The organism is Microbacterium sp. APC 3901 (assembly GCF_030407765.1).
Classification (GTDB): Bacteria; Actinomycetota; Actinomycetes; order Actinomycetales; family Microbacteriaceae; genus Microbacterium.
Genome location: NZ_JASDCU010000017.1, coordinates 1 through 54,956, shown reverse-complemented (window position 1 = coordinate 54,956; position 54,956 = coordinate 1). Strand labels below are relative to the sequence as shown.

Below are 54,956 nucleotides of genomic sequence, written 5' to 3'. Positions count from 1 at the left end.
CCAGATGGTGTGCCTCGTCGTGGACTCGGTGCGCGACACCGAGCGGGTCGCGCGCTATCTCAACGGCGGGTTCGTCGACGGCGCGGTCATCGTCTCGGCGCGAGCGCAGGACCCCATCACCAAGGCCGTCATGCGACTCGACCTGCCCGTGACCTACGTCGGTCACCCACCGGACGTGGATGCCGCCTGGGTCGGCGTCGACAATCGCGGCGCCGCACAGGCTGTGACGTCACGGCTTCTGGCGACGGGGCGGAAGCGCGTCGGAATGATCGCCGCCGCTCTCGACCGCGATTCGGGCACGGATCGCCTCGCCGGATTCACCGACGCGCTCGGCGACGCGTTCGACCCGGATCTCGTCGAGGAGGTGCCGCTGTACTCCTACGCCGACGGCGCCGCGGCGATGACGCGACTGCTCGAGCGCGCGCCCGACATAGACGGCGTCTTCGCCGCATCGGATGCCGTCGCCGCGGGTGCGATGTGGGCCCTGCGAGAAGCCGGGCGACGTGTGCCGGACGACGTCGGCGTCGTGGGCTTCGACAACAGCAGCTGGGCGACGCGCACCACTCCGCTGCTCTCGACCGTCGACCAGCCGGCCGAAGGGCTGGGCGCCGCGGCCGCGGCATCCGTCCTCGCGCAGCTGCGCGACGATCAGCGCCCTCGGGAGGGCATCATGCTGCCGACGCCGGTCGTGTGGAGAGACTCGGCCTGATCGCGGGCCTCAGGTGCGGCCGAGAGACGCTTCCTGAGCGCCCCTCCCCCAGCGGAAAGGCGAGACCGTCGGGTCGCCGGCGATCCAGAAGCGCCAGGGGAACGCCGCTGTTCCGGCGACGCCGGCCACCCCGACCCTCGGACCGGTCGCCACGTGGATCACGGGTTCGTCGCGCAGCCACAGCTCGGCACGGGCGCCCTCGAACTCCTCGCCGGTGACCGCATCGATGCCGTCGTGGATCGGATGCCGCAGCCCCACCGCCTGGCCGAACCGGCCCGGCCCCTTGGCGAGGTCACGCAGTGACGTCGCCGTCAGCGGGGTCGTCGCGCGGCGGCGCACAGCAGCGGCATCCGCCCCGTGCACGACTTCGCCCGCGCGCAGCAGGATTCCGCCGGCCTGCCCCTCAGGCCCCGAGACGACGTTCACGCACGAGTGGATGCCGTGGCTCAGGTAGACGTAGAGGTGTCCCGGTTCGCCCCACATCGTCGCATTGCGTGCGGTGCGGCCCATGCGCGCGTGCGACCCGGGATCGGCGTCGGGGCCGGTGCCCTGCCCGTGGTACGCCTCGACCTCTGTGAGGCGCAGTCGCACCTCGGAGCCCGCGACCACGGTGCGCAGCTCTCCGCCGAGCAGCAGCGGGGCGACCTCGACCGGCAACGCGCTCAGCTCGGCGCGGGTCGCTCGGTGCAGGACGTCCGTCGGCATGCGCTCAGAACTGCGGCGCCGTCTGGCACCACGAGGCGTCGAAACCGGTGAGCGCCACGATCTCGTCACCCGTGCGCAGGTCGAGCAGGTGCGTCTCGAGGTTCTCGGGCAGCGGCAGCAGCATCTGGTCGTACGGGTTGTCTGCCAGCTCAGGGGCGATCACGACCGCGGCGTACTGGCCGCTGGGCGAGGCGCAGGCCTGCAGGATCGAGTCGGTCGAGTCGACCTCGACGAGAGGCGTCGCGGCTCCCTCGTCGTCGACCCGGACGATCGCCTGTCCGATGGGCAGACCGTTCTCGTCGCGCGAGACGACGTGACGCAGCGTTCCGCCGGGGAAGGGCGTGATCGTGATCGCCGAGCCGTAGTCGGGAGTCGATGCCTCGAGCGGCACCTCCGAGCCGTCGGTGAGGTTCAGCTCGACCACAGAGCCGTCGAGCCGTTCGACGATCGCCGTGTACGTGCCGCGCGAGATGCCCTGAATGGTCGTCGCGAGTCCGAGGGACTGCACCCCGGCGTCAGTCGTGCGATCGACCAGCGAGAGCGCACCGTCGAAGTCGATGAAGAGCATCGCCGCGCTGTCTGGCACGAACTGCCAGACGAAGACATTCGCCTCCTTGTCACCGACCTCGGTGACCACAGGCTCATCATCGCCGCTCAGCGACTGCGTCACGAGCACGCTCGCGCGCCCCTCGGTGTCGCTGAGCTCCTTGTCGGAGTAGCTGTAGCCGACCAGGCCGCCGCGGTCGGAGACCTGGATCGCGCCCACGTATCCGACGCCGGGCAGCTCGAGCTCACGCTGATCGCTGCCGTCGCGCCCCATCACGAGCAGCTTCGAGCCTTCGTCCTCCTCGACCGAGACGACGAGCTGAGATGACGTGGCGCGGAAGTCGTTGATCTTGTCGGCGGCGAAGACGGGTTGCGCCTTCTGGCCCGACAGGTCGGTGCGGAAGATCTTGTCGTCGCCGTCGACGTCTCGACGCAGCAGGAAGATGGTGGACGACGGAGTCGAGAAGCTCGTCGAGAGCGTGGCACTGGGGCCTCCGCCGGCGCCCACCGCATCGGCGACATTCACGGTGTACTCGGTGTCGTCGTCGAGCGGAACGGTGAAGCGGATGCCGATGCCACGACCGGCCGCATCGAGAGTGAACGGCACGGCGGGCTCGACCGTCACCTGAGACTCGTCGATCGCCGCCAGCGACTGGTTCGCGGTGAGGATGACACGGCTGCCCGACGTCTCGATCGCTTCAGTCGGGTCGACCTGCACCTCGGTGATGCGGGGACCCTGCGTCAGGCTGACGACGCCGAGCCCTGCACCCACCAGCACGAGGATGCCGAGCACGGCGCCCAGCGCCAGCAGGAACCGGTTGTCGCGCGAGGTGGTGGGCTTCTCGGGCTTCGGCGCCTTCGCAGGCTTCGGCGTCTTGGGGGGTTTGGGCGTCTTGGCGGCCTTCGGCTTCTCGGGCGCGGGGTGCGCGTCCTCGGCCGTGGAAGGAGCGGGGGGCACGTAGTCGGCCGAGGTGTGAGCCGCGAAGGTGGTCGTCGAGTCGGCATCCGGCGGGACGAAGGTCGAACGCGTCGGTCGCACTCCGCCCGTCGGGCGAGGGGCGGGAGGCGTTTCGTCTCGGGCGGCTCCCGTGTCCTCGTTCGACGGACGCGACGCGGCCGCCTCGGCCTCGCGCGCGGCGCGCAACTCGGCGCGGGTGCGCGGGATCGCGGATGCGTCCGGGCGCTCGTCGTCAGTACTCATACGGGTCCTGAGGCTCGTCGATGGCGGTGACGGTCGTCGGTTCGACGTGCAGCGACCCGTCGGCATCCGCCTTGACGGTGCCCTCGACCTCGACCCACTGGCCGGTGTCGAACTCTCCGGCGTCGATCGTCACGGGCAGGGTCGCGGGCTGCGCATCGATCACGCAGTGCGTGATGACCAGGCGCGTGAGGTTGACCCCGTCGGCATCCGTCGGGGTGACGAAGCCGGTCAGCGTGACGGTCTTGCCGTCGTAGGCGGCGGTGTTGGTCGCCGTGGCGAAGACGCTCGCCCAGTCGCCGACGCCGAAGGTCGCGGTGTCTGCCACGCCCAGGGTGACGTCGTCGGCTCCGGCGAACAGAGCGGTCTGCTCGCCGACCCTCGACATCGCGAGTTCGACGGACAGCGATGCCGGAGGGAGCACGAGCGCGGCGATGACGACGCCGCTGGCCACGACGCCACCGGTCACCGTGCCGGCCAGGGCGAGGGAGCGACGGGGCGACGGCTCAGCATCCGCCTCAGTCGCGGCTCCGTGATCGTGCCCGTGGTCGCCCTCTTCGCCGAGCGGCAGCGTGCACGACCAGATCGCGCCCGCGATCGTCACGACGGCTGCTGCGCACGCGAACCACACCGATTCGGGGCTGATGTAGAGATTCAGCCGACCGGTCAGACCGAGTCCGAGCGTGACGACCGAGATGACGGTGGCGAGTCCGATGCCCAGCCAGCGGGTGCCGAGCGCCCTGGCGCGCGACGGCGCGTCAGAGGCATGCGTGTGATCAGACAAAGACGTTCACCCCGATCCCGATGGCGAAGGCGGCGAACACGACCACGCCGACGATGCCGGCGAGCGTGCGCGTGGTGAAGGTGGTGCGCATGAGCGCGAGCATCTTCACGTCGACGAGTGGGCCTACGAGGAGGAAGGCGACGAGAGCGCCCGACGAGAACGTCGAGGCGAAGGAGAGAGCGAAGAACGCGTCGACGTTCGAACAGATCGCGACGGTCATCGCGAGCGCCATCATCGCGAGGATCGACAGCACCGGGTTCGAGCCGATGGCCAGCAGCACCTCTCGCGGGATCAGCACCTGCACGGCTCCGGCGAGAGCCGAACCGATCACGAGGGCCGGCATGACGGCCCGCAGCTCGATGAGGAACTGCGTCAGGCTGCGTCGAACCGGCGTGCCGTGCTCGTGTGTGACGCGGTCGCACGTATCGACGAATCGCTGCGTGAGCAGCGAGTCGGGCGAAGGGTGGCGACTGTAGATCCAGCCGATCAGGTTGGCGATGAGGTAGCCGCCGATGAGGCGGGCGACCAGGATGCCGTCATCGAAGCCGAAGGCCGCGTGCGTGGTGAGGATCACGATCGGATTCACGATCGGGGCGGCGATCAGGAAGGTCAGCGCCTCAGCCGGCGCCAGACCGCGCATCATCAGTCCGCGGGCGAACGGCACGTTGCCGCACTCGCACACCGGGATCAGCATGCCGAGAAGCGACAGCACCGCCCGGCGGGCCCACGCGCGCTTCGGCAGCCAGCGGTGGATCACGTCGGCCGGCAGCCACACCTGCACGACGATCGAGAGCAGCACACCGAGGATCACGAACGGCAGCGCCTCGATGAGCACGCTGAGCGCCAGCGTCAGCCCGTCTTGGGCTCGGCTCGGCAGGCTCTCGGCGAAGAGCGTCGGCAGGAATCGGTCGACCAGGAAGAGCGCGGCCACGATCGCGGCGCCGAGGCCCACCCCGATCCACGGCGAGCGCGGCGATCGAGAGGGCCGGTGCGAGTGCACCGACCGTGGAGCGGCCTGGATGGTCACGCGTTCGCTGCCTCTTCGGCATCGCGCTTGTTGGTGCAGGAGGCGCACAGCCCGAAGATGTCGACGACGTGCGCCGCATCCGTGAATCCGTGCAGCGCGGCGGTGCGGTGCGCCCACTGCTCGACGTCGGTCGCCTCGATCTCGACCGTGAGTCCGCAGTTGCGGCAGATCAGGTGGTGGTGGTGGCCCTGGGTCGTGCAGGCGCGGTAGAGCGCCTCGCCCTCGGGGCTCTGCAGCGAGTCGGCGTCGCCGGCTGCGGCGAGCCCTGCGAGCGCCCGATACACCGTGGCGAGGCCGATGCCGGTGTTGTCGTCGCGCAGCGAGGCGTGCAGATTCTGGGCGCTGACGAACCCTCGCGCGTCGGCGAGGGCTTCGCGCACGCGATCGCGCTGCCAGGTGTTCCGCTGAGCCATACCCACGATTCTAGGCGCGCCGCCCTTGCCGAGCCCTGGGAACGTCAGGCACGCACGCGGCGCACACCGCCGCGGGCGCGCTGGATGATCCAGCACACGACGTAGATCGTGAACGACAGGGTCGTGATGTACGGGCTCACCGGCAGAGTGCCCGCGAGGGCGAGCAGGATGCCGCCGACCGCCGACACGAAGCCGAAGAGCGCCGCGAGCAGTGGCACCGCCACCGGCCCGGCCGAGACGCGCATGGCCGCGGCCGCGGGAGTCACGAGCAGCGCCATCACGAGCAGCGCGCCGATGATGTGCACGCTGACGGCGACGATCAGGCCGAGCAGCACCATGAAGAGCAGGCTCACGGCCCGGGTGGGCACTCCGCGGGCAGCGGCCGACTCGGGGTCGAGCGAGTCGAAGCGCAGCGGGTTCCACATCAGCAGCAGTCCGACCAGCACGACGATGCTGATGCCGAGCAGCCAGCCGAGGTCGGGGCTCGAGACCGAGACGATCTGCCCGGTCAGCAGGCTGAAGCGATTGGCGCTGCGTCCGTCGTAGAGCGACAGGAACAGGATGCCGAGGCCCAGCCCGAACGGCATCAGCACGCCGACGATCGAATTGCGGTCGCGCGCCTTGGCGCCGAGTATGCCGATCAGGACGGCCGCGACGAGCGCGCCGCCGAGCGAGCCGACGACCACGCTGCCGCCGAAGAGCAGGGCAGCGGCGGCACCCGCGAACGACAGCTCGCTGACACCGTGCACCGCGAACGCGAGGTCGCGCTGCATCACGAAGACGCCGATGAGTCCGCCGACGATGCCCAGCACGGCACCGGCGATGATCGAGTTCGCGAGCAGGGCGACGAGCTCGCCGTAGTCCTGGAACGAGAAGACGTCACTCCAGTCGACCGCGGAGACGATGCCGGTCATGGCGTTCATGCGGCACCTCCGTGGTCGTGGTCGTGCGCATGCTCATGGTGGGGCTCGGCATCCGGCACTCCGACGACGACCAGCCGGTCACCCGCGCGCAGCACGAAGACCGGAGTGCCATAGAGCTCGGTGAGCACCCGCGTCTGCAGCACCTCTTCGGGCGTGCCGAGCACGAAGCGGCCGCCCGCGATGTAGAGGATCCGGTCGACTCGGCCGAGGATCGGGTTGATGTCGTGCGTCACGAACAGCACGGCGGCTCGGCGATCGCGACGCTGGCGGTCGATGATGTCGGTGATGGCGACCTGGTTCGCGAGGTCGAGGTTCGACAGCGGCTCGTCGCACAGCAGCAGCGTCGGCTCGTCGGCGAGGGCCTGTCCCACCCGCAGCCGCTGCTGCTCTCCGCCCGAGAGCAGTCCGACCCGGCGGTCCGCGTAGTGCGCGGCCCCGACCGATTCGAGCAGCTGGTCGACCTTCGCGCGGTCGCCCCGGTGCGGAACGGGGAAGCCGAAGCGGCTGCCCTGCACGCCGAGTGCGACGAGGTCGCGCGCCCTCATGCTCGTGTCGGGGGCGAGCGAACGCTGCTGGGGGATGTAGCCGATGCGCGGATTGCCCTTGCGCACCGGCTCGCCCGCGACGACGATCTCACCCGCCGACAGCGGCTGAAGGCCCAGGATGCTGCGCAGCAGCGTGGTCTTGCCCGACCCGGACGGCCCGAGCACGGCGATGAACTCACCGGGTTCGACCGTCAGGTCCAGGCCCGACCACAGCTCACGGTCGCCGCGCTGCAGTGCGGCTCCCCGCACCTCGAGAACGGGGTTCGACTTCTCGGCTCCTGCCCGCGCGTCGGCGGCGGCGCTCACGACTGCAATGCGTCGGCGAGGCTCTGGATCGCGTCACTCATCCACTCAGAGTACGACGATCCGTCGGGGAGCAGCTCCGTGAAGGCGACGACCGGGATGCCGGCATCCGTTGCGGCATCCTCGACGCGCTGCGTCTCGGCTCCGCCGGTCTGCGCATTCGTGAGCACGGCGGCCACATCTCCGCTCTCGACGACGTTGAGGGTCTCGAGCAGCGTGGCGGGGGCGACATCGCTGCCCTCTTCGACCGACTCGGCGAAGCCCTCGGGGGTGACGTCGGTGAGCCCCGCGGCGGTGGCGAGGTAGCCGGGCAGCGGCTCGGTGATGATCACGTTCGCACCGGCGGCATCCGTCTTGAGCGTCTCGAGGTCGGCCTCGAAGCCCTCGAGGTCGGCGACGATCGCTTCCGCGTTCGCGGTGAAGTCGGCCTCGCCGTCGGGGTCGATCTCGGCCAGTTCGTCGGCGATCGCCTCGACGACGTGGATCATGGTGTGCGGATCGAACCACACGTGCTCGTTGAAGCCCTCGATGTGATCATGACCCTCGTGGCCCTCTTCGCCCTCGGCGTGGTCGTGGTCATGCTCCTCGTCCGCGCCCTCCTCGGCCGAACCCTCCTCATCGGAATGGCCCTCGTTGCCCGGGAAGTCGTGCGAGAACTCGACGGCCGTGACCAGGTGAGGATCGTTCGCGTCCTGCAGCAGAGTGTCGATGAAGGCGTCGTAGCCGCCGCCGTTCTCGATCACGAGGTCGGCCTTCTGCACCGTCAGGCGGTCGCGGGCCGAGGCCTCGTACGAGTGCGGATCCTGGGTGGCCGAGGTGATGATCGAGGTCACGTCGACGCGGTCGCCGCCGATCTGCTCGGCGAGCGAACCGTAGACGTTGGTGCTCGCCACCACGGTCACCGCGCTGTCGTCGCCCTCACCCGCAGCGGGGGTGGTCGAGCATCCGGCCAGCGAGAGTGCGGCGACGGATGCGAGGGCGAGGGCGACGAACGGCTTCTTCATGTTCCCACTCTAAACGCTAATGAGAACCATTATCAAATCGGTGGTTCGGCGCCCTGCCCTCTGCGTCAGCCGATCAGGCCCGGCGCGATCCACACGGTCGAGTCCGCCGGCACGGCACCGCCCGAGACCGAGCCGAGCACGACATCCGCAGCGTCCGTTCCGAGGTCGAACGGCTCGGTGCCAAAGTTCGTCACGATCTGCCAGCCGTTCGGGCGGGCGAAGCGCAGCACATCGGGGCGTCCGGTCTCGATCCACTCGAGGGTCTCGTCGGTCTGCAGCTCGCGACGCAGACGCAGCGCCTCGCGGTAGAGCGAGAGCGTCGACGACGGGTCGGCCGCCTCGACATCGACCGCTGACTCGGCGAACCAGTCGGGCTGCGGCAGGTGCGCCTCACCCGATCCGAAGCCGAAGGAGGGGCCGGATGCCGTCCACGGCAGCGGCACACGGCATCCGTCGCGTCCGAGGCCGTCGAAGACCGCACCGCGGAAGAACGCCGGGTCCTGACGCTGCTCTGCCGAGATCTCGGCGACCTCCTGCAGCCCCAGCTCCTCGCCCTGATAGAGATACGTGCTGCCGGGCAGGCCGAGCAGCAGCAGCGTCGCGGCGTGCGCCCGGCGCAGTCCGCGCTCACGATCGAGCTGATCCTCGGGTCCGCCGGCGGCGACCCATTCGACACCCTGCTTCGCCCCGGTGCGACCGCCGAGCTGCGGCAGTCCGTAGCGGGTCGCGTGCCGCGTCACGTCGTGGTTCGACAGCACCCACGTGGTCGACGAGCCCGTCGCCTGCGACTGCGCCAGGTTGTCGGTGATGATCGTCCGGAACTGCGTCGCGTCGAAGTCGGCGACGAGCAGATCGAAGTTGAACGCCTGACCCAGCCCCTCGGCCGAGGCGTACTTCGCCCGACGCTCGGGCGTGCTCACCCAGGCCTCGGCGACGGCCGTGCGCGGCGGGTCGTACTCGTCGAACACCCGGCGCCACTCGGCATAGACCTCGTGGACGTCGTCGCGGTCGTGCAGCGGGTGGTTGCCGTCGTGCGGCAGCAGCTCGAGCTCGGCGGTGCTGGGCAGCGGCTCGGTGAGGTCCTTGGTCAGCATGTGGGCGACGTCGATGCGGAAGCCGTCGACTCCCCGGTCCGACCAGAAGCGCAGGGTCTTCAAGAAGTCCTCGCGCACCTCGGGGTGGTCCCAGTTGAGGTCGGGCTGCTCGGGCGCGAAGCTGTGCAGGAACCACTGGCCGTCGTCCACCCGCTCCCACGCAGACCCGCCGAACGCGGCGGTCCAGTCGGTCGGGGGCTCCGAGCCGTCGGGCCCGCTTCCCTCGCGGAAGATGTACCGTTCGCGGGCCGCCGAGCCGCGACCTGCGGCGAGCGCCTCCTGGAACCACTCATGCAGGTCGGACGAGTGGTTCGGCACGATGTCGACGACCACGCGGATGCCGCGGTCGTGCAGCGCGGCGACCATCTCGTCGAAGTCCTCGAGCGTGCCCAGGCGCGGGTCGACGTTGCGGTAGTCGGCCACGTCGTACCCGCCGTCGGCGAGGGCCGAAGGGTAGAACGGGCTCAGCCACACCGCGTCGATGCCGAGGTCGCGCAGGTAGTCGGCGCGCGAGACGATGCCCGGGATGTCACCGAGTCCGTCGCCGTTCGCGTCGGCGAAGCTGCGGGGGTAGATCTGGTAGACGGCGGCCTGTCGCCACCATGCCGCCGTGGTCTCGTCGCGGGTCTCGGTGAGAAGCGCATCGGTCATGAGAGGTTGTTGCTCCTTCGTGTTGCGGTCTGGGGTCTGGGGTGCGGCTTCGTCAGCCCTTGACGGCACCCTGCGTCACGCCCTCCATGACGAAGCGCTGCGTGAACAGGTACGCCAGGATCGCCGGGGCCATCGCCATCAGGTAGGACGCGAACGACACGTTGTAGTTGTTGCTGAACTGGGTCTGGAAGAGGTTCTGCCGCACCGGGAGGGTCTGCATGGCCGGGTCCGAGATGATCAGCGACGGCATCATGAAGTCGTTCCACGCGTAGAGGAAGGCGAAGATGCCGACCGTCGCGCTCATCGGTGCGAGCAGCGGGAAGATCAGCTGCCAGAACGTCTGCCACGTGGTGGCGCCGTCGATGCGGGCGCTCTCCTCGAGTTCGATCGGGATCGACCGCAGGAATGCGGTGAACAGCAGGACGCTGAAGCTCAGCTGGAACATCGTCGCGAGGATGATCACGCCGAACGGGTTGTCGAGTCCCACCCAGCCGGTCAGCTGGATCTGGGGCAGCGCCACGACCGGGAACGGGATGAACATCGCGGCCAGCAGGTAGAAGAACGAGTAGCGGAACAGGCGGTGGTCCCAGTTGCGCACGATCGCATACGACGCGAACGCGGCGAGCACGATGGTCGCGATGACCGTTCCTGCCGTCACCAGCAGCGAGATGCCGGCTCCGACCGGGAACTTCGTGAGGTTCCACGCCTCGACGAATCCGTCGATGCTGAACGGCGCCGGGAGCGAGAACGCGTTGCCGTCGACCGCCTGGCCCGTCGTCTTGAACGCCATCGAGATCGTGACGTACAGCGGCAGCAGGACCGTGACCGCGCACAGGATCAGGATGATCGTGCCCGACCAGTTGACGCGCTCCATGCGGACCCGCGGCTTCTTGCCCGAGGTGGGGATGGTGGTGAGTGTCTGCGTCGACATCAGAGTGCGTTCCTTCCGCGGGTCAGCGAGAGCTGCAGCAGGGAGATGAGCACGGCGACGATGAAGAAGATCGTCGCATTGGCCATCTGGTAGGCGTAGTCGCCGCCGTTGAAGCCCGCGATGATCGTCATCGCGACGCTGCGGGTGGCGGTGCCCGGTCCGCCGTTGGTGAGACCGACGATGATGTCGTAGGCGTTGAGGAAGCCCTTGAAACCGAGGATCACGTTGATCACGACATATCCGGCCACGAGCGGCAGCGTGATGCGCAACAGCTGCTGCCTCTTGTTCGCGCCGTCGATGCTCGCCGCCTCGTAGACCTCGCCCGGCACCGAGAGCAGACCTGCGATGTAGATCAGCAGCGTGCCCGGAACCGCCTGCCATGCGGTCACGATCACGATCGCGACCCACGCGAGATCGGGGTTCGCGAGAAGGCTGGTCGAGAGCCACGGGATGCCGGTGGCGGCGCCCGCTGCCGGGATGGAGTTCGAGAAGAGGAAGTTGAAGACGTACGCGATGATGATGCCCGAGATCACCATCGGGATCACGAAGATCGTGCGCAGCCCCGTCTTGAAGCGGATGCGGGAGGTCAGCCCCACCGCGAGCATGAAGGCGACCACGTTGACGACGACCACCGTGGCGATCGAGAAGCCGAACGTGAAGAGGTAGCTCTGCAGGATGGCCGGGTCGCTGAACATCGCGATGTAGTTGGTCAGCCCGTTGAAGCTCCACTCCCCGATGCCGATGGAGTCGGTGAAGCTGAAGAAGATGCCCATGATGCCGGGCACCGTGATCGCGAGCGTGAAGATCACGAGGGTCGGCAGCAGGAACAGGTAGTAGATCGGCTCGACGCGTCCCTTGCGGCGGGCGAGCTTGCGGGTGCCACCGGTGACGATCGCGGTGGTGTCGGTCGTCGGACTGTTGGGCTTCGTGATGTTCGACGCCGCGGGGTTGGGAGCTGCCGGGCCCGGCAGAGCGGTGTTCGTCATGGCGTGGACTCCTCTGTCTCGCCGGATGCTGAGTCCTCACCGGATGCGTTGTCCTGGGTCGACGGGATCGGAGCGCGGAACGCGATCCTGGCCCAGTCGGCATCCATGGTGCGCAACGTGGAGGTCGTGGACGCGCCGAGCACCATCGCCTGCGCGTAGTTGAAGACCGGAAGGGTCCTGGGCACGAGCACCGAGGGTCCCTGATAGATCTGGCCGTTGTCGTAGTACTCGACCATTCCCTCGACCCGGGGGTCATCGGGCGCCGGAGCATCGTCGGTCGGGGTGAAGCCGAGCTGCGAGGCGTTGTACTCCTCGATGTTCTCGGGCAGGAACAGGTACTCGAGGAAGTCGCGTGCAGCCTCCTGGTGCTGCGACCCCTCGGGGATCATCGCCGCGAGGTCCATGTTGACGCGCACGCCGAGGTCGGCCGGATCGTCGGTCATGGGCAGCGGGAAGGTGCCGAGAGCGAGATCGGGAGCGGTCTTCTCGATCTCGCTGAACGCCCACGGTCCCTGCAGGTACATCGCCGCCTCGCCCTTGCCGAACGCGAGGTTGCCGTCGCCGTATGCACGGCTCGCGGCATCCGCATTCGTGTACTCGTTGACGAGCGTCATCATGCGGTCCATGGGCTCTGCGAAGTCCTTCTCGAACGAGGCCGCCGAGTCCGGCCCCACCTCGGTGCCCTCCTGCGCGAGCGTGTCGAAGAAGTCGATCACGTCGACCGAGCCGCCGGCGGTGTAGTCGTACCAGCCCTGCGCGACGGTCCAATCGTCCTTGAACGTGGCGTAGAACGGGTCGATCCCCGCCTCCTTCAGCTGGTCGCACACGGCGAGCAGCTCATCCCAGGTCTGCGGAACCTCGAGACCCTGCTGCTCGAAGATCTCCTTGTTGTAGATCACCGAGGCTCCCATCACGGAGTACGGCAACGCGCTCGTGCGCCCCTCGCACGAGCCGTACTGCTCCATGAGCGGCTGCAGGTCGTCGCGGATGGTCGAGGCCGCTTCGGTGCCGGAGAGATCGGTGAGCGCGCAGCGCTGCACGAACCGGGCGATCTCGTAGTTGTAGTTGGCGAGCATGATGTCGGGCGGGTTGCCCCGCACGAAGCTGGCCGACACCACATCGACACCGGACGTGTCGATCTCGACGCGCACCTTGTCTTGCGAGGCGTTGTACTCGGCGACGCGTTCGGTCATGAACTCGATCGCCTCGCGCTTGCTGAAGGTGAAGCGGATGGTCTCGGTTCCGCCGGCGGTCGAGCAGCCGGTCAGGGCGGCACCGACCAGGGCGAGCGCGGCGGCTCCGGCGACGAGCCGGGCCGGGCGTGGTGGTTGGAGAGACACCGTTGTCCTTTCGTCCTGTAGATCCGCAGACTAAATCTAGTGAGCGAATTTACTTCGATGAACGGTACTGTCTCATGTGAACGAGAGTGAGGTCAAGACCCGTGACAGAAGTCTCTGCAGGTCTGGGCACCGGACGAGCCAGTGTCGGCGCGATCCTCGACTTCGCGTGGACCGCCGGTGAGTTCACCGCGACCGAGGCGATGGCGACCACTTCACTGACCCGCTCCACGGCGATCGACGCGATCGACACGCTCGTCGACGCCGGCGTGCTGCGCGAGCTTCCCAACGCCCGCGTGGCGGGAAGCTACCGCGCAGGGCGCCCGGCTCGGCGGTTCGTCCTGGCATCCGATCTCGGCGTCGTCATCGGGGTGGATGCCGGAGACACCCATCTCGCCGTCACGATCGCCGACCCGCTCGAGCGCACACTCGTGCACCATCGCACCGACCTCGATCCGACGCAGTCCGGGGCCGCCCGACGCGCGACGATCCTCGGGCAGATGCAGCTCGCGATCGACGAAGCAGGCGTCACGCGTGAATCGATCCTCGCGATCTGCGTCGGAGTGGCCGCGCCCGTCAATCGCGCGGGCATCTCGCCTCCGCACCCTGAAGGGTTCTGGGAGCGCACGAACCCCGGCCTCGCCGAGGCGCTCGACGACTGGGCGCCCGTCGTCGAGATCAAGAACGACGCGCAGCTCGCTGCGATCGCCGAGGGCTCAGCCGGAGCGGCGATCGGATGCCGTGACTACGTCGCCCTGCTCGCGAGCGAGCGCTTCGGTGGCGGGGTCGTCGTCGACGGCCACGTGCTGCACGGGGCACACGGCGGCGTCGGCGAGGGCGTCGTGTTCGACCACATCATCGGAGTGGGGTCGGCCTTCGGCCTGCGCTACGCGCTGCAGGACGAGGTCCGCGATGCCGTGCGGAGCGGCGAGATCGAGTCGGACTCGGCGATTGGCCGGCTCGCCGACGCCGACCGCATCGACCCCCGCACCGTGCTGACCGCCGCCTCCGCCGGCGATCCCGACGCGCTGCTCGCGACGTCACGTGTCGGCGCGACCCTCGCCCGCGTGGTGGGTGTGCTGGGCAGCATGTACGACCCCGCTCGGGTGATCGTGTGCGGTGCGGTCGCCGAGAGCATCGCCCCCGTGCTCACGGCAGCGCGCGAGGTGCTCCCGACGCAGCTGCACCTGCCCGCCCCCGAGATCCTCGCCTCGACGCTCGGCGCCGAGGTGGTGTCGATCGGCGCCGTCACCACCGCTCGCCGGGCTGCGCGTGAGGTGGCCGTCCCGCTGCTCGCCGAGCGGCGCCTCAGCGCCGTGAGCTGAGGGTCTGTGAGAGAACCGGAACAGCGGCAGTCGCCTTCTTCGATCGAGCTGCTGCTCGACCCCGCCGCCGAAACAGCCGTCCGGGCCGAATGGGAGGCCCTCGCCGAACGCGGCCTGTCGAGCCTGGCGAGGCACACGTCGGCAAGCAACCGCCCTCACATCACCCTGGTCGCGCGGGTCGATCTGCCGAAGCTGGATCCCCGCGTCCTGGCAGATCTCCCTTCTTTCCCGATCACGCTGGGCGCTCCCCTGCTCTTCGGCACCGGCGAGCGGCGCGTGCTGGCCCGCAGCGTCGTCCCCGCCGTGGAGCTGATCGGCCTCCGCGAGACGATCCTCACCGCGATCGGGCCGGGCGACGATGCCCCGCACACCGCACCGGGCGAATGGATGCCGCACGTCGCCCTCGCGCGCCGGCTGCGCGTCGCCGACCTCGCGCAGGCGCTGGATCTCGTCGGTGACGACCTCGACGCTCACGCGCACAGCGTGCGGCACTGGGACCCCGCCACCGCGGTGATCACGACTCTCGCGGAGATGCGGCAGGCGTAGCCGGGCGACCCTCACGGAGCGGAGTCGCCTCAATGAGGTGAGGGGAACGCGTCGCGTTGCACGCGAACGGCGACATCCTGCAGGGCTCGGAGCACACGCCTGACCGCCGTGTAGGCCAGCACATCCGGCCGAGCCAGCACGTCGACGTGGCGGATCAGATCCACATCCGACAGCGGCCTGAGAACGAGGCCGTCCACCGCCAGAGGCGTCGCGGTGGTGCGGGGCATGACGGCGATCGCCGCCCCCGCCCTCACGACCTCCGCCGTCACCGAGAACTCGTTGATGCGATGCGCGATCCGCAGCGGCGCCCCCGATAGTGCCGCGAGGTGGTCGAGCACACCCGCGAGAGGGAATCCCGCGTGCACCGACACCCATTCCTCGTCGCGGAGGTCGGCGAGAGTGATGCCCGCTCGGCCGGCGAGACGGTGACCTGCGGGGAGGGCGATGTCGAGCGACTCCTCGACGAGCGGGATCGCGACGACTCGATCAGCGGGCCAGGGGGCGTCGTGCGCGAGCCGATGGGCGATGACGAGATCGTGGTCGGCGGTGAGCCCGGGAAAGTCCCGGTGCGGTACGTCGGCATCGGCAAGGCGGACGGCAGGAGTCCCGTCTAGCTCTCTCAGGAGCGGCCGGAACAGGGCGAGTCCGGCGCTGTTGAACGACGACACCCGCACCGGCCGGTCGCCTGCTTCGAGGAGCGCCCCGATCGAGTCGCGTGCCGCGGTCAGCGCCTCATCGACACGCGTGCTCGCGGCGGCCAACGCCTCGCCCGCCGCGGTCAGGATCAGGACTCGACCCCGGCGCACCGTGAGCGGCAGGGCCACCGCCGACTGCAGAGTCGCGAGCTGCTGCGAGACCGCCGACGCCGAGATTCCGAGAGCGGCAGCGACGGCGGTCACACTGCCTCGGTCGCGAAGCTCCCGGAGCAGTCGAAGGTGGGTCGGATCCATAAGGCCAACCTTAAAGGAGAATCAAGCAGCTGCATCTGGGTCTTCATCGAGAAAGACGAGAGTGTGGAGTCATGCCTCGACGTCCCTCTCGCGATCTGCTCGTCGACGTCCTGCTCGTCGGCGTGGCGGTGGTGTGGGGCGCGAGCTTCATGGCAGCCAAGAGCCTGACTCTCGAGACGGGCGTCCCCTCCGCGGTCGCACTCCGGTTCCTCGTCGCAGCAGTCGCTCTCGGTGTGATCTGCGCGGTGCGCAGAGAGCGGATGCCGCGTGGCCGCGGGCTGGCCGTCGCCGTCCTCCTCGGCTTCTCCCAAGCCGCCATCATCGGCCTCGAGACCTGGGGCGTCCATCTCACCTCGGCGACCAATGCCGGGCTGCTCATCAGCCTCGCGCTCGTGCTCACCCCCGTGCTCGAGAGCCTCGCCGCGCGGTCGTGGCTTCCGCGCTCGTACTTCGTCGCCGCCGTCGCGGCCGTGGTGGGGGTCGCCCTTCTCGTGTCGGACGGCGGACTGCGGATGCCGACCGCAGGCGACGCCCTCGTGATCGCGGCGGCGGTCGTGCGCGCGTTTCACGTGACGGCGAGCGCCAGGCTCACCCGCGACCGCGGGGACAGCACGCTCGCCGTCGTCCTGGTTCAGCTCATCGTCTGTGCAGGGACAGCATGGCTGGTCGCAGGGGCGGAGCTGCCCGCGGCCGTCGCACGGCTCGACGGATCGGGGTGGGCGAACGTCCTGTTCCTCGGGCTGATGTGCTCGGTGTTCGCGTTCGTCGTTCAGCTCTGGGCGGTGCGGCACACCTCTGCGACGCGCGCGAGCATCCTCATGGGCACAGAGCCCGTCTGGGCGCTGCTCGTCGGAGTCCTGCTCGCCGGGGAGAGCGTCGGGGCCTTCGGCCTGCTCGGCGCCGCGCTCATCGTCGCCGCTTCGTACGCAGGGCAGGCGATCGAACGCCGCCACCGGCAGCGCGCGCTCAGGCCGCCGGTCGTGGCGCTGAACAGCAGCAGCTCTCAGGCGTAGTCGCTGTCGTCCACCGGGGACGGCGCCGGCCCCAGGCTCTCGACAGCGTCCCACAGCTCCTCCGGGATCTCCGTCTGCTCCAGCTCATCGAGCTGCGCACGACGGTGCGGTGTCGACACCCCGACGACGGTGGAGTCGACCAGCGGAGACCGCAGCGAGTAGTGCAGCGCCGCGGCAGCCATCGACGTTCCCTGGTCGGCGCAGACGCGCTGCAGACGCTCGGTCCACCCCAGCAGCTCCTCGCCGGCCGGCCGATAGGCATACTGCGCACCGGAATGCGGGCCCTTGACGAGCAGTCCCGAACCGAACGGCGCGGCGTTGAACACGGCCATGCCGCGCGACTTGGCGTCGGCGAAGACAGGTTCGGCCGAGTGATCCACCAGCGTGAATCGGTTGTGGATCAGCACGGCGTCGAACACACCCGTCTCGACGTACTTCGCCATCAGCGGCACCGGAGCCGCCGCCACGCCGATGGCGTCCACCACGCCGGCGCTGCGGAGTTCGATGAGCCCCTGCACGGCACCCCCGATCGAGATCGACTCCTCGAACGACACCGAGTACGGGTCGTGCAGGTGCAGCAGAGGGAGCCGGTCGACCCCGAGCCGGGCGGTCGTCTCCTCGAACGAGCGGAGGACGCGGTCTCGGTCGAACACGCCGGTCTCGGGGTCCTGATCCACCTTCGAGATGACCCGCGAACCGTCCATCCCCAGCTCCCGCAGTGCGATCCCGAGCACAGCCTCGGAGCGACCGGCGGAGTAGTTGTTCGACGTGTCCACGAACCCGTGGCGGCTGGTGAGCAGGTCGATGGCGACCTCGACGGCGGCTCTCTCCTCGGCGGACCCCGGCTCCGAATGCCGGCCGAGGCCGGAGGTTCCGAGGGTGATGGGCGTCGGTTCGATCTTCATCCGCTGGATTCCGTTCTCGTGGGGGCCGGTCGTCGCGGTTCTGCTGCCACTGTATCGCCGGGCGATCTCACATCACTCGACGAGCAGTGCGGGCTCCTCGAGCACGGATGCCACGTCGGCGATGAAGCGGCTCATGCCGTCGCCGTCGATCACGCGGTGGTCGAACGAACCGGCGACCGTGGTGACCCAGCGGGGGCGCACCTCGCCGTCGACGACCCACGGCTTCTGGCTGATCGTGCCCATCGCCACGATGCCGGCCTCGCCGGGGTTGATGATCGGCGTTCCGGCATCCATCCCGAAGACACCGATGTTGGTGATCGTGATCGTGCCGCCCTGCTGGTCGGCGGGGCTCGTCTTGCCCTCGCGCGCCGTGAGGGTGAGCCGGTTCAGAGCGCGAGCGAGGTCCTTCATGCTGAGGTCCTGCGCGTCCTTGATGTTCGGCACGAGCAGGCCGCGGGGCGTGGCCGCCGCGATGCCGAGGTTCACGTAGTGGCGCACGGCGATCTCGGCGCCGCCGTCGGTCTCGATCCAGGCCGCATTGACCATCGGGGTGCGTCGGGCGGCCCAGATGACGGCGCGGGCCATGATCAGCAGCGGGGAGACGCGGATGTCTGCGTAGTCGGGCGATGCCTTCAGCCTCTTGACGAGCTCCATAGTGCGGCTCGCATCGATCTCCTTCCACACGGTGACGTGCGGGGCGGAGTACGCGCTCTGCACCATCGCCGACGACGTGGCCTTGCGCACGCCCTTGACCGGGATCGACTCGGTGCGATCGTCGCTCTGTCCGGACGCGGATGCCGGGGCCGGCGACAGCCCGCGAGCGAGGCCCGCGGGAGCATTCTGCGGCGCAGGCACAGTCTCTTCCCGCACGGTGCCCCACTCGGGGGTCTCGATGTTGCGGAAGACGCTCGCCTGCGAGGCGTGGGTCATCACGTCGTCGCGCGTGACCTCCCCGTCGGAGCCGGTGGGCGTGACCGTCGTGAGGTCGACCCCCAGGTCGCGGGCGAGCTTGCGGATCGGCGGCTTCGCGATCACGCCGACCGACGAGCGAACGGGGCGCTCGGCCGGACGCTTGCGCCGCGAGGTGGCGCCGCCGCCGGTGCCGTACCCGACGAGCACCGATCCACCGCCCTCCTCGGGCGCGGGCGCTTCGGCGGTCGCGATCTTGCCGGGCCCGGCATCGTCACGAGCATCCGTCACGAAGGTGATGATCGGCGAACCGACCTCGACCGTCGCGCCCTCGGCGGCGAGCAGCTCGCCGACGACCCCCGCGTGCGGTGACGGCAGTTCGACGAGCGACTTGGCGGTCTCGATCTCGCAGATCACGTCGTTGATGGCGACGGTGTCACCGGGCGCGACCTTCCACGCCACGATCTCGGCCTCGGTCAGGCCCTCGCCCACATCGGGGAGGTTGAAGTTCTGCGTGCTCATGTGCGGTCCTTTCGGAACGGCGAGATCGGGGTGAGATCAGTAGGCGAGGGAGCGATCGACGGCCTCGAGGATGCGGTCGGCATCCGGCAGGTAGGTGCCTTCGAGCTTCGCGGGCGGGAACGGGGTGTCGTACCCCGAGACCCGCAGCACCGGGGCCTCGAGTGCATAGAAGGCGCGCTCCATGACGGTCGCCGCGATCTCGCTGCCGACGCTGACGAAGCCCTGCGCCTCCTGCGCGTAGACCATGCGTCCGGTCTTGCGCACCGAGCTCAGGATCGGCTCGTAGTCGACCGGCGACAGCGAACGCACGTCGACGACCTCGCAGCTGGTGCCCTCGGCCTCGGCGAGCGCCGCCGCCTGGAGCAGCGTCGTGACCATGGCGCCGTGACCGACGAGCGTCACGTCGGAGCCGGTGCGCACGACGCGCGACGAGTGCAGCGGAGCGGCCGACGCGTCGAGCTCGACCTCGCCCTTCTGCCAGTAGCGGCTCTTGGGCTCCATGAAGATCACCGGGTCGTTCGACGCGATCGCCTCCTGGATCATCCAGTACGCGTCGTTCGGCGTCGAGGGCGAGACCACCCGCAGCCCCGGCGTGTGCGCGAAGTACGCCTCGGGGCTCTCCTGGTGGTGCTCGACGGCGCCGATGTGGCCTCCGTACGGGATGCGGATCACGATCGGCAGGCTCAGCTTGCCCTCGTGCCGATTCGTGAGCTTGGCGAGCTGCGTCGTGATCTGGTCGAACGCGGGGAACACGAATCCGTCGAACTGGATCTCGATCACGGGGCGGAACCCGGTCATCGCGAGCCCGATCGCCGTGCCGACGATCCCCGACTCGGCGAGCGGTGTGTCGAGCACGCGCTTGTCGCCGAAGTCGCGCTGCAGGTGCTCGGTGACGCGGAAGACGCCGCCGAGCTTGCCGATGTCCTCGCCCATGAGCAGGACCTTGGAGTCATCCTCCATCGCCCGACGCAGGCCCGAGTTGAGCGCCTTGCTGAGGGGCATCGTCTCCAGGGTCACTTGCTGTCTCCTTCGAAAGATGCCTCGTACCGTGCGTGCCAGGCCTTCTGCTCCGCGATGAGCGGATGCGGCTCGCTGTACACGTGGTCGAAGATCTTGTCAGCGGTGGGTGATCCGAGTTCGACGCTGCGCGAACGCAGGTCCTCGGCCGCATCCGCGGCCTCGGCATCCGCATCGATGAAGAACTGCCCCGCCGCTCCCCTGTTCTCGAGGAACGCGCGCATGCGGTCGATCGGGTCACGCTGCGCCCACGACTGCTCCTCGTCGGAGCCGCGGTACTTCGTGGGGTCGTCACTGGTGGTGTGCGCGCCGAGACGGTAGGTGACCGCTTCGATCGCACGGGGGCCCTGACCGCTGCGGGCCTCGTCGAGCGTGACCCGTGAGACGGCATAGCTGGCGAGCACGTCGTTGCCGTCGACGCGCACGCTGGGGATGCCGTAGCCGGCGCTGCGCTCGACGAGCGGCACCCGCGACTGCGTCGCGACCGGCACGGAGATCGCCCAGTGGTTGTTCTGCAGGAAGAACACGGTGGGCGCTTGATAGCTCGCGGCGAAGACCATCGCCTCATGCACGTCGCCCTGGCTCGATGCCCCGTCACCGTAATAGACGATGACGGCTTCGTCGCGCTCGAGGTCGCCGGTGCCGGATCGGCCGTCGAAGTTCAGCCCCATGGCGTATCCGGCCGCGTGCAGGACCTGCGAGCCGAGCACGAGGGTGTAGAGACGGGTGTTGCCGTTCTTCGGGTCGGTCGGGTCCCAGCCGCCGTGCGAGACGCCGCGCATGAGCTTGATGATGTCGACGGGGTCGACGCCGCGGATGCGCGTCACTGCGTGCTCGCGATACGACGGGAAGATCGTGTCCTGCGCGCGTGCGGCGCGGGCGGATCCGACCTGGGCGGCCTCCTGTCCGCGGCTCGGCGGCCACAGCGCGAGCTGCCCCTGACGCTGCAGATTGGTCGCCTGGGTGTCGATCGCGCGGATGACCACCATGTCGCGGTAGAACTGCTCGAGCTCGGCGTCGCTGATCCCCTCGATCAACGACAGATAATGCTCAGCAGCCGGACTCGGCGTGAAGCGGCCATCCTGATCCAGGACGCGGACGAGTTCAGTCTCTGACGAGGTCACGATGCCACGCTACCGCCGCGCGCATGCTCGGGCACGCATACCTAGGACGTCCTCGGAACTGCCGGGAAACCGGAGAACAGGGCGCCTCGCGCCCGTCAGAGCTGGGTCGCGGCGACGTCGAGAACGCGATCGACGGATGCTTCCTCGCCGACCGAGATGCGGATGCCGTCCCCCGGGAAAGGACGCACGATGAGGTCGGCCGACGCGAAGGCCGCCGCGACCTCGACCGTGCGCTCGCCCGCGGGCAGCCAGACGAAGTTGGCCTGACTGTCCGGCACGTCCCATCCCTGCCTGCGCAGACCCTCGACCAGGCGCGTACGGCGTTCGACGATCACGGCGACGCGCTCGAGCAGCTCGGACTCGGCGTCGAGGCTGGCGATGGCGGCGTTCTCGGCCGCCGATGTCACGGAGAGCGGAATGCCGGTGGTGCGCGCGGCATCGAGGACCTTCTCGTTGCCGATCGCGTACCCGATGCGCAGGCCCGCGAGCCCGTAGGCCTTCGAGAACGTGCGCAGAACCACGACGTTCGGATGCCGTTCGAACACGCGCTCCGCGAGGCCGTCGACTGCGCCGGGTGCGGTGACGAACTCGGCGTAGGCCTCATCGAGGATGATCAGCACGTCGGCGGGGACCCGCTCGACGAACGTCGCGAAGTCGTCGCTCGTGATGATCGGCCCGGTCGGGTTGTTGGGGGTGCAGAGGATGACCGCGCGAGTGCGCTCGGTGACGGCATCGGCCATCGCGTCGAGGTCGTGGCGGGAGTCGGCCGTGAGAGGCACCTGCACTCCGGTCGCACCGGCGACGAGCGGCAGGCTCGGATAGGCCTCGAACGACCGCCACGCGTAGATCACCTCGTCGCCGACCGAAGCGGTGGCGAGGATCAGCTGGTGGAGGATCGAGACGCTGCCCGCGGCGACGTGCACCTGCTCGGGAGCGACGGCGTAGCGGACGCCCAGCCGCTCGCGCAGTCGGCCCGCGGAGGCATCCGGGTAGCGGTTGATCGGCGTCGTGTGCTGCAACGCCGCCGCGACGGAGGGAAGCGGCTCGAACGGGTTCTCGTTGCTCGAGAGCTTGAAGGCGTCGGGGCCCGCCTGCTTGCCCTGTCGGTACGGCGCCAGGGCGGCGATGGCTGGGCGGATGCGCGGCAGGATCGGGTCGGTCACAAGGATGAGTCTAGATTCCACCGCCCTCCGGCGGAGTGCATGGAAGACTGAGAGGACTATGCGCTTCATCATCCGAGTCGTCGTCAACGCGTTCGCCCTGTGGGTCGTGACGCTGATCCCCGCCCTGCAGGTGCAGATCACGGCGTTCGCGCCGGGTGAGACCCTGCAGCTCGTGCTGACCCTCCTCGCGGTCGCCGCGATCTTCGCACTCGTGAACACCTTCATCGGCACGGTGGTGAAGATCGTCGCGTTCCCGCTGTACATCCTCACCCTCGGCCTGATCGGGTTCGTGATCAACGGGTTCCTGCTGTGGCTCACGGCCTGGATCACGAGCGGGTTCGACTGGGGCCTCACGGTCGGCAGCTTCTGGTGGGGTGTGCTCGCGGCGCTCATCATCTCGCTGATCAACGGCGTCTTCGGCTTCATCCTGCGCCCGCAGAGCAAGAAGCAGCGCCGCGACTGACGCGCAGGGCGTGCGCATCCCGCGCATCGGTCAGTCGACGCGCTCGGCGTGATATTCGGTGCGCTCGATCACCTCGGCTGTGTCGAGTTCTCTCCAGAACTCGTCCACCGCGTCCATCCGAGGATCACCCAGGTCATCGGCGATCCGGGCGGTCTCCCTGTAGGTCTCCAGATGGTGCGCGTCGACCACAAGGTCCTCGATCGTGTCGCCCGGATCGCCCTGGGTCGAGATGGTGACGCTGTCGGCTGATCCGGTGCCTTCGGGAGAACCGCCTCCCGCCAATGCCGGGACGGGATCGTCGGTATGCCGGAACTGGATGATGGTCTGATCGTCGTCGAGCGTCGGCTCGACCGGACTCCCCGCCGTGATCTGCATCTGCACATCGAACTCGCTCTCCATCGCGAGGTGCGCGGCGATCATCCCCGACTGCGAGTGCGCGACGACATCGACCTCGTCCCCGGGCCCGGCGCCCGCAGCCCTGAGAGCATCGAGAGTCGCCTGGTATGACGCTGACGCCTTCCCGGAGTACAGCTCGAGATTCGACTTCGAGTCCCATGGCTGCTTTCCTCCCCAGCCGACGCTCTGCGTTCCCTCGAGATACGCGACGAACTTCGTGGTGCCGTCGGCGAACGAGTACTTCTCGACGGCGACCTGCGCCCCCGCGGTGGTCGCCATGCGCCCGAAGGCACCGGCGATGCTCGACGGCGCAGCGGCCGGGGACGACGTCTTCACCGGCGAGACCGAGACGGGATCGCTCTTTCCCCTCAGCGTCTGGCCGGGGAGCACCTTGCCGAGCCCAGAGGCCACTCCCACCAGCGCCGCGGTCCCGAAGACCTGGTCGTACAGCCCTGGCGTCACGACGTTGCCCGTGAGTCCTTCGAAGCGCTCGGCGCGCCACCGGGCGACGAGCTCGTCTGCCATCCCATGGATGCGGTCGTCCGATGCAGCGAGCCGATCGGCCTGGCGCGACAGCCGCTGCGCGGTGCTCGGATCCGAATGCTCGAGCATCGCGGCCTCGGCACGCAGCTCGACGTACTCGTACGCATCGGCCATGAGCAGGGTCGAGCGTGCGGTCTCCTGGCACTCGGAGTGCAGGCGGGCCACGCGCTGCCCCGACGACCACAGCCCGACGGTGTCGACGTGCGCGCTGAAGCCCGGAGTGTCGACGATGATCTGATGCGCCCGCGTGATCGCCGAGCACGCATCGTCGTAGCGGGAAGCGACGGCATCCAGCCGTCGAGCGACATCTCGCAGGGCGTCAGGGTCGACGGAGATCGCTCCGCCGTGGTCGATCGTCAGCCCGGTCACAGGACGTCGATCCGTTCGGTCTCGGATTCGCGGCCGCGCATCTCGGAGGCCTCGAGGCGCGCCCCCAGTCGGAGATCCTCGAGCGCGCTCTGCATCGCGCGCACCCCGTCGGAGTGCCAGTCGGTGTCGGAAGTCAGGACGGCGAGCGACGAGCGAACGTCGTCGAGCGCCTCGACGGCGGTGCGGAGCGCTGCCAGGGCCTGCGCTCTCGCCCAGGCGGTCTCGGCCGCGCCGGGCTGCGCGAGTGCGATGGAATACATGCGCCCAGCATCCGCGATCAGCCACCGAGGCCGAGGCGCAGGACGCCGGGATCGACGGGGACCGTGAGGGGATCGCTCGCCCCCTGCGGCCGTGCAGAACGGGTGCACCATGCCCTGCCGGAGACGACCGGCATCGCGCGATCGGCCTCCGACCGGCAGAATAGGACGGTGACATCCCCGGATCCCTTCCGCGTGATCTTCGTGTGCACGGGGAACATCTGCCGCTCTCCGATGGCAGAAGTGGTGTTCAGCGATCTCGCGGAACGACAGGGCCTCGGCTCGCGGATCGTCTCGCGCAGCGCCGGCACGGGCGACTGGCACCTCGGCGAACGGGCCGACCACCGCACGATCGAGTCGCTCACCCGCCGCGGCTACGACGGCTCGCAGCATCGCGCGAAGCAGTTCACCTTCGCCTCCTTCTCGGAGAACGATCTGGTCGTCGCTCTCGACCGCACCCACGAGCGCATCCTGCGCGAGTGGGCGCACGATGAAGACGAAGAGGGCAAGGTCACCCTGCTGCTCGCCTTCGATCCCGATGCCCAGAGCCAGGACGTGCCCGACCCCTACTACGCCGGCGCCGAGATGTTCGATTCGGTGCTCGGTATGATTGAGACCGCGACTCGCGGGCTGTTCCGCCAGCTCGAGCCGGCTCTTCGCCAGCCCCGCACGCCCCGCACTCCCGGGGCCCGATCAGGAGGACTCCCCTGACTTTCCAGCCTTCGCTCCCGCCCCAGCCCCTGAGCCCCCTCGACGGTCGCTACCGCGGCGCCGTCACCGGCCTCGCCGACTTCCTCTCGGAGGCGGGTCTGAACCGCGCCAGGGTCGAGGTCGAGGTGGAGTGGCTGATCGCCCTCACCGACCGCTCGCTCTTCGAGACGAGCCCGCTGTCGGATGCCGACAAGGAGCGCCTGCGCGCCCTGTACCGCGACTTCGGACAGGCCGAGATCGACTGGCTCGCCGAGAAGGAAGCCGTCACCCAGCACGACGTCAAGGCCATCGAGTACCTGGTGCGCGACCGCCTGTCGACGCTCGGCCTCGACAGCATCGCCGAGCTCACGCACTTCGCCTGCACGAGCGAGGACATCAACTCGGCCTCCTACGCGCTCACCGTGAAGCGCGCGGTCGAAGAGGTCTGGCTCCCTGCGCTCGACGTCGTGATCGCCAAGCTCCGCGAGCTGTCCGCCGAGCACGCGGACGCCGCGATGCTCTCTCGCACCCACGGTCAGCCGGCCACCCCGTCGACCATGGGCAAGGAGCTCGCCGTCTTCGCGTGGCGTCTCGAGCGCGTGCGCGCCCAGATCGCGGCATCCGACTACCTCGCCAAGTTCTCGGGCGCGACGGGCACCTGGTCTGCGCACATCGCGGCCGACCCCGACGCCGACTGGCCCACCATCTCGCGTGAGTACATCGAAGGCCTGGGCCTCGGCTTCAACCTGCTCACCACGCAGATCGAATCGCACGACTGGCAGGTCGAGCTGTACGACCGGGTGCGTCACGCCGGCGGCATCCTGCACAACCTCGCGACAGACATCTGGACCTACATCTCGCTCGGCTACTTCGCGCAGATCCCCGTCGCCGGCGCGACCGGGTCGTCGACCATGCCGCACAAGATCAACCCGATCCGGTTCGAGAACGCCGAAGCGAACCTCGAGATCTCGGGTGCCCTCCTGGCATCCCTCGGCCAGACACTCGTCACGAGCCGCCTGCAGCGCGACCTCACCGACTCGACCACGCAGCGCAACATCGGCGTCGCATTCGGGCACTCGCTGCTCGCGATCGACAACCTGCGCCGCGGCCTCAACGCCATCTCGCTGTCGCGCGACGTGCTGCTCGCCGACCTCGACGTGAACTGGGAGGTCCTCGCGGAGGCCATCCAGACCGTCATCCGCGCCGAGGTCGTCGCCGGTCGCTCGTCGATCACCGACCCCTACGCGCTGCTGAAGGAGCTGACCCGCGGACACCGCGTGGGGGCTACGGATCTGGCCGAGTTCGTCCAGGGGCTCGAGATCGGGGATGCCGCCAAGCAGCGTCTGCTCGCGCTGACCCCCGCGTCCTACACCGGCATCGCCGAGCAGCTCGCGAAGTAGCAGTCGCGCACGCTCCGTGCGTGGCCACTATCGCACCGCACGCGCGATGCGTGGTCAAAAACGCACCGCAATCGGGCCAATCGGATGCGAAATCGACCCCGCACCGCACCGCACCGCACCGCACCGACCACGCACGGAAGCAGACCGACACCGCTACGGGCGCGGCTCTCCGGAGTGCGCGCCTGCGGGGTCGCGCGGCATGAACGCCGCGGCGATCAGGGTCAGCACGGCCACCACGGCCGCGGCGATGAACACCCAGACGGATGCCGAGATGATGGTCGCCGGATCGTCCGGCCCCCCGCCCTGCGCGATCACCGAGTTCGAGATCGCGCCGAACACGGCGACTCCGAGCGCGCTGCCCGCCGACCGGGCGAAGGCGTTCATCCCGGTGACGGCACCGCGCTCCCCCCACCCGACGGAGGCCTGAGCCGCGATCAGCGTGGGAGCGGCGCTCCACCCCAGGCCGAATCCGAGGACGAATGCGACGGCCGCGATCGAGAACGGGTGCGGCCACGGCGAGACCAGCGCGAGGGCGACGGCAGCGACAGCCGTGATCGACATGCCCGTGAGAGCGGTGCGCCGGAACCCGATCCGCATATACAGGCGACCCGCGTTCGCGGCGGCGAGCGGCCAGCCCAGAGTGAGCGCCGCGACCGCCAACCCCGACAGCAGCGGTGCGATGCCGATGGATCCCTCGAGATAGGCGGGCGCGAAGCTCGTGACTCCGGTCATCAGAGCGCCGATGCCCAGCGAGACGATCGTCGTCGTGAGGATCAGCGGTCTCGCGGCCAGGCGCAGATCGACGATCGGCTCGGCGGCTCGACGCTCGACGAGTCCGAAAGCCACGAGCGCAGCCGCACCCAGACCGAAGCAGATGGCGCTGGGGGCCGAGAGCCAGGCCCAGGCGTTGCCGCCCTCGAGCATGCCCAGGATCAGTCCGGTGAGTCCGACGGTCAGGAGCACGGCCCCTGCGTAGTCGATGCGATGCTGTTGGGTCTGCTTCTCTTCGTGGTATTTGCGCAGCAGCATCCACCCCGCGATCAGACACAGCGGGATGTTGACCCAGAAGATCCACCGCCACGCGTCGAGCTGGGCGAAGATGCCGCCGAGTGCAGGTCCGACGACCGACGAGATCGCCCAGACGGATGCGATGTATCCCTGCACCTTGGCACGCTCGGCGACCGTGTAGATGTCGCCCACGATCGTCATCGACATGGGTGCGACGGCACCCGCGCCGAGACCCTGGATGATGCGGAAGACGATCAGTGCCGTCATGCTCCAGGCGAACCCCGAGAGCACCGAGCCGAGCAGGAACAGCGCGATTCCGAGCAGGATGATCGGCTTGCGACCGACGGTGTCGGCGAAGCGCGAGTAGATCGGCACGCTGACCGCCTGTGCGAGCAGGTAGACCGAGAAGAGCCAGGGGAACTGCTGATAGCTGCCCAGGTCGCGCACGATGCTGGGCACCGCGGTCGCGAGGATCGTCGCGTCGATCGCGATCAGGCCGGTGGCGAGCATGAGCGCCCCGAGCACGGGGCCTCGTTCCGACCTGAGTCCGATGGAGGCGCGGTCGATCGAGGCAGTCACTACAGGGACAAGCCGTCGATGCCCCGGGCTATTCCGGTCGGATCGCAGAATCCCACGATCATGTCAGGAGGAGGGCGTGCGACCCGGCTTGTCGGAATCGGGCTCGTCCGACGTCTCGGGGTCGAAGAGCACAGGTCGGTCGACCGTCTTGGTGACGTCGGCGGGGTCGACCACGAGAATCAGCATCGCGAGGAACAGCAGCGTGACGATGAACGCGCCGCCGCCCACCACGAGTCCGAGCGCGATCGGGGTGAGACCGTCGTAGGTGCCGCTGGCGATCGCGTTGTTGACGCGGGCGGTGAACGCCCCTGTCGATACGAGCGTCACCACGGCGGCGAAGATGCCGCAGCCGAGGGCGATACCCAGCAGGTGCAGAGGGCGCAGGATGTCACGCCGGGTGGGCTTGTCGTCGCTCATCGCTCTCCTCCGTGCCCGGCAGGGGCGGGGTCGTTCTCGTCGACGCGACCCTCGGCGACGGCATCCGCTCGCTTCGGAGTGAGACCGGCGATGCCGAGGAAGACGGCGACGATCGCCGCGTATCCGCCGAACATGCCGACACCGAGGATGATGCCGGTGAGTTCGAACGCGCCTGCTCCCTCGATCGCGTAGGGCTGCACGAATCCGGCCGGGATCGCGATCAGCAGCACGGCGAGCAGCAGCCCGAACGCGCCGAGGGTGATCGAGTCGCGTGCGTTCGCCTCGCCGGCTCGGCGCGCGCGCAGGCCGACGACGAGCTCGAGGATGCCGGTCGTCACCGACCAGGCGATCACGACGACGAAGAAGAGGTCTTCGGTGCGCCAGGCGGGCACGCCGGAGGTCATGCCCGCGACGAAGCTCAGCAGGGCGAAGACGACGGAGGGCCACCGCTGGCCGGCCGGATGGACGAGCCAGGCGGAGACGATCATCACGAGGCCGGTCGTGAGCACGAAGCCGCTGAAGACGGAGAGACCGACGGCCGCCGAGTGATCGGGCGAGAAGGTGATCATCGCCGCTGCGGCGGCGGCGAAGAGCGCGCGCAGCAGCTGAACGTGACGCACGGTGAACGCGCGGGCAGGGGCAGACATGAAGATCGAGAGTCCTCCGGGGGTGTTCCCCCCAGTCTACGCGGGGGCACTGAGTGGGCGCCGACACCGGAGAGGTGTTCGCGGGGCCCGATGGATCTCCCCAGATCGATCATCAAGCCCCGCGACAGAACGCGGCGACGGGGGCGACACCGCGTTATGGACCGAGACGTCGTGAGGTCGGGCACCCTGCCCACGATTGCTCAGCCCAGCAGACCCCAGAAATAGCACCTCGTCCCCTACGCGATGCTGGTGTGGTCGTAAGCTCACTCTAGAACGGGATTCTTCACATACCGGAGGGGGTGCTGTGATGAGCATGGAAAGTGGCATTCGCCGATATGCCGATGTATTTGCGGCGTCCTTCCGAGACGCGATCAATGCGCGTGGATTGACTCTCGCCCGATTGCACGAGCAGCTGCGCGCTCGCGGCAACAGTGTGTCGATGGCGACGCTCAGCTACTGGCGCTCCGGAGCACGCCGCCCCGAAGGCGCGCAATCGATGGCCGCCCTCAGTGACATCGAGCAGTTGCTGCACCTCGAGCCCGGCTCGCTCACCGCTCTGCTCGGCACGACGAACCGCACCGGACCCCTCGGTCCCAACCTGTTCCCCCTCGACGAGCAGGAACTCGAGGAGGCCGTGAAAGAGGCGTTCGCGGCACTGGGCGCCGAGTACCCCGACACCTCGCGCGAACTCACGACGCACTCCGTGACGGATGTGGATGCCGCCGGCAACGTGTCGTACTCGATCACGCGCAGCATCGTGCAGTCGACCGTCGGGACGGTCGCCTCGATCCCGTTCCTGGAGATGACGCCGGGCATCAGCACCCCCGCGCCCATCATCGAGGCGGTCTCGGGAGGCCGTGTCGCCGCCCGGTACTCGCATCCGAACGGCGAGGTGCACGGCGTGCTCTTCGAACTCGAGGTGCCACTGACCGCACCGGGCACCTCGATGGTCGAGTGGTCGGTCGCCTATCCGCCCGATTACCCGCCGCAGCGCGAGACGGGTCACGCCGTCGCCCGGCAGACGAGGGAGCTGCTGGTGTGGACCCGGTTCCACCCCGACGCGCTGCCCGATCGCATCGAAGAGCGCGTCGAGACCCCGGACGGCTCGACGCTCACCGAGCTGTCGCTCGAAGGTCGCACGTCCGTGCATCAGGTGCGACGCGCGTTCGGCCCGGGGCTGCTCGGTGTCGCCTGGAGCTACGCCGACGGACTCCCGACTCCAGGCGCGTGACCGCTCGACCCTGACCTCTCGGCCCTGACAGTTCAGCCCTGACCGCTCAGCCCGGCTGATCGCCGACGGCGACCGGGCGCCCTGGCGTGTTCGACCACTGGCTCCACGAGCCGGGGAAGACCTTCGCCTCGATGCCGATCTCGTCGAGCACCAGAGCGGTGTGCGCCGCCGTGACGCCCGAGCCGCAGTATGCCGCGACCTGCGTGCCCTCGGTCACGCCGACGGCCGCGAAGGTCGCCTGAAGGGTGTGCATGTCGAGGATCCGGCCCTCGGCATCGAGATGAGCGGCCATCGGAACGTTGAGCGCTCCGGGGATGTGCCCGGCGACAGGGTCGAGAGGCTCGTGCTCTCCGCGGTAGCGGTCGGGCGTGCGCACGTCGAGCAGCACACCCGTGTCGGCGAACGAGGCGGCCTCGTCGATCGAGATGGCGTCGCCGCCGATCTCGTCGAGGACGACATCGCCCGGTTCCGCCTGCACGTCGTCGTCTGCGACCGGGAGGGCCGCGTCCGTCCAGGCGCGGATGCCGCCGTCGAGCACGCGCACATCGACTCCGCCCTGACGCAGCAGCCACCAGGCTCGTGACGCGCTTACCCCCTTCGCGTCGTCGTAGGCGACGACGACGTCGCCCTGATTGACGCCCCATCGGCGCGCGGCATCCTGCAGCGTCCGGGTGGAGGGCAGCGGATGACGCCCCTCGGACGGCTCGCCGTGGGTGGCGAGCTCGGTCCCGAGCGGCACGAAGACCGCCCCCGGGATGTGCGCTGAAAGATACTCGGCACGGCCGTCCGGGCGGTCCAGTCGCCACCGCACGTCGATCACGCGTACGGGCGTCTCGGACCCCAGCAGTTCGTCCAGTTCGGCGGCGCTCACGAAGTTGCTCATGAGGCGAGGCTATCGAGACGCGGTGCGACTCGCGCGCCCGAGCGCAGTCCGACGTATCGGGCTGTGGCTCGAGCGGCGGCCGTCGTCGGCGATCGGGTCAGACGGTGAGCAGCACCTTGGTGGCGCGGCGTTCGTCCATGGCGCGATACCCCTCGGCGGCGTCCTCGAGCGGAAGCGTGAGGTCGAACACCTTGCCCGGGTCGATCTTGCGGTCCCAGATGAGCTGGATCAGCTCGGGGAGGAAGCGGCGCACCGGTGCCGGACCACCGTGCAGGTGCACTCCCGAGAAGAAGAGCTCCTCTCCGGGCAGGGCGACGTCGTGCGAGACGCCGACGAAGCCGACGTGGCCTCCGGCCCGGGTCGCGCGGATCGCCTGCATCATCGACTCCTGTGTGCCGACCGCCTCGATCACCGAGTGCGCGCCGAGCCCGTTCGTGAGCTCCTTGATGCGTGCGACGCCCTCGTCTCCGCGCTCCTCGACGATGTCGGTCGCGCCGAACTCGCGGGCCAGCGCCTGACGGTCGGCGTGACGGCTCATCGCGATGATCCGCTCGGCGCCGAGTTCGCGCGCGGCGAGGATGCCGAGCAGACCCACTGCTCCGTCTCCGACGACCGCGACGGTCTTGCCGGGGCCGACCTCGGCGGCGACGGCGGCGAACCAGCCGGTGCCCAGAACGTCGGATGCCGCGAGCAGCGACGGGATCAGGTCGACGTCGGGCTGCCCCGGCGTCGCGACGAGCGTGCCGTCGGCGTGCGGGATCAGGGAGTACTCGGCCTGGGTCCCGAAGCGCCCCATCGGCACGACGTGCACGCAGCGCGACTGGTATCCGGCCCGGCAGATCTCACAGGTGTTGTCAGACGCCATGAACGAGCCGACGACGAAGTCGCCGACCTTCACGGTCTTCACCTCGGCGCCGATCTCCTCGACGACGCCGACGTATTCGTGACCCATCGGATCGTGATCGACCTCGTTCGCGCCCCGGTAGGGCCACAGGTCGGATCCGCAGATGCATGTGGCGGCTATCCGGATCACGGCATCGGTCGGGCGGGTGATGGTCGGCTTCTCGCGGTCTTCGACGCGAACGTCGCCTGGCGCGTACATGACTACTCCACGCATGAGTGGTGCTCCTTCGATCGTGTGGTTCCAGTCAACTCCCGATCTCGCGTGCTCGGGAGGTTCTGACAGAACACCCCTCACGGGAATATCGGTGACGTCGGCGTGTTGCACCCGACATGATTGAAACTTCAACCGTCGTTCCGGTCGCCTCCGAACGCACGCGGGTGCGGGTGCCGATGCGTTTCGCCGACGGGTTCGCGACCACGGCCGATGTCGTCACGTTCGACGGGCTGATCGACGGCCGTGAGCACCTGCTGCTCGGGCTCGGCGACTGGAGGGCGGCCATGGAGCGAGCGGCCGACGGCGGCGACGCACCCCTCGCGCGCCCGCACAGCGAATGCCTGACCGGTGACGTGTTCGGCTCTGAGCGCTGCGACTGCGGCCCGCAGCTGCGCGAGGCCGTCGAGCGCATCTCGGAGGAGGGCGGATTCCTACTCTACCTGCGCCAAGAGGGCCGGGGCATCGGCCTCTACGCCAAGCTCGACGCCTACGCGCTGCAGGACTCGGGGCTCGACACGTACGAGGCGAACGTGGCACTCGGTCGAGGTGAGGACGAGCGCGACTACACGATCGCCGCTCAGATGCTGCAGGCGGTCGGCGTCGACAGCATCCGCCTGCTGAGCAACAACCCCGACAAGGCGGCTCAGCTCGAAGGCCTCGGCATCCGCGTCACCGAGCAGGTGCGCACGGGCGTGCATCTCTCGGACGCCAACCACCGCTACCTCGAGGCCAAGCGCGATCACACCTCGCACACGCTCGATCTCTCCGCCGCGTGAGCGAAGCGACGGTGATGAGCGATCGGCGGCTCGACGACGACGAGATGCAGACGTGGCTGCCGACCATCCGATTCGTGCAGCTGCTGCCGCAGGTGCTCGACCGCACCTTGAAGGCCGAGACCGGACTCAAGCACTCCCACTATGCGATCCTCGTGACGCTGGCAGGTCAGGGAGACCGCGCGATCCCGATGACCGAGCTCGCCCAGATCGCCGGACTCAGCCGGTCGCGCCTCAGCCACGCGATCGACTCGCTCGAGCATCTCGGCTGGGTGACGCGCACCTCGTGCAGCACCGACAAGCGCACGCTGACCGCCACCCTGACGGACGCCGGCCGAGAACTGCTCCGTGCGGCGGCGCCCCTTCATGTGGCGCAGATCCGCGAGTTGATGCTCGATCCCCTGACCACCGACGAGCGGGAACAGCTCGGCAAGATCCTCACGAAGCTGCTTCCCGGCGTCGCCGCCGCGCTCTAGCGGCGACGGGGCGGCGTTCCCTGTACTGCCAGTACCTCCCTTCACCGGTCGAGGGGGCGTACCGTCGATGACATGGACACCCGCAGCGAGGTGCGCGAGTTCCTCTCCACGAGGCGCGCACGCATCACCCCCGATCAGACCGGCCTGCCCGCGTTCGGCGGCAACCGCCGGGTGCCGGGGCTCCGCCGCGAAGAGGTGTCGCTGCTCGCCGGCGTCAGCGTCGACTACTACACCAGACTCGAGCGCGGCGATCTGTCCGGCGTCTCCGACAGCGTGCTCGACGCACTCGCCCGCGCTCTGCAGCTCGACGAGGCCGAGACGGCGCACCTGTTCGACCTCGCGCGCGCGGCGAATGCGTCGCCGGTCGCCCGCAAGCCTCGCAAGAAGGTCGAGACGCTGCGCCCCAGCATCCTGCGTCTGCTCGATGCGATGACCGAGGCGCCGGCGATCGTGCGCAACAACTACTTCGACTACCTCGCGGGCAATGCACTGGGCCGGGCGCTCTACGCCCCGCTCTTCACGACTCCGGTGCCGAACAGCGCTCGATTCGCGTTCCTCGACCCGGCCGCCCAGTCGTTCTACCCCGAGTGGGAGCGCAACACGCAGGAGCTCGTGGCTGCGATGCGCGGCGAGGCCGGTCGCAACCCGTACGACCGCACGCTCACCGATCTCGTCGGCGAGCTCTCGACACGCAGCGAGCGCTTTCGCACCCTGTGGGCTGCGCACAACGTGCGATTCCACCGCAGCGGGGTCAAGCGCATCAATCATCCCGTCGTCGGCGAGATGGAACTGACCTACGAGGCATTCGAGCTGCCGGCGGATCCCGGCCTGCAGATGTCGACGTACACGGCAGAACCGGGAACCGCATCGGCCGACAAGCTGCGGATGCTGGCGAGCTGGGCGGCGACCGACGCTGCAGACGTGACCGTCGAGGCGCCTTCGGAGCGCACCGAGGCCTGATTTCTGCTCTGAGCAGAACTGCTCGAATCGTGCGCTGACGGCGGTTTATCGTGGGGCATGGCCGACCTCGTCCCGTTCCCCCGCGCACCTCGCCCCGATCGACCGGCTCGCCCCCGCCCGATTGACCCGGAGCCCCTGTGGCGCCAGATGGTCGGCGATCAGCTGCGTCGCCGACGGCACGACCGCGACGAGACGCTGACCGAGACGGCCGGGAACGCCGGGGTCTCGCCCCAGTACCTCTCGGAAGTCGAACGAGGTCTCAAAGAACCGTCGAGCGAGATGATCGCCGCCATCGCAGGAGCCCTCGACACCTCGCTGATCGAGTTGACGAGCGCCGTGGCCGACGAACTGCGTCAGGTGACGGCGGCTCCGGCATCCGCTGCGGTGTCTGTCACCCGCGGGGCCTTCGCCCTCGCCGCCTGAGCGTCAGTCGCCTCCGCCGCTCGCCCCCCGCCGGGCGGTGCGGGGTCAATAGTGCACCGGATCTGGCCGTGTGGGATGCGTTTTTGACCACCCACCGCGGGCGGGATGCGTTTTTGACCACCCACCGCCCGTCAGACCGCCCGTCAGACCGCCCGCTCGCCCAGGACGGTGTCGATCAGCCCGTACTCGAGCGCGGCGGATGCCGTGAAGACGCGGTCCCGGTCGGTGTCGACCCGCAGCTCGGTCAGTGAGCGTGCGCTGTGCCTGGCGAGAATCGCCTCCATGTCTGCCCGCACGCGCACGACCTCGTCTGCCGCGAGGATGAGGTCGGGGATCGCCCCTCGTGACTGCCCGGCGGGCTGATGCAGCACGATGCGGGCGTGAGCCAGCGCCGCCCGCCGACCCTGCGCCCCCGCCGCGACGAGCAGCGCAGCCGGTCCGATCGCCTGCCCGACACACGTCGTCGCGACCGTGGGGCGGATGTGCTGCATCGTGTCATAGATCGCCAGCGCGGCCCCGGGGTCGCCGCCTTCGCTGTTGATGTAGAACTGCACGCCGGCATCCTGACTCTCGGCGTCGAGGTGCAGCAGCTGCGCGATGAGCGCGTTGGCCACCCCGGCATCGATGCCGGTGCCCAGATAGACGACCCGTTCGGCGAGCAGGTGCGAGTAGACGTCCATCACGCGCTCGCCCCGCGGATGCTGCGCGATGACGTTCGGGATCGTGTAGCCGCTCATGCGCTCGCCCCCAGTCCGACTCGGACCCGTCGACGTGGCATGAGATCCGCGAGCGAACCGACGATCTCATCGATGAAGCCGTAGTCCTTCGCCTGTCCCGCGGTGTACCAGCGGTCGTGCAGCGAGTCCTCGAAGATGCGCTCCACGGGCTGCCCGGTGTCGGCGGCGATCAGCCCGAGCACCGTGTCGCGCATGTGCCTCAGGTCGTCTGCCTGCGTCTCGATCTCGCCGGCCGAGCCGCCGATGCCCGCCGACCCCTGGTGCATGAGGATGCGCGCGTGCGGCAGCGCCCTGCGCTTGCCCTCCATCCCTGCCGAGAGCAGGAACTGCCCGGCACTGCAGGCGAGGCCCAGCGCGAGGGTCGAGACGTCGTTCGGCACCATCTTCATGAGGTCGCGGATCGCGAGCATCGACGGCACCGAGCCGCCGGGCGAATGGATCCACAGAGCGATGTCGGTCGTCGGATCCTCGGCCGAGAGAGTGAGCAGCTGCGTCATGAGCAGCGTGCCGTTGTCGTCGTCGAGGGCGCCGTCGAGCACGAGCACGCGCTCATGGAACAGGGCTCGTCGGGCCTCGGGTCCGAACTGCGGGATGGGGTTGTCTTCGCTCATGGCCCCAGCATCCGTCGTCGAGAACGTGTGCGGGGCGGTATCCGCTCGAGGCAGATCCGCCTGAGGCAGATCGCGCGTCGACCTGCACGGATGTGCACGCGTAACACCCCCGACTCACGACGCTCCTACCCTCGAAGCATGGCTCAGCAGAAGACACCCGAGTGGCAGTGGTCCGAAGACGGCATCAACTTCCGCACCCGCAAGTGGGTGAAGCCGGAAGACCTCAACGCGAACGGGTCGCTGTTCGGCGGCAGCCTGCTCAAGTGGATCGACGAGGAGGCCGCGATCTACGCGATCGTGCAGCTGGGCAACTACCGCGCAGTGACCAAGCACATCTCGGAGATCAACTTCGAGGCCTCGGCCGTGCAGGGCGACCTGATCGAGATCGGCCTGCAGGCGACCCACTTCGGCACCACGTCTCTGACCATGCGCGCGGTCGCCCGCAACATGATCACCCGCAAGCGCATCCTCACGATCGAGAAGATCGTGTTCGTGAGCCTCGACGAAGACGGCTCACCCACTCCGCACGGATACAAGGAGATCACCTACAACCGTGATCGGATGCCGACGGAGCGCATCGCCACCGGCACGATCCGTCTGCCCTAGGAGCTGGCCAGCCGCTCCGCAGGCGTCGAGGCACCGAACGTCCCCGCCCGCGACAGAGCGGCGAATGCCTGGGCGAGGTCGGCGATCAGGTCGTCGACGTTCTCGAGACCGATCGAGAGTCGCAGCACGTCCGCGTCGGGGCGCGCCTCTGCGGGCACGGGCCGGTGGGTCAGCGCGGCCGGATGCTGGATCAGCGAATCGACACCGCCCAGCGACACGGCATGCGTGAACAGCGACGTCGACGAGGTGACGGCGGATGCCGCGGCATACCCGTCGTGCATCCGCATCGCGATCACGGCTCCGGTGCCGCGCATCTGACGCGCGAGGATGCCGTCGGGATCATCGTCGAGCCCCGGGTAGAAGACCTCGGCGATCTCCGGCCGGTCGATCAGCCACTGCACGATGCGGCGAGCGCTCTCCTGCTGCGCCCGCATGCGCACCGGAAGGGTCGTGAGCCCGCGGTGCAGCAGGTAGGCGCCGAGCGGGTGCAGCAGCCCGCCGGTCACTGCGCGCACCCGGCGCAGCGCCTCTGCGGTCTGCTCGCTGCAGGCCACCACACCGGCGATCACGTCGCCGTGCCCGCCGAGGTACTTGGTGGCGCTGTGCAGCGACATGGCTGCACCGTGGTCGAGGGGGTTCTGCAGCACGGGCGTCGCGAAGGTGTTGTCGACGACGACCGGCACGCCTCCGGCCTGCGCCACCACCGCGGCGATGTCGGCGATCTCGAGGGTCGGGTTGGCGGGGGTCTCGACCACCACGAGTCCCGTGTCCGGGCGGATCGACGCGGCGACCTCGGAGGGGTGGCAGTACGTGGTCTGCACACCCAGCAGGCCCAAGCCGAGCAGGTGATCGGTGCCGCCGTAGAGAGGGCGCACCGCCACCACGTGGTTCTTCCCCACCGCGGGGCCGTGCGCGAGGATCACCGCGGTCATCGCCGCCATGCCCGATGCGAAGGCGACCGATGCCTCGGCGTGCTCGAGCTCGGCGAGGGCGTCTTCGAACCGCGCCACTGTCGGGTTCCAGAGCCGCGCGTAGACCATGCTGCCGTCGGCGGGCGGCCGCCCACCCGTCGCCATCGCCTCGTACGAGTCGCCTCCGCGCTCGATGTCGGGCAGCGGGTTGGTCGTCGACAGGTCGATCGGCAGCGCGTGGACGCCGAGTCCTTCGAGGTCTGAGCGGCCGCTGTGCACGGCGACGGTGTCTGGATGCAACGGTGCAGTCATGCCTGCCACGTTGCCTGAATCACGGTGGATGCGCAGAAATTCGACAGCATCCGTCGCATTCTGAGTGGTTCCCGATATTCTGAGCGAACATGCGACCACAGGGAGGTGCGGGCGTTGGCGAAAGCACAACTCGACGAGGTCGATCTCGAGATCCTCGCCGTACTCACCCGCGATGCCGAGGTGACGAACAAGGCTCTCGCGCATGGGCTGGGGCTGGCGGAGTCCACGTGCGCCCATCGCGTGCGCGCACTGCGTGAGCGCGGGATCATCCGCGACACCCGCATCCGGGTCGACGGCGCGGCTCTCGGCCTGCCCCTGCAGGCGATCATCAAAGTGCGCCTCGCGAACCACACGGGCCCCAAGGTCACGGCGCTCTTCGATGCACTCGCGAGCATCCCCCGGGTGCTGCAGGTGTTCCACGTCGCGGGCGTCGACGACTTCCTCGTGCACGTCGCGGTGCAGGATGCCACGGCTCTGCGCGACATCGTGCTCGAGCACATCACGATCCACCCCGTGGTCCGCGGCACCGAGACGCAGCTGGTGTTCGAACTCCGCGACGGCGCCGGTCTGCTCGCGCGCTGAGCGGATCGTGGGCGAGGATGGACTGGTCCGTCGAGCAAGGGAGCCCCGAATGAGCCGCAGCGCCACCGCAGCCACGACCGCGATCAGAGAGATGCGCGACTTCCTCTTCGCGAACGCGACGGACTACGAGGCGGCGCGCGACGGGTTCGTCTGGCCGTCGCCCACCGAGTTCAACTTCGCGCTCGAGTGGTTCGACGCGATCGCGAGCGAGACGCCCGACCGCCCTGCCGTGCAGATCGTGTCGGCCGATCTCAGCCTCGAATCATGGAGCTACGGAGAGCTGTCGGCCCGCTCGGACCAGGTCGCGGCCTGGCTGACCGGCCTCGGCATCCGACGAGGCGACCACGTCATCGTGATGCTCGGCAACACCATCGAGCTGTGGGAGGTGATGCTCGCCATCACCAAGATCGGCGCGGTGTCGATCCCGACGTCGACCCTGCTCTCGGCATCCGACCTGGCCTACCGCGTCGAGCACGGCCGGGCTCGCGCGATCGTCACGCTCGGCAGCCTCGCCGAGCGCATCGCCGACATCGACGCCGACGTGCGGCGCATCGGAGTGGGCGAGGGCATCCCGCCCGAGTGGACGCGCTTCGACGACTCGTCCAGCGCGCCGACGACCTTCGAACCGGACGCCGCGACGCCAGCCGACGACACGGCCCTGCTCTACTTCACGAGCGGCACGACCAACCGCCCGAAGCTCGTGCAGCACACGCACGTCTCCTATCCCATCGGACACCTGTCGACCATGTGGTGGCTGGGCGTGCGGCCCGATGACGTGCATCTCAACATCTCGTCACCCGGGTGGGCGAAGCATGCGTGGTCGAGCTTCTACTCGCCGTTCCTCGCCGAGGCGACGGTGTTCGTCTACAACTACGACCGGTTCGACGCGAACACCCTGATGCAGGTCATGGACACCCACCATGTCTCGACGTTCTGCGCGCCGCCGACCGTGTGGCGGATGCTGATCCAGGCCGACCTCGCGCGGCTGACCCATCCGCCGCGAGAGCTCGTGGGGGCCGGGGAGCCGCTGAACCCCGAGGTCATCGACCGGGTGCGCGAGGCGTGGGGCGGCACGATCCGCGACGGCTTCGGACAGACCGAGATGACGGCCTGCGTGGGCAACTCCCCCGGTCAAATCGTGAAGGTCGGATCCATGGGGCGCCCGCTGCCCGGGTATCCCGTCGTGCTGCTCGACCCCGCCACCGGTGAGATCGCCGAGCACGAGGGCGAGATCGCACTCGATCTGGCCGACCCGCCGGTCGGGCTCATGGCCGGGTATTACGACGACCCCGAGAAGACGGCCGAGTCCCGCATCGGCGGCTACCACCACACCGGTGACATCGCTCAGCGGGATGCCGACGGCTATCTGACCTACATCGGCCGGGCAGACGATGTGTTCAAGGCCTCCGACTACAAGATCTCACCGTTCGAGCTCGAGTCGGTGCTGCTGGAGCACGACCTCGTGATCGAGGCGGCAGTGATCCCGAGCCCCGACCCGACGCGACTCGCGGTTCCGAAGGCCTACGTGTGTCTGCGCCCCGACGCGGTCGGCGCTGAATCCGACGCCGCTCGTTCGATCTTCGCCTACGCGCACGACCGACTGTCGTCGCATCTGTGGGTGCGGATCATCGAGTTCGTTCCCGAGCTGCCCAAGACGATCTCGGGCAAGATCCGCCGCGTCGAGCTGCGCGCCAGAGAGGCTGAGCGTGCGACTTCGGGCGACGAGGTCGCACAGCACCGCGACCGCGACTACCGCTGACGAGCTCTCAACCCGCCAGCGCGGGCTGGCTGCCGGTGCTCGGCGTCACCGTCGTGGCGCGCGGCACGGCAACCGGACCCGGCGCATCGACGAGCGCCTGGACGCGCGCTGCGCGGGCGGCTTCGCGTGCCGGCTCACCGGCGCTCACGATGCCGCGACCCACAGTTCCGATCACCAGCATCGCGAGGAGAGCCGCGCCTGAGATCAGCAGCGGCGTCCACTGGTTCGCGAACGATGCCGTGGAGCTGAGCATCGCGCTCGGAATCCACAGACCGACCGCTCCGCCGGCGAGACCCGCCGCTCCGCGCATGATCGCGACACCTGCGACGAGCGCACACAGCGCTGCGAGCACAGCTCCCACTACTCCGATCGGCACCAGAATCGATGCCAGTTCGCTTGCCACCCTTGACGATGTCATCACGACCCCCCGGTCTGCGGAATCTCCGCATCACCAACACTACGAAGTGTCGGCATCCTGGGCATCCATCTCAAGGATGATGTTCTGCAACCGTGACGCGCTGTTCAGCGGCGGGTCAACCGCGCGAAACGTGAGGTCCTGATCACTCGCACCGGCTGAGTGACGACCGCATCGACGACCATCGACCCGTCCGTCGGCCCGATGATCGCCATCGCCGAGGTCTCGGTGGACTCGATCGGGTCGACCGGCATGCGAGCGAGCGAGCGATGAGCGCGCACGTACGCCGGCACCAGCAGCACGATCGCGCCGAGCCACGCGAGAGGGTTGCTGAGCGCGACGCCCTCGAATCCGATCATCGCACCGAGCACGATGGCGGCGCCCACGCGCATCACGAGCTCGATCACCCCCGTGACGGTGGGCACGAGAGTGTGGCCGAGGCCCTGCAGCGCACCGCGGAGCACGAACAGCACGCCGAGTGCCCAGTATCCGCATCCGTTGATGATCAGCATGAGGTGCGCGAGGTCGACGACCTCGTCCGCTGCGACGCCCTCGCCGACGAACAGCCGCACCAGCGGTGCGCCGAACGCGATGATGACGACTCCGAGCGCGATGCCGGCGCCGATCGCCATCCAGGTGCCCTCCACGACACCGCGGCGGATGCGATCGGGGCGGCGCCCGCCCAGGTTCTGCGCCGTGTACATCGACGAGGCGAGTCCCAGCGACGAGAGGAACGCCACGGCGAGACCGTCGACGCGGGACGCCGTGGTGTAGGCGGCCACGGCATCGGAGCCGAGGGTGTTCAGCGCCACCTGCACGACGAGCGTGCCGATGGCGATGATCGACGCCTGGAAGCCCATCGGCAGGCCGAGGCGCAGGTGCTCCCTGACGTCGTCGCGCGTGACGCGCCAGTCGGCCCGACGCAGGTGCAGCATCGGCAGCCGACGGCGCACGAACTCGAGGCACAGCGCGACCGACACGGCTTGGGCCACGACGGTCGCGAGGGCCGCGCCGCCCACCCCCCAGTCGAGCGGACCGACCATGAGGATCACGAGGCCGACGTTGAGCGCACACGACACCGTGAGGAAGATCAGCGGCGTGCGCGAATCGCCGATCGCGCGGATGATCGCCGAGAGGTAGTTGAAGAACATCGTCGCGCTCGCGCCGATGAAGCTGATCTGCGTGAAGACCGTCGCCTCGGGCATGAGCTCGGCCGGCGTCTGCAGCAGGGCGAGCGTCGGTGCCGCGATCAACGGCGCGACGATCGTGAGCACCACGCTCGTGATGCCGGTCAGGATCACGCCCGTCGCGACCGAGCGGCGCACCGCCACACCGTCACCTGCGCCGAACGCCTGCGCGATGGGGATCGCGAAACCGCTCGTCAGGCCCCAGGCGAAGCCGATCAACAGGAACAGCAGGCTGCCGGTCGCGCCGACGGCGGCGAGAGACTCGACGCCGAGCTGCCGGCCGACGACGACGGCATCGGCGAACTGGTACATCTGCTGCACGACATTGCCGAGCAGCAAGGGGATCGAGAACGAGAGGATGACGCGCCACGGGCGGCCCGTGGTGAGAGAGGTGGCCATGAGAGGAGCGGCTCGCAGAACTGGGAGATGATCGGGGGTCGAACCAGGATATCGAATCGATTCGGCTACCGGCCATCCCCGATCGGCCATTGCCGTCGAGAGCATGCCGCAGCGGGACGCGGCACCCGATACCGGAGGGTCGAGCGATGACGACAGAGAGAACACCGAGCGCCGCCGGGGTGGGCGACGCCACCGACGGCGACGAGCAGCACCTGAAGAGGGCCCTGAGCAACCGTCACATCCAGCTGCTCGCGATCGGCGGGGCGATCGGCACCGGCCTGTTCATGGGCAGCGGCAAGACGATCTCGGTCGCCGGCCCCTCGGTGATCTTCGTCTACATGATCATCGGCTTCATGCTCTTCTTCGTCATGCGCGCGATGGGCGAACTGCTGCTCTCGAACCTCAAGTACAAGTCGTTCAGCGACTTCGCGAGCGATCTGCTCGGCCCGTGGGCCGGCTTCTTCACCGGATGGACGTACTGGTTCTGCTGGGTCGTCACCGGAGTCGCCGATGTGATCGCGATCGCCGGATACTCGGATGCGCTGATCCCCGGCATCCCGTTGTGGATCCCCGGAGTCCTGGTGATCGTCATCCTGCTCGCGCTGAACCTGCCCACCGTCGCCGCCTTCGGCGAGATGGAGTTCTGGTTCGCGCTGATCAAGATCATCGCGATCGTCGCGCTCATCGTCACCGGTCTCGTGATGATCTTCACCGGCTTCCAGCACGATGCGGGAACCGCGAGCTTCAGCAACCTGTGGGAGCACGTCGGCATGTTCCCGCACGGCTTCATGGGCTTCGTCGCGGGCTTCCAGATCGCGGTGTTCGCGTTCGTGGGAGTCGAGCTCGTCGGCACTGCCGCGGCAGAGACCAAAGACCCCGAGAAGAACCTGCCCAAGGCGATCAACGCGATCCCGATCCGCATCCTGCTCTTCTACGTGGGGGCGCTCGTGATCCTGATGGCCGTCACCCCGTGGACCGAGTACGTCGCCGGCGAGAGCCCGTTCATCGCGATGTTCGCCCTCGCGGGTCTCGGCATCGCCGCGACGGTCGTCAACCTCGTGGTGCTCACCTCGGCGATGTCGAGCGCGAACTCGGGCATCTACTCGACCTCGCGCATGGTCTTCGGTCTCGCGAAAGACGGCGACGCCCCGCGCATGTTCGGCCGCCTCTCGAAGCGGAAGGTGCCGCAGAACGCGCTGTTCCTGTCGTGCATCCTGCTGTTCTCGGGGGTCGTGCTGCTCTACGCGGGTGATGACATCGGCACCGCGTTCGACATGGTGACCACGGTGTCGGCCGTGTGCTTCATGTTCGTGTGGACGATCTTCCTGTGCAGCTATCTCGTCTACCGGCGCCGGCGGCCCGAGAAGGTCGCGGCATCGAGATTCCGCATGCCGGGCGGCGTCTTCATGGTCTACGTGGTGCTCGCGTTCTTCGTGTTCATCCTGTGGGCGCTGACGACCCAGCCCGACACCCTGACAGCACTGCTGGTGACGCCGATCTGGTTCGCACTGCTGTTCGTGTCATGGCTGTTCGTGCGCACGTCGCAGAACCATCTGACCCGCCACGCGGCGCACATCGCGTACCTGCGCGACGACTCCCCGGAGTAGCCGCGCAGGGCGGATGAGGGAGGGTCTGACAGCCCCTCCCTCATCGCCGGGGCCGCGCGTAGCGTCGGTCTCGACGAAAGGACACCGCATGCACACTCGCACACTCGGACAGGGACTCGAGGTCTCGGCAGTCGGACTCGGCTGCATGGGAATGTCACAGAGCTACGGACCGAACCCCGGCACCCGTGACGAGATGATCGCCGTGCTGCGTTCGGCGCTCGACCTCGGGGTCACGTTCTTCGACACCGCAGAGGTCTACGGCCCGTATGTGAATGAGCAGCTCGTCGGCGAGGCGCTCGAGCCCATCCGCGACCAGGTCGTCGTCGCGACGAAGTTCGGCTGGCGCATCGAAGACGGCAAGAGCGTCGGTCTCGACAGCCGCCCCGAGCAGATCCGCCGGGTGGCGGAGGCGTCTCTGCAGAGCCTGCGCACCGATGTGATCGACCTGTTCTACCAGCACCGCGTCGATCCCGACGTGCCGATCGAAGACGTCGCCGGCACGGTGGCCGAGCTGATCGCAGAGGGCAAGGTGCGGCATTTCGGGCTGTCCGAGGCATCGGCCTCGACGATCCGCCGGGCACATGCGGTACATCCGGTCACGGCGCTGCAGAGCGAATACTCGCTGTGGACACGTGACCCTGAGGCAGAGATCCTGCCCACCCTCGGCGAGCTCGGCATCGGCTTCGTGCCGTTCAGCCCGCTCGGCAAGGGCTTCCTCACCGGAACCGTCGATCGCAGCACGTCATTCGCAGAGGGCGACATCCGCGGCACGATCCCGCGCTTCAGCGAGGAAAGCCGCGCGGCGAACGAGGCACTGGTGGGCCACGTCGCCTCGCTCGCGGAGGCCAAGGGCGCCTCGGCCGGTCAGATCGCACTCGCCTGGCTGCTGGCCCGCGAACCGTGGATCGTGCCGATTCCCGGCACCCGCCGCACCTCTCGCATCGCCGAGAACGCCGGCTCGACGGCCGTGGCGCTGTCGGCCGACGAGATGGCGGATCTCGACCGTCTCGCCGAGCGGGTCGGTGTGCAGGGAGACCGATACAACCCGCAGCAGATGTCGTTCGTCGATCGTTGAGTACGCGCGAACGCTGGGTAGTCTGAGGCCGATGACCTCGCCCCGCAGCTACCCGGCCACGATCGCCGCACCCGTGGAGCACGAACTCGTCATCAAGAAGTCACGGTTCATCACGCGCGTCGAGCCGGTCGCCTCCTTCGAGGAGGCGGATGCCGTGATCGCACGGATCCGCAAGCAGTGGTGGGACGCACGACACAACTGCACCGCGATGATCACCGGTCTGCTCGGAGATCAGGCACGCTCGTCGGATGACGGCGAGCCGTCCGGCACCGCCGGGGTGCCGATGCTCGAGGTGCTGCGGCGGCGAGAGCTGACCGACGTCGTCGCCGTCGTGACCCGCTACTTCGGCGGCGTGAAGCTCGGTGCCGGTGGACTCGTGCGCGCCTACTCCTCAGCCGTCTCGCAGACCCTGGATCTCGCATCCCTGGTGCATCGGCAGTCCCTCACGCAGGTGACGATCGACGTCGCGCACGCGGATGCGGGGCGGTACGACAACATCCTGCGGGAGTGGGTGCTCCATCACGGAGCGACGCTCGGCGATCCGCGGTACGGGGCGCTCGCCACGTTCGAGGTGTGGGTGCCCGCGCAGGAGCTCGACCGACTCGCCGATGACATCGCGGCGGCATCCGCCGGCTCAGTCGTGCCGGTGATCGGCGAGGAGCGCGTCGTCGACGTGCCCGGCTGATCCACAACAGCATCCGGATATTCTGGATGCCGCGATCTCGGAAGGAGAGCGATGTTCGACAGCCCGCTCTCGGCTTCTGCCTACGAGATCCTCGGTGTGGACCCGACCGTCGACGACGACGAGCTGCGGCGCGCCTACCGTCGTCGCCTGCGCCAGACCCACCCGGACACGGGTGGTGACGCCGCCGTGTTCATCCAGGTGCAGCGGGCGTGGGAGCTGATCGGCACCCCCGAGGGCCGCACGGCCTATGACCGCCGCTCCGGTGCGCATCCCGGCATCCCCGCAGAGCCTGAGTGGAACGGCTGGCGACCGCAGTCGGCCGCCCGCACCGACACCCGCCCCCGGGCACGCTCGTACGGACACCCCGGCGGGTGGCGCCGAGAGCGGTACCTGTCGCTGATCCGCGAGTGGGCCGGCCGCGGCGTCGAGGTTCCCGACCCCTACGACCCCGCGCTCGTGCGCTCGGCCCCGCGCGACCTGCGTCGTCTGCTCGCGGACGCCCTCGCCGAAGAGGCGACCGCCCGCACCGTGAGCGCCCTCGGCATGGGCTTCACGGTCTGGCACGACGTGGCCACAGGATCGGACGCCGACGACAAGCTCGACCACGTGGTGCTCAGCCCGTCCGGCCTGTACGGCATCATGTCGGAGGACTTCGGCGGAGTGGTCGGCTTCCGGCGCGGAGAGATCACCGGCCCGAGCCTCGGCACTCGCGCCCCCGTCACCGCGGCTCTCGCGCGCATGCGCACCGTCGCCAAGGCCGCCCGCGTGAAGTTCGGCGGACTCATCATGGTGCTCCCCGACGACGATCTGGCACAGGCCGTCACGCCGCTCGGCAGCAGCCGCGGCGTGCCCGTCGTCGTCGTGCGTCGCAGCGCGCTCTCGATGGTCCTGAGACAGGGAGTCCCCGGCGCCCGCGCCATCGGCGGCAACGAGCTGTTCGACGTGCGCACGCGACTGCAGCAGACCGTCACCTTCGTCTGAGGTCGATCCCGGCCGATCACGCAGTGACCGGGGGCCTCGACGTCGGACTACGGTTGCGGTGTGACCGCGATCCCCGTGTATGACCAGCTGCCCGACCGTCCCGCGCCAGACAACCCGCAGGGAAAGCTCGTGCTGCTGCGTCATGGCGAGACCGAGTGGTCGAGGGCCGGCCTGCACACGGGATTGACGGACATCCCGCTCACGGCGCGGGGCGAGGATCTCGCCCGCGGTGCCGGACGACTGGTCGCCGACTACGATTTCTCGCTCGTGCTGTCCTCGCCGCTCGAGCGCGCGCGCCGCACGGCCGAGCTCGCCGGCCTGAACGCCGAGATCGATCCGCTGCTCGTCGAATGGGACTACGGCGGTTACGAGGGCCGTACGACGAAGGACATCCGCGAGGAGCTCGGCTACGACTGGAGCGCTTTCACCCACGGCGTGATCCGCGGTGCCACGCCGGGCGAGACCGTCGAAGAGGTCGCGGCCCGCGCATCCCGCGTGCTCACACGCGTTCTTCCCGCCTTGGTCGAGGGCGACGTGGCGCTGGTCGCGCACGGGCACTTCCTCCGCATCCTCACCGCGGTCTACCTGCGTCTCGCGCCGCGCTTCGGCGCTCAGATCACGCTGGATGCCGGCTCGGTGTCGGTGCTGAGCTTCTACCGCGAGCAGCCGGCGATCCTGACATGGAACTACGGACTCGAACTGCCGCTCGAGCCGTCGGAGTCTTGACGCCGAGGCATGTTCACGATGCCTTGACGAGCGACAGCGCGTGGACCGTGGGGGCGCCCTCCAGGGCGAGCTCGAATCGCACTCCCGTGCGCGCGGTGGTGACGTCGAAGGCGATCGTCTCGTTCGCGCAGACGATCGGCTCCGAGATCGGTTCCTCGTCCAGTTCGCTGGTCGTGAGAGTGATGGTGCCGTCGCCCCTGCAGGCGAGCTGAGCCTGATACGCCCCCGGCGCGAGCGACGTGAAGGTCGTGACGTCGTTGGCCGAGCTGTTCTCGCTCATCCACCCGGAGAACCCGAAGACGTATCCGTCGGAGTCTCCGCCGGCCACAGCCGTCTTCGCCCAGTCGGCGATCTCCTCGACCGGCACGGGGAGCAGCGCCTCATCCGTCTCGGCGTCCGGAGTGGCGGTCGGCGAGGGACTCGACGCCGAGGTGGAGGGAGACGGGGTGCCGTCCCCCGACTCAGGGGGTTCGCCAGTGCATCCGGCGAGCGCCACGCCCGCCATCAGGATCAGTCCGATCGTCGCCACTCGTCTCGTAGACATCACTTCACGCTACGCACGCGTGTGCAGGATGCAACCCGCACGGCCGACACGCCGTTCTTTTGAGTTATTCAAAACAGTCGGTAGAGTCGAGGCATGGAGACAGAACTCGACTCGGCACTTCGCGGTGCCGGTCTGCGCGCGACCGCGGGCCGCGTCGCCGTTCTCGAGGCTCTGGAATCCATGGCTCACACGGATGCGGAGCGGGTCTTCCGTGCCGTCTCCGACGTGCTTCCGACGACGTCGATCCAGTCGGTGCACAACATCCTCGCGGACCTGACGACGGCGGGCCTGATCCGCCGGATCGAACCGGCAGGCTCCGCGGCGCTCTACGAACGGCGCATCGACGACAACCACCACCACATCGTGTGCACCCAGTGCGGTGCGATCGGCGATGTGGACTGCGTCGTCGGCGAAGCACCGTGCCTCACCCCGTCTTCGGCGGGGGGATTCACCGTCCAGACAGCCGAAGTGACCTTCTGGGGCCTGTGCCCCAGTTGCCAGAACGCCGCGCAGTAGCATCCGCCGCCCGATCCCGGGCACCCGGGGCGATCGTCGTCGCTGCGCGCAGAAGGAGAAGAACATGACCGACCCATCGACCACCACCCAGACGGGCACCCCCGTCGCGAGCGACGCGCACTCGCTCACCGTCGGAGCAGACGGACCCACGGTCCTGCACGACCGTTACCTCGTCGAGAAGCTCGCGTCGTTCAACCGCGAGCGCGTGCCGGAGCGCAACCCGCATGCCAAGGGCGGCGGAGCCTTCGGAACCTTCACCGTGACCGAAGACGTGTCGGCGTACACGCGTGCCGCGGCCTTCCAGCCCGGCGCCGTGAGCGAGACGCTGCTGCGCTTCTCGTCGGTCGCCGGCGAGCAGGGTTCGCCCGACACCTGGCGCGACGTGCGCGGATTCGCGCTGCGTTTCTACACGCCCGAGGGCAACCTCGACATCGTCGGCAACAACACCCCGACCTTCTTCATCCGCGACGCGATGAAGTTCCCCGACTTCATCCACTCGCAGAAGCGCCTCGGCGACTCGGGTCTGCGTGACGCCGACATGCAGTGGGACTTCTGGACCCTCTCGCCCGAGACCTCTCACCAGGTCACGTACCTCATGGGCGACCGTGGCCTGCCGCGCAGCTGGCGCCACATGAACGGCTACGGCTCGCACACCTACCAGTGGGTCAACGCCGCGGGCGAGCGCTTCTGGGTGCAGTACCACTTCCTGTCGAAGCAGGGCGTCGAGGCGATGAGCGCCGAAGAGGCCGAGAAGCTCGCCGGATCGGATGCCGACTACTACCGTCGCGACCTGTTCGACGCGATCGCGAGCGGCGACGCTCCCTCGTGGGACGTCTACGTGCAGGTCATGCCCTACGACGAGGGCAAGACCTACCGCTTCAACCCGTTCGACCTGACGAAGACCTGGTCGAAGAAGGACTACCCGCGCATCAAGGTCGGCACGTTCACCCTCGACCGCAACCCGCAGAACTTCTTCGCCGAGATCGAGCAGGCCGCCTTCTCGCCCGGCAACCAGGTTCCCGGCACCGGCATCTCGCCCGACAAGATGCTCATGGCCCGCGTGTTCGCGTACTCGGATGCGCAGCGCTACCGCATCGGCGCGAACTACAACCAGCTTCCGGTCAACCAGCCGCATGCGGCCGAGGTGCGCAACTACATGCACGAAGGCCAGATGCAGTACAAGTTCAACCCGGCCGAGCACCGCGTCTACACCCCGAACTCGTACGGCGCTGCAGGCGGCCCGACCGCTGACCCGGCTGCCGGTGTCGAGGCGAGCTGGGAGTCGGACGGCGAGCTGATCCGCGCCGCGGCGACCCTGCACCTCGATGACGACGACTTCGGTCAGGCGGGCACGCTGTACCGCACGGTCTTCGATGACGAGCAGCGCGCGCGCTTCCTCGAGACGCTGACCGGTCAGGGACAGGCCATCACGATCGACGCGATCCGCGAGCGCTTCTTCCAGTACTGGACGAACGTCGACGCATCGCTGGGCGACGCTCTGCGCGCTCGCTTCTGAGTCGCAGCTGCTGACGACCGAGACCCACCGTTCCTTCGGGGCCGGTGGGTCTCGGCGTGTCCGGGCATCGCAGGAGGAGGAGGACAATGGATGCTGTGGCTGTTCCTCTCTCCGACCTGACCAACATGCCCGAACCCCAGCAGGTGTACGCGGCCGACGGCACTCGCCTCGCGACGTACACGTGGGGCGAGGTCGACGCCCCGGTGGTGGTGATCGTGCACGGCTTCGCGTCGAGCGCCCGCGACACCTGGGTGCTCACGGGCTGGGTGCGTGAGCTCACCAGGGCCGGATACCGCGTGCTCGCGCTGGACCAGCGCGGCCACGGGCTCAGCCAGAAGCCGCATCAGGCCGATGCCTACGGCATCCGCACCCTCGCGACCGATGTCGAGACGGTCATGGACGCATATCTCGTCGATGACGCCGTCTACGTCGGATACTCGCTCGGGGCGCGCGTCGGCTGGGAGGTCGTGCGCGACCTGCCGCACCGCATCAGCCGTGCCGTGCTCGGCGGGGTGCCCGACGGCATCCCTCTCGCGAGGCTGGATCTCGATCAGGTGCGCGCGTATCTGGCCGACGGCACACCCGTGTCTGATCCGACGACGCAGAACTACATCACGCTGACCGAGCGGGTGCCGGGCAACGACCTCGGTGCACTCGTGGCGCTGGCCGAGGGCATGCGGTCGTCACGGACGATCGACCCGGATCCGTCGAACGCCCCCGCCAGCCCGATCATGTTCGCGACGGGGTCGAAGGACGCGATCATCGAGGGCTCGCGCGCACTCGCGTCCGCTGCTCCTCAGGGCCGGTTCTTCGAGATCCCGGATCGCAATCACTTCAACGCTCCGGGATCCCGCGCCTTCAAGGAAGCCGCGCTGGCTTTCTTGCAGGCGAGCTGACTCTCGTCGTCAGACCGTCGCGTTCTCCTCGCGCTTCGGCAGCACCCATCCCGCACGCGGGAAATGGCACGTGTAGCCGTTGGGGTACTTGATCAGGTAGTCCTGATGCTCTTCCTCGGCCTGCCAGAACGGTCCCGCGGGCTCGATCGTGGTCACGGCCTTGCCCGGCCACAGACCCGAGGCGTCGACGTCGGCGATGGTGTCGCGCGCGACGGCCTCCTGCTCGGGGCTCAGCGGGAAGATCGCCGAGCGGTAGCTGGAGCCGACGTCGTTGCCCTGACGGTCCTTGGTCGACGGGTCGTGGATCTGGAAGAAGAACGCGAGGATGTCGCGGTAGGTCGTCTTGGTGGGGTCGAAGACGATCTCGACGGCCTCGGCGTGCCCGGGGTGGTTGCGGTAGGTGGCGTGCTCGTTGCTGCCGCCGGTGTAGCCGACACGGGTGTCGAGCACGCCGGGCTGGCGGCGGATGAGGTCTTCCATGCCCCAGAAGCAGCCGCCTGCGAGCACGGCGGTCTCGGCTCCGGGGGTACGGGTGATGGTTCCGGTGTCGGTCATGACTGCTCCTCTGAGGTGGCGGTGGTGGGGAAGAGGTGACGGTAGCGACCGTACCCCTCATCTTCCAGGCTGTCAGCCGGGATGAAGCGCAGGGCGGCGGAGTTCATGCAGTATCGGAGCCCTCCGGCGTCGCGGGGTCCATCGTCGAAGATGTGCCCGAGGTGGCTGTCGGCCCCGCTGGACCGCGCCTCGGTGCGCTTCATCCACAGCTTGCGGTCGGTGCGTGTGGTGACTGCATCGGCCTCGATGGGCTTGGTGAAGCTCGGCCAGCCCGTGCCGCTGTCGAACTTGTCGGTCGACGCGAAGAGCGGCTGGCCCGAGACGACGTCGACGTAGATGCCGTCGTCGTGGTTGTTCCAGTACGCGTTGCGGAAGGGCGGCTCGGTCGCGTCCTCCTGCGTCACCTCGTACTGCAGGTGCGTGAGGTCGCTGACCGCCGCGGGGTTCTTGCTGTACTCGTTCGACATGATCTGACTCCTTGTCTGACGCGGCTGGCTGCAGCGTCATAGAGGAGAACCAGGAGGGCGCCGGTTTTGGTCCCGCGGGACTGTGAGCGGGCTGTGAGTTTGGCAGGAGTCGATAGAGTTGCTCAGCCACACACACCACAGGGAGACGCACATGTCGGTTGGACTGCTCGCCGTCGTCGATGACATCCTCAGCGCCGCGATGAAGGCCTCGGCCAAGGCCGCCGGCGTCGTGATCGACGACGCCGCGGTGACCCCGCAGTACGTGCAGGGCATCACGCCCGCCCGCGAGCTGCCGGTCGTGGCGAAGATCGCTCTGGGATCTCTCGCCAACAAGTTCGTGATCATCATCCCGATCGCGCTGCTGCTCACCGCCTTCGCCCCGTGGGTGCTGCCCTACCTGCTGATCCTCGGTGGTGCCTACCTGTGCTTCGAGGGTGCCGAGAAGGTGCTCGAGTGGTTCGGCGTGCAGCACGGTCACGCCGATGAGAGCGACCGCAACGAGAACAAGCTCGTGTGGGGCGCGGTGCGCACCGACCTGATCCTGTCGACGGAGATCATGCTGATCTCGCTGGCGAACCTCGAGGCCGGCCTCGACATCTGGACCACCCTCGCGATCCTCGCGGTGATCGCCCTGCTGATGACCGGGATCGTCTACGGCGCCGTGGCCCTCCTCGTGAAGATCGATGACATCGGGCTGAAGATGGCGAAGAACCCGGTTGCACGCGTCCGCCACACGGGGATGCGGATCGTGCGCTCGATGCCCGCGGTCTTCCGCTTCATCAGCATCCTCGGCACGGTCGCGATGCTGTGGGTCGGTGGACACCTGCTGCTCGTGAACCTCGGCGAGGTGGGCGTGCATTTCGGCGAAGACGTCCTGCACGGCATCGAGCACGTGCTCGAGCCTCTCGGCCCTGTCATCGTCTGGATCGGCGACACCTTCTTCTCCGCCATCGCGGGTCTGGTCGCGGGTCTGATCATCGTCGGGATCATCCTGGGCATCGGCCGCCTGATCGGCAAGAAGCCGAACTTCCACGAGGGCGAGGAATCCCCCGCCGCCGTGCACGTCTGAACCGCGTACCGCAGAATCCTCGTCAGGCAGCGATGTCATAACGGGCCCGGCCCCCGAGGCGCGGCGTCCTCGCAAGATCGATGCTTCGAGGCGGGATCAGCCATACCCGTGCCGCAGCCCCGATGCCCTCGATGCGGATGTCCCACCCGTTGTCGTGGATGCGGTGATGACACGACTCGCAGAGCAGCACACCGTTGTTCAGGTCGGTGGGTCCGCTGTCTCGCGCCCACCACCTGATGTGGTGCGCCTTGGTCATCTGGGGCGGGAGACCGCACATCGCGCATCCCCCGTCTCTCTCGACAAGAGCCAGCCGCTGCGCGCGGGTGAAGAGTCGCCTCTCGCGCCCCCAGTCGAGGATCTCCCCCGCCGATCCGAGAACCACCGGGATGATGCCGCCGCCCGCGGCCATCCGGCGGCAGGCGCTGACGCTCACGGGCTGGTCTCTGCCGTCGATCGTCGCACTGCCCTCGCCCGATGTGAGCTGGTCGAGGTTCACCCGCACCACCACGGTCGCACCCGATGCGGGCATCCCGCCGTTGTCGCAGGCGATCGCGTGCTCGCAGATGGCGGTCAACCCATCGGCCTGGATCATCGCGACCGAACGGCGATCGGCGTCCGGCGCGTCAGGGTCTGTCGCGGTGATCCGCGACTGAAACGACGCCGCCACGTAGGCCTGGATCGCGGCCTTGATCGGCGCCCCCGAGGCGATGTCGGTCTGCAGCACGAGGTGAAGCGAGCCGTCGCGCTCGAACATCGTCAGGGAACGGCGGTCGCGGGCCTCTCGCTCTCTGGGTGCGACGCCGTCTGGATCGAGCCAGGCTTCGGCACGGGCCACCAGCTTGCCGACGTCGGCGAGGGACATCCCCGCTGCCCTGCCGACGAGGAGACGCTCGGCCTCTTCGACCCGAGCCGACCCCACCTTGAGTCGGATCCGCTCGAGCAGGCTGACGATGAGCGCAGCGGCCGCCACGGATATCTCCCCTGCGGCGAGCGCCGACGCCAGCGCCGGATACCGCGCCGGCAGGACCTCACCCAACAGATTCGTTCGCGGCGCCGCTGCCTGGCCGACCGCGATGAGTCGCTTGGCGTCGCCCGTCGACCCGCCCGTGTTCGCGGCGATCATCGCCGCAGCATTCCGGTATCCGTGCTGCTTTGCGAACCCCTCAGGGCCGAGTTCCGACCGCGACTCGTGCGCGATCGTCGCCGCGATCTCGGCGTGGAGCCCGTCGAGGCATCGCTGCGCCTGGCTCACCGCGCGGTGCGCGGTGAGCAGTTCGTCCCGAGACAGATCGGAGCTTCTCCCCGCATCCGCCCATGCGTCGCCGAGGCGCTCGACAGCGTCGAGGAGCGGGAGCAGGCGGGGATTCGGCATGACTCCAGTTTAGAAGATATGTTCGAATCTTGGTCGATATGCCGACATGTGATCGATGGCTATTCCCGCACCCCGCGGGCATGGTCGTCACCCCGCAGCCACTCATCGAACGTGACGGCACCCTGCAACGCATCTGCCCCGCCGCGCAATGACCCCGACGCCAGCC

Annotated in this window: 58 protein-coding genes (1 of these 58 running past the window's edge); 24 read left to right on the top strand and 34 right to left on the bottom strand. The window is 68.7% G+C overall.

The features are described 5' to 3' along the window. A protein-coding gene (locus tag QMA07_RS14945; RefSeq protein ID WP_290163212.1) for a LacI family DNA-binding transcriptional regulator crosses the window boundary here: on the top strand, positions 1 to 709 show its 3' portion. 302 nt of this gene lie to the left of the window's left edge; the window shows 709 of its 1,011 coding nt (coding positions 303-1,011); its start codon lies beyond the left edge, outside the window; the stop codon is at positions 707 to 709. Between the two features lie 9 nt (positions 710 to 718). Here QMA07_RS14945 and QMA07_RS14940 read toward each other — a convergent pair whose 3' ends face one another. The 12 genes from QMA07_RS14940 to QMA07_RS14885 all read right to left on the bottom strand — a co-directional run bounded on the left by QMA07_RS14940 (position 719) and on the right by QMA07_RS14885 (position 13,159). Continuing rightward, a complete protein-coding gene (locus QMA07_RS14940) occupies positions 719 to 1,414 on the bottom strand; it encodes a DNA-3-methyladenine glycosylase (RefSeq protein WP_290163211.1) in 696 nt (231 codons plus the stop codon). A 4-nt stretch (positions 1,415 to 1,418) separates the two neighbouring features. After that, positions 1,419 to 3,161 carry an Ig-like domain-containing protein gene (locus tag QMA07_RS14935; protein WP_290163209.1) on the bottom strand — a complete coding sequence of 581 codons (1,743 nt, stop codon included), beginning with the start codon at positions 3,159 to 3,161 and terminating at the stop codon, positions 1,419 to 1,421. Continuing rightward, complete coding sequence (locus tag QMA07_RS14930; RefSeq protein ID WP_290163207.1) at positions 3,151 to 3,942, bottom strand: TIGR03943 family protein; 792 nt, start codon at positions 3,940 to 3,942, stop codon at positions 3,151 to 3,153. The genes QMA07_RS14935 and QMA07_RS14930 overlap by 11 nt, the downstream gene beginning before the upstream one ends. Next, entirely contained in the window at positions 3,935 to 4,942 is a 1,008-nt protein-coding gene (locus tag QMA07_RS14925; protein ID WP_290163242.1) for a permease, read from the bottom strand. Before QMA07_RS14925 ends, QMA07_RS14930 begins: the two co-directional genes overlap by 8 nt. 23 nt (positions 4,943 to 4,965) lie before the next feature. Continuing rightward, on the bottom strand, positions 4,966 to 5,382 hold the full coding sequence (locus QMA07_RS14920) for a transcriptional repressor (protein ID WP_042540517.1): 417 nt from the start codon (positions 5,380 to 5,382) through the stop codon (positions 4,966 to 4,968). A 44-nt stretch (positions 5,383 to 5,426) separates the two neighbouring features. Then, positions 5,427 to 6,296 carry a metal ABC transporter permease gene (locus QMA07_RS14915; RefSeq protein WP_290163240.1) on the bottom strand — a complete coding sequence of 290 codons (870 nt, stop codon included), beginning with the start codon at positions 6,294 to 6,296 and terminating at the stop codon, positions 5,427 to 5,429. 5 nt (positions 6,297 to 6,301) lie between these two features. Beyond that, positions 6,302 to 7,156 carry a metal ABC transporter ATP-binding protein gene (locus tag QMA07_RS14910; RefSeq protein WP_290163204.1) on the bottom strand — a complete coding sequence of 285 codons (855 nt, stop codon included), beginning with the start codon at positions 7,154 to 7,156 and terminating at the stop codon, positions 6,302 to 6,304. Beyond that, positions 7,153 to 8,157 carry a zinc ABC transporter substrate-binding protein gene (locus QMA07_RS14905; RefSeq protein WP_290163202.1) on the bottom strand — a complete coding sequence of 335 codons (1,005 nt, stop codon included), beginning with the start codon at positions 8,155 to 8,157 and terminating at the stop codon, positions 7,153 to 7,155. Before QMA07_RS14905 ends, QMA07_RS14910 begins: the two co-directional genes overlap by 4 nt. Before the next feature lie 65 nt (positions 8,158 to 8,222). Beyond that, the gene (locus QMA07_RS14900; protein ID WP_290163200.1) at positions 8,223 to 9,902 is read right to left on the bottom strand and encodes a glycoside hydrolase family 13 protein; all 1,680 of its coding nucleotides are present in this window, start codon (positions 9,900 to 9,902) and stop codon (positions 8,223 to 8,225) included. A gap of 52 nt (positions 9,903 to 9,954) precedes the next feature. Further along, positions 9,955 to 10,833, bottom strand: a complete 879-nt coding sequence (locus QMA07_RS14895; RefSeq protein ID WP_290163198.1) for a carbohydrate ABC transporter permease — start codon at positions 10,831 to 10,833, stop codon at positions 9,955 to 9,957. Next, positions 10,833 to 11,819: a sugar ABC transporter permease gene (locus tag QMA07_RS14890; RefSeq protein WP_290163196.1), complete on the bottom strand. Its 987-nt coding sequence runs from the start codon at positions 11,817 to 11,819 to the stop codon at positions 10,833 to 10,835. The genes QMA07_RS14895 and QMA07_RS14890 overlap by 1 nt, the downstream gene beginning before the upstream one ends. Next, positions 11,816 to 13,159, bottom strand: coding sequence for an extracellular solute-binding protein (locus QMA07_RS14885; RefSeq protein ID WP_290163194.1), 1,344 nt, complete (start codon positions 13,157 to 13,159; stop codon positions 11,816 to 11,818). The genes QMA07_RS14890 and QMA07_RS14885 overlap by 4 nt, the downstream gene beginning before the upstream one ends. A 101-nt stretch (positions 13,160 to 13,260) precedes the next feature. Between QMA07_RS14885 and QMA07_RS14880 the strand changes: the two genes are divergently transcribed. Together QMA07_RS14880 and QMA07_RS14875 are read left to right on the top strand one after the other, a co-directional pair. Next, complete coding sequence (locus QMA07_RS14880) at positions 13,261 to 14,481, top strand: ROK family protein (protein ID WP_290163193.1); 1,221 nt, start codon at positions 13,261 to 13,263, stop codon at positions 14,479 to 14,481. A 6-nt stretch (positions 14,482 to 14,487) separates the two neighbouring features. Further along, positions 14,488 to 15,027, top strand: a complete 540-nt coding sequence (locus QMA07_RS14875) for a 2'-5' RNA ligase family protein (RefSeq protein ID WP_290163191.1) — start codon at positions 14,488 to 14,490, stop codon at positions 15,025 to 15,027. A 29-nt stretch (positions 15,028 to 15,056) separates the two neighbouring features. Here the strand turns inward: QMA07_RS14875 and QMA07_RS14870 are convergent, their stop codons facing one another. After that, positions 15,057 to 15,977 (bottom strand): LysR family transcriptional regulator, encoded by a 921-nt coding sequence (locus tag QMA07_RS14870; protein ID WP_290163190.1) that lies wholly within the window; start codon positions 15,975 to 15,977, stop codon positions 15,057 to 15,059. A 71-nt stretch (positions 15,978 to 16,048) separates the two neighbouring features. On the opposite strand from QMA07_RS14870, the gene QMA07_RS14865 reads away from it, so the two are divergent. Beyond that, positions 16,049 to 16,990: a DMT family transporter gene (locus QMA07_RS14865; RefSeq protein WP_290163189.1), complete on the top strand. Its 942-nt coding sequence runs from the start codon at positions 16,049 to 16,051 to the stop codon at positions 16,988 to 16,990. On the opposite strand, the gene QMA07_RS14860 is transcribed toward QMA07_RS14865, so the two are convergent. The 5 genes from QMA07_RS14860 to QMA07_RS14840 all read right to left on the bottom strand — a co-directional run bounded on the left by QMA07_RS14860 (position 16,981) and on the right by QMA07_RS14840 (position 22,630). Continuing rightward, positions 16,981 to 17,895: an aldo/keto reductase gene (locus tag QMA07_RS14860; RefSeq protein WP_290163187.1), complete on the bottom strand. Its 915-nt coding sequence runs from the start codon at positions 17,893 to 17,895 to the stop codon at positions 16,981 to 16,983. The two genes, QMA07_RS14865 and QMA07_RS14860, sit on opposite strands and share 10 nt — an antisense overlap. 72 nt (positions 17,896 to 17,967) lie before the next feature. Next, positions 17,968 to 19,326, bottom strand: coding sequence for a dihydrolipoamide acetyltransferase family protein (locus QMA07_RS14855; RefSeq protein ID WP_290163185.1), 1,359 nt, complete (start codon positions 19,324 to 19,326; stop codon positions 17,968 to 17,970). A 36-nt stretch (positions 19,327 to 19,362) separates the two neighbouring features. Next, positions 19,363 to 20,328, bottom strand: coding sequence for an alpha-ketoacid dehydrogenase subunit beta (locus QMA07_RS14850; RefSeq protein WP_290163238.1), 966 nt, complete (start codon positions 20,326 to 20,328; stop codon positions 19,363 to 19,365). Positions 20,329 to 20,339: 11 nt separating this feature from the next. Continuing rightward, complete coding sequence (locus tag QMA07_RS14845) at positions 20,340 to 21,467, bottom strand: thiamine pyrophosphate-dependent dehydrogenase E1 component subunit alpha (RefSeq protein ID WP_290163183.1); 1,128 nt, start codon at positions 21,465 to 21,467, stop codon at positions 20,340 to 20,342. Between the two features lie 95 nt (positions 21,468 to 21,562). Further along, positions 21,563 to 22,630, bottom strand: a complete 1,068-nt coding sequence (locus QMA07_RS14840; RefSeq protein WP_290163181.1) for a histidinol-phosphate transaminase — start codon at positions 22,628 to 22,630, stop codon at positions 21,563 to 21,565. A gap of 58 nt (positions 22,631 to 22,688) precedes the next feature. On the opposite strand from QMA07_RS14840, the gene QMA07_RS14835 reads away from it, so the two are divergent. After that, complete coding sequence (locus tag QMA07_RS14835; protein WP_140038847.1) at positions 22,689 to 23,093, top strand: phage holin family protein; 405 nt, start codon at positions 22,689 to 22,691, stop codon at positions 23,091 to 23,093. A 30-nt stretch (positions 23,094 to 23,123) separates the two neighbouring features. Here the strand turns inward: QMA07_RS14835 and QMA07_RS14830 are convergent, their stop codons facing one another. After that, complete coding sequence (locus QMA07_RS14830; RefSeq protein ID WP_290163179.1) at positions 23,124 to 24,401, bottom strand: hypothetical protein; 1,278 nt, start codon at positions 24,399 to 24,401, stop codon at positions 23,124 to 23,126. Further along, positions 24,398 to 24,661, bottom strand: coding sequence for a hypothetical protein (locus QMA07_RS14825; protein ID WP_290163177.1), 264 nt, complete (start codon positions 24,659 to 24,661; stop codon positions 24,398 to 24,400). The genes QMA07_RS14830 and QMA07_RS14825 overlap by 4 nt, the downstream gene beginning before the upstream one ends. 168 nt (positions 24,662 to 24,829) lie before the next feature. Between QMA07_RS14825 and QMA07_RS14820 the strand changes: the two genes are divergently transcribed. Then, a complete protein-coding gene (locus tag QMA07_RS14820) occupies positions 24,830 to 25,369 on the top strand; it encodes a low molecular weight protein-tyrosine-phosphatase (RefSeq protein ID WP_290163175.1) in 540 nt (179 codons plus the stop codon). Further along, entirely contained in the window at positions 25,366 to 26,748 is a 1,383-nt protein-coding gene (gene purB, locus QMA07_RS14815; RefSeq protein ID WP_290163237.1) for an adenylosuccinate lyase, read from the top strand. Before QMA07_RS14820 ends, purB begins: the two co-directional genes overlap by 4 nt. 153 nt (positions 26,749 to 26,901) lie before the next feature. On the opposite strand, the gene QMA07_RS14810 is transcribed toward purB, so the two are convergent. From QMA07_RS14810 to QMA07_RS14800, 3 genes are all read right to left on the bottom strand, one after another. Continuing rightward, the gene (locus tag QMA07_RS14810; RefSeq protein ID WP_290163173.1) at positions 26,902 to 28,335 is read right to left on the bottom strand and encodes an MFS transporter; all 1,434 of its coding nucleotides are present in this window, start codon (positions 28,333 to 28,335) and stop codon (positions 26,902 to 26,904) included. Positions 28,336 to 28,398: 63 nt separating this feature from the next. After that, positions 28,399 to 28,752 (bottom strand): hypothetical protein, encoded by a 354-nt coding sequence (locus QMA07_RS14805; RefSeq protein ID WP_290163171.1) that lies wholly within the window; start codon positions 28,750 to 28,752, stop codon positions 28,399 to 28,401. Then, positions 28,749 to 29,399 (bottom strand): acyl-CoA synthetase, encoded by a 651-nt coding sequence (locus QMA07_RS14800; RefSeq protein WP_290163169.1) that lies wholly within the window; start codon positions 29,397 to 29,399, stop codon positions 28,749 to 28,751. The genes QMA07_RS14805 and QMA07_RS14800 overlap by 4 nt, the downstream gene beginning before the upstream one ends. Before the next feature lie 307 nt (positions 29,400 to 29,706). Between QMA07_RS14800 and QMA07_RS14795 the strand changes: the two genes are divergently transcribed. Continuing rightward, entirely contained in the window at positions 29,707 to 30,630 is a 924-nt protein-coding gene (locus tag QMA07_RS14795; RefSeq protein ID WP_290163167.1) for a hypothetical protein, read from the top strand. 46 nt (positions 30,631 to 30,676) lie between these two features. Here the strand turns inward: QMA07_RS14795 and QMA07_RS14790 are convergent, their stop codons facing one another. Both QMA07_RS14790 and QMA07_RS14785 read right to left on the bottom strand, forming a co-directional pair. Next, the gene (locus QMA07_RS14790; RefSeq protein WP_290163165.1) at positions 30,677 to 31,513 is read right to left on the bottom strand and encodes a sulfurtransferase; all 837 of its coding nucleotides are present in this window, start codon (positions 31,511 to 31,513) and stop codon (positions 30,677 to 30,679) included. A 97-nt stretch (positions 31,514 to 31,610) separates the two neighbouring features. Continuing rightward, positions 31,611 to 32,630, bottom strand: a complete 1,020-nt coding sequence (locus QMA07_RS14785; protein WP_290163163.1) for a zinc-dependent alcohol dehydrogenase family protein — start codon at positions 32,628 to 32,630, stop codon at positions 31,611 to 31,613. Between the two features lie 116 nt (positions 32,631 to 32,746). Here QMA07_RS14785 and ribA point away from each other — a divergent pair, with 116 nt between their 5' ends. The 4 genes from ribA (at position 32,747) to QMA07_RS14765 (ending at position 35,262) form a co-directional block, all read left to right on the top strand. Next, positions 32,747 to 33,406, top strand: coding sequence for a GTP cyclohydrolase II (ribA, locus tag QMA07_RS14780; RefSeq protein WP_290163161.1), 660 nt, complete (start codon positions 32,747 to 32,749; stop codon positions 33,404 to 33,406). Further along, positions 33,403 to 33,879: a MarR family transcriptional regulator gene (locus QMA07_RS14775; protein WP_290163159.1), complete on the top strand. Its 477-nt coding sequence runs from the start codon at positions 33,403 to 33,405 to the stop codon at positions 33,877 to 33,879. Before ribA ends, QMA07_RS14775 begins: the two co-directional genes overlap by 4 nt. Positions 33,880 to 33,951: 72 nt before the next feature. Next, on the top strand, positions 33,952 to 34,839 hold the full coding sequence (locus QMA07_RS14770) for a helix-turn-helix transcriptional regulator (protein WP_290163157.1): 888 nt from the start codon (positions 33,952 to 33,954) through the stop codon (positions 34,837 to 34,839). A 57-nt stretch (positions 34,840 to 34,896) separates the two neighbouring features. Beyond that, a complete protein-coding gene (locus tag QMA07_RS14765) occupies positions 34,897 to 35,262 on the top strand; it encodes a helix-turn-helix transcriptional regulator (protein ID WP_290163155.1) in 366 nt (121 codons plus the stop codon). A 143-nt stretch (positions 35,263 to 35,405) separates the two neighbouring features. On the opposite strand, the gene QMA07_RS14760 is transcribed toward QMA07_RS14765, so the two are convergent. Both QMA07_RS14760 and QMA07_RS14755 read right to left on the bottom strand, forming a co-directional pair. Beyond that, the gene (locus tag QMA07_RS14760; RefSeq protein WP_290163153.1) at positions 35,406 to 35,999 is read right to left on the bottom strand and encodes an ATP-dependent Clp protease proteolytic subunit; all 594 of its coding nucleotides are present in this window, start codon (positions 35,997 to 35,999) and stop codon (positions 35,406 to 35,408) included. Further along, complete coding sequence (locus QMA07_RS14755) at positions 35,996 to 36,610, bottom strand: ATP-dependent Clp protease proteolytic subunit (RefSeq protein WP_290163151.1); 615 nt, start codon at positions 36,608 to 36,610, stop codon at positions 35,996 to 35,998. Before QMA07_RS14755 ends, QMA07_RS14760 begins: the two co-directional genes overlap by 4 nt. A 138-nt stretch (positions 36,611 to 36,748) precedes the next feature. Between QMA07_RS14755 and QMA07_RS14750 the strand changes: the two genes are divergently transcribed. Then, the gene (locus tag QMA07_RS14750) at positions 36,749 to 37,216 is read left to right on the top strand and encodes a hotdog domain-containing protein (RefSeq protein ID WP_290163149.1); all 468 of its coding nucleotides are present in this window, start codon (positions 36,749 to 36,751) and stop codon (positions 37,214 to 37,216) included. Here the strand turns inward: QMA07_RS14750 and QMA07_RS14745 are convergent. After that, positions 37,213 to 38,439: a PLP-dependent aspartate aminotransferase family protein gene (locus QMA07_RS14745; RefSeq protein WP_290163147.1), complete on the bottom strand. Its 1,227-nt coding sequence runs from the start codon at positions 38,437 to 38,439 to the stop codon at positions 37,213 to 37,215. The genes QMA07_RS14750 and QMA07_RS14745 overlap by 4 nt on opposite strands. A 105-nt stretch (positions 38,440 to 38,544) precedes the next feature. On the opposite strand from QMA07_RS14745, the gene QMA07_RS14740 reads away from it, so the two are divergent. After that, positions 38,545 to 39,021 (top strand): Lrp/AsnC family transcriptional regulator, encoded by a 477-nt coding sequence (locus tag QMA07_RS14740; RefSeq protein ID WP_290163146.1) that lies wholly within the window; start codon positions 38,545 to 38,547, stop codon positions 39,019 to 39,021. Positions 39,022 to 39,070: 49 nt separating this feature from the next. Further along, complete coding sequence (locus QMA07_RS14735) at positions 39,071 to 40,780, top strand: AMP-binding protein (RefSeq protein ID WP_290163145.1); 1,710 nt, start codon at positions 39,071 to 39,073, stop codon at positions 40,778 to 40,780. Positions 40,781 to 40,787: 7 nt separating this feature from the next. On the opposite strand, the gene QMA07_RS14730 is transcribed toward QMA07_RS14735, so the two are convergent. Together QMA07_RS14730 and QMA07_RS14725 are read right to left on the bottom strand one after the other, a co-directional pair. Next, positions 40,788 to 41,198: a hypothetical protein gene (locus QMA07_RS14730; protein ID WP_290163143.1), complete on the bottom strand. Its 411-nt coding sequence runs from the start codon at positions 41,196 to 41,198 to the stop codon at positions 40,788 to 40,790. Between the two features lie 104 nt (positions 41,199 to 41,302). Next, entirely contained in the window at positions 41,303 to 42,781 is a 1,479-nt protein-coding gene (locus QMA07_RS14725) for an MATE family efflux transporter (protein WP_290163141.1), read from the bottom strand. 146 nt (positions 42,782 to 42,927) lie between these two features. On the opposite strand from QMA07_RS14725, the gene cycA reads away from it, so the two are divergent. The 5 genes from cycA (at position 42,928) to QMA07_RS14700 (ending at position 47,855) form a co-directional block, all read left to right on the top strand. Then, positions 42,928 to 44,388: a D-serine/D-alanine/glycine transporter gene (gene cycA, locus QMA07_RS14720; RefSeq protein ID WP_290163140.1), complete on the top strand. Its 1,461-nt coding sequence runs from the start codon at positions 42,928 to 42,930 to the stop codon at positions 44,386 to 44,388. An 88-nt stretch (positions 44,389 to 44,476) separates the two neighbouring features. Beyond that, a complete protein-coding gene (locus QMA07_RS14715; protein ID WP_290163139.1) occupies positions 44,477 to 45,463 on the top strand; it encodes an aldo/keto reductase in 987 nt (328 codons plus the stop codon). A gap of 31 nt (positions 45,464 to 45,494) precedes the next feature. Then, positions 45,495 to 46,148, top strand: coding sequence for a YigZ family protein (locus tag QMA07_RS14710; protein WP_290163137.1), 654 nt, complete (start codon positions 45,495 to 45,497; stop codon positions 46,146 to 46,148). Between the two features lie 51 nt (positions 46,149 to 46,199). Beyond that, positions 46,200 to 47,129: a DnaJ domain-containing protein gene (locus tag QMA07_RS14705; RefSeq protein WP_290163135.1), complete on the top strand. Its 930-nt coding sequence runs from the start codon at positions 46,200 to 46,202 to the stop codon at positions 47,127 to 47,129. Positions 47,130 to 47,198: 69 nt separating this feature from the next. Next, entirely contained in the window at positions 47,199 to 47,855 is a 657-nt protein-coding gene (locus tag QMA07_RS14700) for a histidine phosphatase family protein (protein ID WP_290163235.1), read from the top strand. Between the two features lie 13 nt (positions 47,856 to 47,868). Here QMA07_RS14700 and QMA07_RS14695 read toward each other — a convergent pair whose 3' ends face one another. Then, on the bottom strand, positions 47,869 to 48,399 hold the full coding sequence (locus QMA07_RS14695; RefSeq protein WP_290163133.1) for a hypothetical protein: 531 nt from the start codon (positions 48,397 to 48,399) through the stop codon (positions 47,869 to 47,871). A 93-nt stretch (positions 48,400 to 48,492) separates the two neighbouring features. On the opposite strand from QMA07_RS14695, the gene QMA07_RS14690 reads away from it, so the two are divergent. The 3 genes from QMA07_RS14690 (at position 48,493) to QMA07_RS14680 (ending at position 51,327) form a co-directional block, all read left to right on the top strand. Then, positions 48,493 to 48,915, top strand: a complete 423-nt coding sequence (locus QMA07_RS14690) for a Fur family transcriptional regulator (protein WP_056374876.1) — start codon at positions 48,493 to 48,495, stop codon at positions 48,913 to 48,915. A gap of 64 nt (positions 48,916 to 48,979) precedes the next feature. Beyond that, complete coding sequence (locus tag QMA07_RS14685) at positions 48,980 to 50,431, top strand: catalase (RefSeq protein WP_290163130.1); 1,452 nt, start codon at positions 48,980 to 48,982, stop codon at positions 50,429 to 50,431. 95 nt (positions 50,432 to 50,526) lie between these two features. Further along, positions 50,527 to 51,327, top strand: a complete 801-nt coding sequence (locus QMA07_RS14680) for an alpha/beta hydrolase (RefSeq protein ID WP_290163128.1) — start codon at positions 50,527 to 50,529, stop codon at positions 51,325 to 51,327. A gap of 9 nt (positions 51,328 to 51,336) precedes the next feature. On the opposite strand, the gene msrA is transcribed toward QMA07_RS14680, so the two are convergent. Together msrA and msrB are read right to left on the bottom strand one after the other, a co-directional pair. After that, positions 51,337 to 51,882, bottom strand: coding sequence for a peptide-methionine (S)-S-oxide reductase MsrA (gene msrA / locus QMA07_RS14675; protein WP_290163126.1), 546 nt, complete (start codon positions 51,880 to 51,882; stop codon positions 51,337 to 51,339). Beyond that, positions 51,879 to 52,349 carry a peptide-methionine (R)-S-oxide reductase MsrB gene (msrB, locus tag QMA07_RS14670; RefSeq protein ID WP_290163124.1) on the bottom strand — a complete coding sequence of 157 codons (471 nt, stop codon included), beginning with the start codon at positions 52,347 to 52,349 and terminating at the stop codon, positions 51,879 to 51,881. Before msrB ends, msrA begins: the two co-directional genes overlap by 4 nt. A gap of 151 nt (positions 52,350 to 52,500) precedes the next feature. Here msrB and QMA07_RS14665 point away from each other — a divergent pair, with 151 nt between their 5' ends. Continuing rightward, positions 52,501 to 53,418 (top strand): DUF808 family protein, encoded by a 918-nt coding sequence (locus QMA07_RS14665; protein WP_290163122.1) that lies wholly within the window; start codon positions 52,501 to 52,503, stop codon positions 53,416 to 53,418. A gap of 22 nt (positions 53,419 to 53,440) precedes the next feature. On the opposite strand, the gene QMA07_RS14660 is transcribed toward QMA07_RS14665, so the two are convergent. Then, positions 53,441 to 54,790, bottom strand: a complete 1,350-nt coding sequence (locus QMA07_RS14660; RefSeq protein ID WP_290163120.1) for an HNH endonuclease signature motif containing protein — start codon at positions 54,788 to 54,790, stop codon at positions 53,441 to 53,443. Positions 54,791 to 54,956: the final 166 nt, after the last annotated feature.

What these genes read in the sequence shown, in the direction of transcription:
- QMA07_RS14835 (WP_140038847.1), top strand. Translation starts at nt 22,689, where the DNA reads ATGCGCTTCATCATCCGAGTCGTCGTCAACGCGTTCGCCCTGTGGGTC.
- QMA07_RS14685 (WP_290163130.1), top strand. Translation starts at nt 48,980, where the DNA reads ATGACCGACCCATCGACCACCACCCAGACGGGCACCCCCGTCGCGAGC.
- QMA07_RS14705 (WP_290163135.1), top strand. Translation starts at nt 46,200, where the DNA reads ATGTTCGACAGCCCGCTCTCGGCTTCTGCCTACGAGATCCTCGGTGTG.
- QMA07_RS14905 (WP_290163202.1), bottom strand. Translation starts at nt 8,157, where the DNA reads ATGAAGAAGCCGTTCGTCGCCCTCGCCCTCGCATCCGTCGCCGCACTC.
- QMA07_RS14765 (WP_290163155.1), top strand. Translation starts at nt 34,897, where the DNA reads ATGGCCGACCTCGTCCCGTTCCCCCGCGCACCTCGCCCCGATCGACCG.
- QMA07_RS14940 (WP_290163211.1), bottom strand. Translation starts at nt 1,414, where the DNA reads ATGCCGACGGACGTCCTGCACCGAGCGACCCGCGCCGAGCTGAGCGCG.
- QMA07_RS14870 (WP_290163190.1), bottom strand. Translation starts at nt 15,977, where the DNA reads ATGGATCCGACCCACCTTCGACTGCTCCGGGAGCTTCGCGACCGAGGC.
- QMA07_RS14745 (WP_290163147.1), bottom strand. Translation starts at nt 38,439, where the DNA reads ATGACTGCACCGTTGCATCCAGACACCGTCGCCGTGCACAGCGGCCGC.
- QMA07_RS14895 (WP_290163198.1), bottom strand. Translation starts at nt 10,833, where the DNA reads ATGTCGACGCAGACACTCACCACCATCCCCACCTCGGGCAAGAAGCCG.
- QMA07_RS14710 (WP_290163137.1), top strand. Translation starts at nt 45,495, where the DNA reads ATGACCTCGCCCCGCAGCTACCCGGCCACGATCGCCGCACCCGTGGAG.
- QMA07_RS14920 (WP_042540517.1), bottom strand. Translation starts at nt 5,382, where the DNA reads ATGGCTCAGCGGAACACCTGGCAGCGCGATCGCGTGCGCGAAGCCCTC.
- QMA07_RS14790 (WP_290163165.1), bottom strand. Translation starts at nt 31,513, where the DNA reads ATGAGCAACTTCGTGAGCGCCGCCGAACTGGACGAACTGCTGGGGTCC.
- QMA07_RS14825 (WP_290163177.1), bottom strand. Translation starts at nt 24,661, where the DNA reads ATGTATTCCATCGCACTCGCGCAGCCCGGCGCGGCCGAGACCGCCTGG.
- QMA07_RS14770 (WP_290163157.1), top strand. Translation starts at nt 33,952, where the DNA reads ATGGACACCCGCAGCGAGGTGCGCGAGTTCCTCTCCACGAGGCGCGCA.
- ribA (WP_290163161.1), top strand. Translation starts at nt 32,747, where the DNA reads ATGATTGAAACTTCAACCGTCGTTCCGGTCGCCTCCGAACGCACGCGG.
- QMA07_RS14690 (WP_056374876.1), top strand. Translation starts at nt 48,493, where the DNA reads ATGGAGACAGAACTCGACTCGGCACTTCGCGGTGCCGGTCTGCGCGCG.
- QMA07_RS14695 (WP_290163133.1), bottom strand. Translation starts at nt 48,399, where the DNA reads ATGTCTACGAGACGAGTGGCGACGATCGGACTGATCCTGATGGCGGGC.
- QMA07_RS14735 (WP_290163145.1), top strand. Translation starts at nt 39,071, where the DNA reads ATGAGCCGCAGCGCCACCGCAGCCACGACCGCGATCAGAGAGATGCGC.
- QMA07_RS14715 (WP_290163139.1), top strand. Translation starts at nt 44,477, where the DNA reads ATGCACACTCGCACACTCGGACAGGGACTCGAGGTCTCGGCAGTCGGA.
- QMA07_RS14805 (WP_290163171.1), bottom strand. Translation starts at nt 28,752, where the DNA reads ATGAGCGACGACAAGCCCACCCGGCGTGACATCCTGCGCCCTCTGCAC.
- QMA07_RS14865 (WP_290163189.1), top strand. Translation starts at nt 16,049, where the DNA reads ATGCCTCGACGTCCCTCTCGCGATCTGCTCGTCGACGTCCTGCTCGTC.
- QMA07_RS14915 (WP_290163240.1), bottom strand. Translation starts at nt 6,296, where the DNA reads ATGACCGGCATCGTCTCCGCGGTCGACTGGAGTGACGTCTTCTCGTTC.
- QMA07_RS14795 (WP_290163167.1), top strand. Translation starts at nt 29,707, where the DNA reads ATGAGCATGGAAAGTGGCATTCGCCGATATGCCGATGTATTTGCGGCG.
- QMA07_RS14855 (WP_290163185.1), bottom strand. Translation starts at nt 19,326, where the DNA reads ATGAGCACGCAGAACTTCAACCTCCCCGATGTGGGCGAGGGCCTGACC.
- QMA07_RS14725 (WP_290163141.1), bottom strand. Translation starts at nt 42,781, where the DNA reads ATGGCCACCTCTCTCACCACGGGCCGCCCGTGGCGCGTCATCCTCTCG.
- QMA07_RS14730 (WP_290163143.1), bottom strand. Translation starts at nt 41,198, where the DNA reads ATGACATCGTCAAGGGTGGCAAGCGAACTGGCATCGATTCTGGTGCCG.
- QMA07_RS14755 (WP_290163151.1), bottom strand. Translation starts at nt 36,610, where the DNA reads ATGAGCGAAGACAACCCCATCCCGCAGTTCGGACCCGAGGCCCGACGA.
- msrA (WP_290163126.1), bottom strand. Translation starts at nt 51,882, where the DNA reads ATGACCGACACCGGAACCATCACCCGTACCCCCGGAGCCGAGACCGCC.
- QMA07_RS14860 (WP_290163187.1), bottom strand. Translation starts at nt 17,895, where the DNA reads ATGAAGATCGAACCGACGCCCATCACCCTCGGAACCTCCGGCCTCGGC.
- QMA07_RS14750 (WP_290163149.1), top strand. Translation starts at nt 36,749, where the DNA reads ATGGCTCAGCAGAAGACACCCGAGTGGCAGTGGTCCGAAGACGGCATC.
- QMA07_RS14850 (WP_290163238.1), bottom strand. Translation starts at nt 20,328, where the DNA reads ATGCCCCTCAGCAAGGCGCTCAACTCGGGCCTGCGTCGGGCGATGGAG.
- cycA (WP_290163140.1), top strand. Translation starts at nt 42,928, where the DNA reads ATGACGACAGAGAGAACACCGAGCGCCGCCGGGGTGGGCGACGCCACC.
- QMA07_RS14935 (WP_290163209.1), bottom strand. Translation starts at nt 3,161, where the DNA reads ATGAGTACTGACGACGAGCGCCCGGACGCATCCGCGATCCCGCGCACC.
- QMA07_RS14665 (WP_290163122.1), top strand. Translation starts at nt 52,501, where the DNA reads ATGTCGGTTGGACTGCTCGCCGTCGTCGATGACATCCTCAGCGCCGCG.
- QMA07_RS14800 (WP_290163169.1), bottom strand. Translation starts at nt 29,399, where the DNA reads ATGTCTGCCCCTGCCCGCGCGTTCACCGTGCGTCACGTTCAGCTGCTG.
- QMA07_RS14900 (WP_290163200.1), bottom strand. Translation starts at nt 9,902, where the DNA reads ATGACCGATGCGCTTCTCACCGAGACCCGCGACGAGACCACGGCGGCA.
- msrB (WP_290163124.1), bottom strand. Translation starts at nt 52,349, where the DNA reads ATGTCGAACGAGTACAGCAAGAACCCCGCGGCGGTCAGCGACCTCACG.
- QMA07_RS14785 (WP_290163163.1), bottom strand. Translation starts at nt 32,630, where the DNA reads ATGCGTGGAGTAGTCATGTACGCGCCAGGCGACGTTCGCGTCGAAGAC.
- QMA07_RS14660 (WP_290163120.1), bottom strand. Translation starts at nt 54,790, where the DNA reads ATGCCGAATCCCCGCCTGCTCCCGCTCCTCGACGCTGTCGAGCGCCTC.
- QMA07_RS14760 (WP_290163153.1), bottom strand. Translation starts at nt 35,999, where the DNA reads ATGAGCGGCTACACGATCCCGAACGTCATCGCGCAGCATCCGCGGGGC.
- QMA07_RS14890 (WP_290163196.1), bottom strand. Translation starts at nt 11,819, where the DNA reads ATGACGAACACCGCTCTGCCGGGCCCGGCAGCTCCCAACCCCGCGGCG.